This window comes from Rhizobium sp. KNZ2-6A (assembly GCF_056755475.1).
Genome location: NZ_JBNDIC010000025.1, coordinates 1 through 55,799 on the forward strand (window position 1 = coordinate 1; position 55,799 = coordinate 55,799).

Annotated in this window: 57 protein-coding genes and 1 tRNA gene (1 of these 58 running past the window's edge); 40 read left to right on the plus strand and 18 right to left on the minus strand. The window is 58.4% G+C overall.

The window, feature by feature from the left end:
• Positions 1-496: carbamoyl-phosphate synthase domain-containing protein (locus tag ACPYOP_RS17900; protein ID WP_481411712.1), on the minus strand; the 496-nt coding region annotated here is incomplete at its 3' end.
• Between the two features lie 298 nt (positions 497-794).
• On the opposite strand from ACPYOP_RS17900, the gene ACPYOP_RS17905 reads away from it, so the two are divergent.
• Entirely contained in the window at positions 795-1,247 is a 453-nt protein-coding gene (locus ACPYOP_RS17905; protein ID WP_149634820.1) for a GatB/YqeY domain-containing protein, read from the plus strand.
• On the opposite strand, the gene ACPYOP_RS17910 is transcribed toward ACPYOP_RS17905, so the two are convergent.
• Positions 1,222-2,130 (minus strand): hypothetical protein, encoded by a 909-nt coding sequence (locus tag ACPYOP_RS17910; protein ID WP_481411713.1) that lies wholly within the window; start codon positions 2,128-2,130, stop codon positions 1,222-1,224. The genes ACPYOP_RS17905 and ACPYOP_RS17910 overlap by 26 nt on opposite strands.
• A 349-nt stretch (positions 2,131-2,479) precedes the next feature.
• Entirely contained in the window at positions 2,480-2,713 is a 234-nt protein-coding gene (locus tag ACPYOP_RS17915) for a hypothetical protein (protein ID WP_481411714.1), read from the minus strand.
• 567 nt (positions 2,714-3,280) lie between these two features.
• Between ACPYOP_RS17915 and dnaG the strand changes: the two genes are divergently transcribed.
• On the plus strand, positions 3,281-5,269 hold the full coding sequence (gene dnaG, locus ACPYOP_RS17920; protein ID WP_481411715.1) for a DNA primase: 1,989 nt from the start codon (positions 3,281-3,283) through the stop codon (positions 5,267-5,269).
• Between the two features lie 7 nt (positions 5,270-5,276).
• On the plus strand, positions 5,277-7,157 hold the full coding sequence (gene recQ, locus ACPYOP_RS17925; RefSeq protein ID WP_481411716.1) for a DNA helicase RecQ: 1,881 nt from the start codon (positions 5,277-5,279) through the stop codon (positions 7,155-7,157).
• Positions 7,158-7,196: 39 nt separating this feature from the next.
• Here the strand turns inward: recQ and ACPYOP_RS17930 are convergent, their stop codons facing one another.
• On the minus strand, positions 7,197-7,967 hold the full coding sequence (locus ACPYOP_RS17930) for an SDR family oxidoreductase (RefSeq protein WP_481411717.1): 771 nt from the start codon (positions 7,965-7,967) through the stop codon (positions 7,197-7,199).
• A gap of 263 nt (positions 7,968-8,230) precedes the next feature.
• On the opposite strand from ACPYOP_RS17930, the gene ACPYOP_RS17935 reads away from it, so the two are divergent.
• The 10 genes from ACPYOP_RS17935 (at position 8,231) to ACPYOP_RS17980 (ending at position 20,949) form a co-directional block, all read left to right on the plus strand.
• A complete protein-coding gene (locus ACPYOP_RS17935; RefSeq protein WP_481411718.1) occupies positions 8,231-9,418 on the plus strand; it encodes a glycine C-acetyltransferase in 1,188 nt (395 codons plus the stop codon).
• 21 nt (positions 9,419-9,439) lie between these two features.
• Positions 9,440-10,477 carry an L-threonine 3-dehydrogenase gene (gene tdh, locus ACPYOP_RS17940; protein ID WP_481411719.1) on the plus strand — a complete coding sequence of 346 codons (1,038 nt, stop codon included), beginning with the start codon at positions 9,440-9,442 and terminating at the stop codon, positions 10,475-10,477.
• A 449-nt stretch (positions 10,478-10,926) separates the two neighbouring features.
• Positions 10,927-12,987, plus strand: coding sequence for an RNA polymerase sigma factor RpoD (rpoD, locus tag ACPYOP_RS17945; RefSeq protein ID WP_481411720.1), 2,061 nt, complete (start codon positions 10,927-10,929; stop codon positions 12,985-12,987).
• A gap of 92 nt (positions 12,988-13,079) precedes the next feature.
• Positions 13,080-13,880: an APH(3')-II family aminoglycoside O-phosphotransferase gene (locus ACPYOP_RS17950; RefSeq protein ID WP_481411721.1), complete on the plus strand. Its 801-nt coding sequence runs from the start codon at positions 13,080-13,082 to the stop codon at positions 13,878-13,880.
• A gap of 389 nt (positions 13,881-14,269) precedes the next feature.
• A complete protein-coding gene (locus ACPYOP_RS17955; protein ID WP_481411722.1) occupies positions 14,270-15,571 on the plus strand; it encodes a DUF930 domain-containing protein in 1,302 nt (433 codons plus the stop codon).
• Positions 15,572-15,708: 137 nt separating this feature from the next.
• Entirely contained in the window at positions 15,709-16,686 is a 978-nt protein-coding gene (locus tag ACPYOP_RS17960) for a DMT family transporter (RefSeq protein WP_481411723.1), read from the plus strand.
• A gap of 105 nt (positions 16,687-16,791) precedes the next feature.
• Positions 16,792-17,598, plus strand: coding sequence for an AraC family ligand binding domain-containing protein (locus ACPYOP_RS17965; protein ID WP_481411724.1), 807 nt, complete (start codon positions 16,792-16,794; stop codon positions 17,596-17,598).
• A gap of 84 nt (positions 17,599-17,682) precedes the next feature.
• Positions 17,683-18,414, plus strand: a complete 732-nt coding sequence (locus ACPYOP_RS17970; protein WP_481411725.1) for a B3/B4 domain-containing protein — start codon at positions 17,683-17,685, stop codon at positions 18,412-18,414.
• A 97-nt stretch (positions 18,415-18,511) separates the two neighbouring features.
• Positions 18,512-19,741, plus strand: a complete 1,230-nt coding sequence (locus tag ACPYOP_RS17975) for an MFS transporter (protein ID WP_481411726.1) — start codon at positions 18,512-18,514, stop codon at positions 19,739-19,741.
• 284 nt (positions 19,742-20,025) lie between these two features.
• Entirely contained in the window at positions 20,026-20,949 is a 924-nt protein-coding gene (locus tag ACPYOP_RS17980) for a LysR substrate-binding domain-containing protein (RefSeq protein ID WP_481411727.1), read from the plus strand.
• Positions 20,950-20,967: 18 nt separating this feature from the next.
• On the opposite strand, the gene ACPYOP_RS17985 is transcribed toward ACPYOP_RS17980, so the two are convergent.
• Complete coding sequence (locus ACPYOP_RS17985) at positions 20,968-21,360, minus strand: GNAT family N-acetyltransferase (protein ID WP_481411728.1); 393 nt, start codon at positions 21,358-21,360, stop codon at positions 20,968-20,970.
• Between the two features lie 143 nt (positions 21,361-21,503).
• Between ACPYOP_RS17985 and ACPYOP_RS17990 the strand changes: the two genes are divergently transcribed.
• The 4 genes from ACPYOP_RS17990 to ACPYOP_RS18005 all read left to right on the plus strand — a co-directional run bounded on the left by ACPYOP_RS17990 (position 21,504) and on the right by ACPYOP_RS18005 (position 23,431).
• The gene (locus tag ACPYOP_RS17990; RefSeq protein ID WP_481411729.1) at positions 21,504-21,857 is read left to right on the plus strand and encodes a DUF1428 domain-containing protein; all 354 of its coding nucleotides are present in this window, start codon (positions 21,504-21,506) and stop codon (positions 21,855-21,857) included.
• Positions 21,858-21,940: 83 nt separating this feature from the next.
• Positions 21,941-22,366 carry a secondary thiamine-phosphate synthase enzyme YjbQ gene (locus ACPYOP_RS17995; protein ID WP_481411730.1) on the plus strand — a complete coding sequence of 142 codons (426 nt, stop codon included), beginning with the start codon at positions 21,941-21,943 and terminating at the stop codon, positions 22,364-22,366.
• Between the two features lie 177 nt (positions 22,367-22,543).
• Positions 22,544-22,849, plus strand: a complete 306-nt coding sequence (locus ACPYOP_RS18000) for a hypothetical protein (protein ID WP_481411731.1) — start codon at positions 22,544-22,546, stop codon at positions 22,847-22,849.
• A 243-nt stretch (positions 22,850-23,092) separates the two neighbouring features.
• Positions 23,093-23,431, plus strand: coding sequence for a hypothetical protein (locus ACPYOP_RS18005; protein ID WP_481411732.1), 339 nt, complete (start codon positions 23,093-23,095; stop codon positions 23,429-23,431).
• A gap of 231 nt (positions 23,432-23,662) precedes the next feature.
• Here the strand turns inward: ACPYOP_RS18005 and ACPYOP_RS18010 are convergent, their stop codons facing one another.
• On the minus strand, positions 23,663-24,403 hold the full coding sequence (locus ACPYOP_RS18010; protein WP_481411733.1) for an SIMPL domain-containing protein: 741 nt from the start codon (positions 24,401-24,403) through the stop codon (positions 23,663-23,665).
• 161 nt (positions 24,404-24,564) lie between these two features.
• On the opposite strand from ACPYOP_RS18010, the gene ACPYOP_RS18015 reads away from it, so the two are divergent.
• A tRNA-Ile gene (locus ACPYOP_RS18015) sits at positions 24,565-24,640 on the plus strand.
• Between the two features lie 10 nt (positions 24,641-24,650).
• Here ACPYOP_RS18015 and ACPYOP_RS18020 read toward each other — a convergent pair.
• From ACPYOP_RS18020 to ACPYOP_RS18040, 5 genes are all read right to left on the minus strand, one after another.
• Positions 24,651-25,151, minus strand: coding sequence for a GNAT family N-acetyltransferase (locus ACPYOP_RS18020; RefSeq protein ID WP_481411734.1), 501 nt, complete (start codon positions 25,149-25,151; stop codon positions 24,651-24,653).
• A gap of 201 nt (positions 25,152-25,352) precedes the next feature.
• Complete coding sequence (locus ACPYOP_RS18025; protein ID WP_481411735.1) at positions 25,353-27,140, minus strand: hypothetical protein; 1,788 nt, start codon at positions 27,138-27,140, stop codon at positions 25,353-25,355.
• Positions 27,141-27,605: 465 nt separating this feature from the next.
• Positions 27,606-28,001, minus strand: coding sequence for a nuclear transport factor 2 family protein (locus tag ACPYOP_RS18030; RefSeq protein ID WP_481411736.1), 396 nt, complete (start codon positions 27,999-28,001; stop codon positions 27,606-27,608).
• Positions 28,002-28,058: 57 nt separating this feature from the next.
• Complete coding sequence (locus ACPYOP_RS18035; RefSeq protein ID WP_481411737.1) at positions 28,059-28,445, minus strand: hypothetical protein; 387 nt, start codon at positions 28,443-28,445, stop codon at positions 28,059-28,061.
• 332 nt (positions 28,446-28,777) lie between these two features.
• Positions 28,778-29,566: an XRE family transcriptional regulator gene (locus ACPYOP_RS18040; protein ID WP_481411738.1), complete on the minus strand. Its 789-nt coding sequence runs from the start codon at positions 29,564-29,566 to the stop codon at positions 28,778-28,780.
• A 353-nt stretch (positions 29,567-29,919) separates the two neighbouring features.
• Here ACPYOP_RS18040 and ACPYOP_RS18045 point away from each other — a divergent pair, with 353 nt between their 5' ends.
• From ACPYOP_RS18045 to ACPYOP_RS18060, 4 genes are all read left to right on the plus strand, one after another.
• A complete protein-coding gene (locus ACPYOP_RS18045) occupies positions 29,920-30,138 on the plus strand; it encodes a hypothetical protein (protein ID WP_481411739.1) in 219 nt (72 codons plus the stop codon).
• A 78-nt stretch (positions 30,139-30,216) separates the two neighbouring features.
• Entirely contained in the window at positions 30,217-30,489 is a 273-nt protein-coding gene (locus ACPYOP_RS18050) for a hypothetical protein (RefSeq protein ID WP_481411740.1), read from the plus strand.
• Positions 30,490-30,545: 56 nt separating this feature from the next.
• Positions 30,546-30,962, plus strand: a complete 417-nt coding sequence (locus ACPYOP_RS18055; protein ID WP_481411741.1) for a hypothetical protein — start codon at positions 30,546-30,548, stop codon at positions 30,960-30,962.
• Positions 30,937-31,602, plus strand: a complete 666-nt coding sequence (locus ACPYOP_RS18060) for a DUF6362 family protein (RefSeq protein WP_481411798.1) — start codon at positions 30,937-30,939, stop codon at positions 31,600-31,602. The genes ACPYOP_RS18055 and ACPYOP_RS18060 overlap by 26 nt, the downstream gene beginning before the upstream one ends.
• A gap of 72 nt (positions 31,603-31,674) precedes the next feature.
• Here ACPYOP_RS18060 and ACPYOP_RS18065 read toward each other — a convergent pair whose 3' ends face one another.
• The gene (locus tag ACPYOP_RS18065; protein ID WP_481411742.1) at positions 31,675-32,325 is read right to left on the minus strand and encodes a class I SAM-dependent methyltransferase; all 651 of its coding nucleotides are present in this window, start codon (positions 32,323-32,325) and stop codon (positions 31,675-31,677) included.
• 357 nt (positions 32,326-32,682) lie between these two features.
• Between ACPYOP_RS18065 and ACPYOP_RS18070 the strand changes: the two genes are divergently transcribed.
• The 14 genes from ACPYOP_RS18070 (at position 32,683) to ACPYOP_RS18135 (ending at position 43,414) form a co-directional block, all read left to right on the plus strand.
• Positions 32,683-33,030 carry a hypothetical protein gene (locus ACPYOP_RS18070; RefSeq protein WP_481411743.1) on the plus strand — a complete coding sequence of 116 codons (348 nt, stop codon included), beginning with the start codon at positions 32,683-32,685 and terminating at the stop codon, positions 33,028-33,030.
• Positions 32,987-34,471, plus strand: a complete 1,485-nt coding sequence (gene terL, locus ACPYOP_RS18075) for a phage terminase large subunit (protein WP_481411744.1) — start codon at positions 32,987-32,989, stop codon at positions 34,469-34,471. Before ACPYOP_RS18070 ends, terL begins: the two co-directional genes overlap by 44 nt.
• 47 nt (positions 34,472-34,518) lie before the next feature.
• Positions 34,519-35,865 (plus strand): DUF1073 domain-containing protein, encoded by a 1,347-nt coding sequence (locus ACPYOP_RS18080; RefSeq protein WP_481411745.1) that lies wholly within the window; start codon positions 34,519-34,521, stop codon positions 35,863-35,865.
• 96 nt (positions 35,866-35,961) lie between these two features.
• Positions 35,962-37,077: a DUF2213 domain-containing protein gene (locus tag ACPYOP_RS18085; RefSeq protein ID WP_481411746.1), complete on the plus strand. Its 1,116-nt coding sequence runs from the start codon at positions 35,962-35,964 to the stop codon at positions 37,075-37,077.
• Between the two features lie 27 nt (positions 37,078-37,104).
• Positions 37,105-37,575 (plus strand): structural cement protein Gp24, encoded by a 471-nt coding sequence (locus ACPYOP_RS18090; protein ID WP_481411747.1) that lies wholly within the window; start codon positions 37,105-37,107, stop codon positions 37,573-37,575.
• A gap of 3 nt (positions 37,576-37,578) precedes the next feature.
• On the plus strand, positions 37,579-38,550 hold the full coding sequence (locus ACPYOP_RS18095) for a DUF2184 domain-containing protein (protein WP_481411748.1): 972 nt from the start codon (positions 37,579-37,581) through the stop codon (positions 38,548-38,550).
• A 72-nt stretch (positions 38,551-38,622) separates the two neighbouring features.
• Positions 38,623-39,120: a DnaT-like ssDNA-binding protein gene (locus ACPYOP_RS18100; RefSeq protein ID WP_481411749.1), complete on the plus strand. Its 498-nt coding sequence runs from the start codon at positions 38,623-38,625 to the stop codon at positions 39,118-39,120.
• Positions 39,120-39,941 carry a hypothetical protein gene (locus ACPYOP_RS18105; protein ID WP_481411750.1) on the plus strand — a complete coding sequence of 274 codons (822 nt, stop codon included), beginning with the start codon at positions 39,120-39,122 and terminating at the stop codon, positions 39,939-39,941. The genes ACPYOP_RS18100 and ACPYOP_RS18105 overlap by 1 nt, the downstream gene beginning before the upstream one ends.
• Before the next feature lie 100 nt (positions 39,942-40,041).
• Positions 40,042-40,629: a DUF4376 domain-containing protein gene (locus ACPYOP_RS18110; protein ID WP_481411751.1), complete on the plus strand. Its 588-nt coding sequence runs from the start codon at positions 40,042-40,044 to the stop codon at positions 40,627-40,629.
• A 10-nt stretch (positions 40,630-40,639) separates the two neighbouring features.
• A complete protein-coding gene (locus ACPYOP_RS18115) occupies positions 40,640-40,846 on the plus strand; it encodes a hypothetical protein (protein WP_481411752.1) in 207 nt (68 codons plus the stop codon).
• A gap of 165 nt (positions 40,847-41,011) precedes the next feature.
• The gene (locus ACPYOP_RS18120; protein WP_481411753.1) at positions 41,012-41,644 is read left to right on the plus strand and encodes a hypothetical protein; all 633 of its coding nucleotides are present in this window, start codon (positions 41,012-41,014) and stop codon (positions 41,642-41,644) included.
• Between the two features lie 123 nt (positions 41,645-41,767).
• The gene (locus tag ACPYOP_RS18125) at positions 41,768-42,019 is read left to right on the plus strand and encodes a hypothetical protein (protein ID WP_481411754.1); all 252 of its coding nucleotides are present in this window, start codon (positions 41,768-41,770) and stop codon (positions 42,017-42,019) included.
• Positions 42,020-42,093: 74 nt separating this feature from the next.
• Positions 42,094-42,423, plus strand: a complete 330-nt coding sequence (locus tag ACPYOP_RS18130; RefSeq protein ID WP_481411755.1) for a hypothetical protein — start codon at positions 42,094-42,096, stop codon at positions 42,421-42,423.
• A gap of 130 nt (positions 42,424-42,553) precedes the next feature.
• Positions 42,554-43,414, plus strand: a complete 861-nt coding sequence (locus ACPYOP_RS18135; protein ID WP_481411756.1) for a sugar phosphate isomerase/epimerase family protein — start codon at positions 42,554-42,556, stop codon at positions 43,412-43,414.
• A 75-nt stretch (positions 43,415-43,489) separates the two neighbouring features.
• Here ACPYOP_RS18135 and ACPYOP_RS18140 read toward each other — a convergent pair whose 3' ends face one another.
• The 3 genes from ACPYOP_RS18140 to ACPYOP_RS18150 form a co-directional block, all read right to left on the minus strand.
• Complete coding sequence (locus ACPYOP_RS18140; protein ID WP_481411757.1) at positions 43,490-43,696, minus strand: hypothetical protein; 207 nt, start codon at positions 43,694-43,696, stop codon at positions 43,490-43,492.
• 307 nt (positions 43,697-44,003) lie between these two features.
• Positions 44,004-44,300 carry a hypothetical protein gene (locus ACPYOP_RS18145; RefSeq protein WP_481411758.1) on the minus strand — a complete coding sequence of 99 codons (297 nt, stop codon included), beginning with the start codon at positions 44,298-44,300 and terminating at the stop codon, positions 44,004-44,006.
• Between the two features lie 133 nt (positions 44,301-44,433).
• Positions 44,434-45,402 carry a polysaccharide lyase family 20 protein gene (locus ACPYOP_RS18150; RefSeq protein ID WP_481411759.1) on the minus strand — a complete coding sequence of 323 codons (969 nt, stop codon included), beginning with the start codon at positions 45,400-45,402 and terminating at the stop codon, positions 44,434-44,436.
• Between the two features lie 333 nt (positions 45,403-45,735).
• On the opposite strand from ACPYOP_RS18150, the gene ACPYOP_RS18155 reads away from it, so the two are divergent.
• Positions 45,736-46,896, plus strand: a complete 1,161-nt coding sequence (locus ACPYOP_RS18155) for a GumK N-terminal domain-containing glycosyltransferase (RefSeq protein ID WP_481411760.1) — start codon at positions 45,736-45,738, stop codon at positions 46,894-46,896.
• Positions 46,897-46,901: 5 nt separating this feature from the next.
• Here the strand turns inward: ACPYOP_RS18155 and ACPYOP_RS18160 are convergent, their stop codons facing one another.
• The gene (locus ACPYOP_RS18160; protein WP_481411761.1) at positions 46,902-48,410 is read right to left on the minus strand and encodes an oligosaccharide flippase family protein; all 1,509 of its coding nucleotides are present in this window, start codon (positions 48,408-48,410) and stop codon (positions 46,902-46,904) included.
• Between the two features lie 84 nt (positions 48,411-48,494).
• On the opposite strand from ACPYOP_RS18160, the gene ACPYOP_RS18165 reads away from it, so the two are divergent.
• Positions 48,495-49,442, plus strand: coding sequence for an ATP-grasp fold amidoligase family protein (locus ACPYOP_RS18165; RefSeq protein ID WP_481411762.1), 948 nt, complete (start codon positions 48,495-48,497; stop codon positions 49,440-49,442).
• Positions 49,443-49,501: 59 nt separating this feature from the next.
• Positions 49,502-49,990, plus strand: a complete 489-nt coding sequence (locus ACPYOP_RS18170) for a heme-degrading domain-containing protein (protein WP_481411763.1) — start codon at positions 49,502-49,504, stop codon at positions 49,988-49,990.
• A 47-nt stretch (positions 49,991-50,037) separates the two neighbouring features.
• On the opposite strand, the gene ACPYOP_RS18175 is transcribed toward ACPYOP_RS18170, so the two are convergent.
• Complete coding sequence (locus tag ACPYOP_RS18175) at positions 50,038-51,294, minus strand: AGE family epimerase/isomerase (RefSeq protein ID WP_481411764.1); 1,257 nt, start codon at positions 51,292-51,294, stop codon at positions 50,038-50,040.
• A 262-nt stretch (positions 51,295-51,556) separates the two neighbouring features.
• Here ACPYOP_RS18175 and metH point away from each other — a divergent pair, with 262 nt between their 5' ends.
• Positions 51,557-55,321, plus strand: a complete 3,765-nt coding sequence (metH, locus tag ACPYOP_RS18180; protein ID WP_481411765.1) for a methionine synthase — start codon at positions 51,557-51,559, stop codon at positions 55,319-55,321.
• A gap of 131 nt (positions 55,322-55,452) precedes the next feature.
• On the opposite strand, the gene ACPYOP_RS18185 is transcribed toward metH, so the two are convergent.
• Positions 55,453-55,799, minus strand: partial view of a GntR family transcriptional regulator gene (locus ACPYOP_RS18185; RefSeq protein WP_481411766.1) — the 3' portion only. The gene runs 418 nt beyond the window's last position; only the last 347 of its 765 coding nucleotides appear in the window; its start codon lies beyond the right edge, outside the window; the stop codon is at positions 55,453-55,455.

Sequence of the window (55,799 nt, forward strand, 5' to 3'; positions counted from 1 at the left end):
TCCAGGCCTTGGCGTCCGCCTGCAGCTGCTGGATATCGAAGACACCGTTCGGATCATGGGCGATGACACCGTTCGGCATGCCGTTCTCGCGGATCCATGCGGTCAGCGCGCGCGTGTCGATGCCGCAGAGGCCGATGATGCCGCGCGCTTTCAGCCATTGGTCGAGGTGCTTGGCGGCGCGATAGTTCGAGGGATCGGTGATATCGGCCTTGAAGATGACGCCGACGGCACCGTGGCGGGCGGCGGGTGTCAGATCTTCGATATCTTCGTCGTTCGTGCCGACATTGCCGATATGCGGGAAAGTGAAGGTGACGATCTGGCCGAGGTAGGAGGGATCGGTCAGGATCTCTTCGTAACCCGTCAGCGCCGTGTTGAAGCAGACTTCGGCCTGGACCTTGCCGGTCGCGCCGATGCCCTTGCCTTCGATCACGGTACCATCGGCGAGAACGAGGAGGGCAGTCGGCTTTTCAGTGGTCCATGGGGCTGTGGCGGTCATAGTCATCCCGTTTCCGGCGTCGAGCGCGGCCTTGAAGAGACCGGCGGTTCCGCCATGTTTGTAGCAAGGTACAGCCGGCGACGCGCGTCACGGCTTGAGATCTTCCTATCGATCTAATGTGCAGGTGATGGACATAGCTAAACAAGGCGAGCCGGTCAATGCGCGCTTTTGCTTTCCCATCAAGGAATTCGGGCTCTCGGGCGCAATTGCATTGATCGACCCTGTTGGTCTAAGAGACAACAACATGACACAAGTGGCCGGATCGATCCTCGCCGGCCTGCTTCAAGGAGTTAAAGACATGATCCGCGAAACCCTTTCCAACGCCCAGAAGGACGCCATGAAGGCAAGGGATACGGCGAGGCTTTCGACCGTTCGTCTCATCCTTGCGGCCATCAAGGACAAGGACATCGCCAATCGCGGCCTCGGCAAGGAGCAGGCGAGCGAGGATGAAATCCTGCAGCTGCTCGCCAAGATGATCAAGCAGCGCGAGGAATCGGTGAAGATCTATATCGACGGCGGGCGGCCCGAGCTGGCTGACAAGGAACGCGAGGAAATCGCCGTCATCCAGGGTTTCATGCCCGAACAGCTTTCCGAAGAAAAGGTGCGCGAGATCTGCGTCGCGATCGTTGCGGAACTTGGCGCGCAGGGCCTGAAGGACATGGGCAAGTGCGTGGCCGCCCTGCGCGAGCGCTACGCCGGCCAGATGGATTTCGCGAAGGCCTCGGCTATCTTGAAGGAATTGCTGAAGTAAAATTCTGCTTCACCCTCGGCATGCCGGTCCGCCGCAGGCCGAGGGTGTTTTGCCAGGCGGCGTCTATGATGGCGAATTTTCCCACCTGATAATTGCAATATTCCTGGATGAAACAGTTGGCCAGCCAGAGCTGGCTCCGTCCCGAAGGTCCCGTCCATCCGACGCTTTGCATTTTTATGGCCTTGTTCATGAGCCGCTTTGCATTGGTTCTGGAGATGAGGAACCGGCTGCAGAGGTCCGTGAAGGCAACCCGCCCGATGATCGTTTTCTGCGTGGTCGGGTTGATCATCCCGACGCGGGAAATCAGGTAGTCCATGATGATGCCGCCGGAATTTGCCCAGGTGAACAGATTAAAAGTTTCTCCTGGGTGGCGCAGGTCGTCACTCTCGATGATGCCGACGGAGATTTCGGGCTGCAGCAGGCCGATGAGTTCCGGTTGTTTGTCAAACAGGGCGTTGCGTTTGCCGCCATCCAATCGGTCCAGCACGGAGAGATGAATGCTGACCCACTTCGCAAGCTGCTTTGCGGCCGCTTCCGTGGGCTGCATCGGCCGTGCCCGCCGATCGGCCGCGGCGGGCAGATAGCGTAGGAAGCCGAGTGCCAGCATCTCCCGAATGAAACTGAGCGCCGTATTGCGGCTGGCGATCTCATGCTCGACGATATAATGGGCAAAACGGCTGGCATGGATGCCGGGCGGCTCGCCGTCGATGCCGCCGCAATGGAGACCAAACCCGGCGAGCGCCATCAGCCAGCGCTGCTGCGAAGAAAAAACAGAGCATACACGCTGATTTTCATCATAAGTGGATATTATTTCTCTAGTATAACTGAGGATTTCCGTGAAAAAATCAGGGTCTTGAGCAAGTTCCTTTGCGGATAAAGACATGTAGCCGTCTCCGTTGAACTGAGCAAAATTCTAAAATGTCTGAGTAGATAATCGTTAAGATCGCATATGCGAAGATAATAAAAGATATTCATCGAGATTGTTGCGTCAAGATACTCACGCATGCGGAACCAGAATGTTTCCGCAACACAGCTGATTGCTCTTGTTTCGTGAAATTGGGGGTGGCCCGAAATTAGAGAAGGCAGGAGCTGGGGGAGCTCCTGCCTTCTTGCGCTTTGCAGGCGTTTGATGACGCAGGGTGGGGCCCAAAAATCAAACGTCTTTTGCAAAGGCACTCAGGTGGGGCGGCGCCGGGGGTAGGGATGGTGCCCCACCTGAGTATCTGGTGAACTTATCTGAGGATCCTGACTTCCTGGGGCAGGGCCAATGCCTGCGACGGCAGTCCGGACATTTGAATCTTTACGCCTGCCGTGAGAGCAGGGACCTTCATATCCGCCGGCAACTGATATCCAGCACCGGCATAGAGTACATTCTTGTCGTCAGCGCCGCCGGTCATCGTGGCCGAGCTGTAGGTAGCTGTGGCGAAGACGGCTGCGGCTGCCAAGGGTACGATCAGAATGCGCATTTCCTCTCCTAAACTGAAAGCCCTGTACTGTTGGCTTTCCGTTCGTCGGAGCGTCTCGGCATGTCGCGTCGCGAAGCAGTTCTTCGCCGGCTTGTCTCGCCCCGTGAGAAGGACGCTATTGCGCCGCACATCAACAATCAAATTACAAAAAAATAATGTTTGGCTTACGAACAATGCCGTAAATGCGCCGCCGGAGAGTGTCGCCTATGTGCAGCTCTTTTGCACCCATTGATTGTCCATTGCGTGTGTTTTGCTTGCGCGGATCGACTTCAGGCTGTGCAAGTCTTTGCTTTCTCGTGGATTTTCGCGTACCAACCAGTTACTCAGTCGCTCACTGAGAGGTCGAATCCTCCCTGCGGAGGAGGCAATTGCTTTATCTTCCGAGGGTCGGATGCGGCATTCGGGGCGCCTGAAGAAGAGGCGAAAGCGGATGGCTGTTCACGGAGTTGTGATCGCAAAGGTGGGAAGGCAATCTCTGGTAAAGGCCTGTGAATACCGTGTGTGGATATCCAGGCAGCGTGGCAATGCCTCTCATTCCTGTTTATATGGGGCAAGCCAGAGGTAGCCATGCGATTTTCCAATACGTTTCTCGACGAGATTCGCGACCGCGTCTTGATTTCGGACGTGATCGGTCGTCGTGTGACCTGGGATCGGCGCAAGACCAATGTGCCGCGCGGGGATTATTGGGCTTGCTGCCCTTTTCATGGCGAGAAATCGCCGAGCTTCCACTGCGAGGATCGCAAGGGGCGCTATCATTGCTTCGGCTGCGGTGTCACGGGCGACCATTTCCGTTTTCTCACCGAGCTGGAGGGTTTGAGCTTTCCGGAGGCGGTGCAGCAGATTGCCGATATGGCCGGCGTTCCCATGCCGGTTGCCGATCCGATGGAGGCCAAGCGCGAAAAGGAACGCACGTCGCTGCTCGATGTCATGGAGATGGCGACTCAGTTTTTCCAGGATCAGCTGCAGACAGCCAATGGCGCGCGGGCGCGGGCCTATCTGCGTGATCGCGGCCTCAGTGGGCGCACCATCGAGACCTTCCGCCTGGGATATTCGCCCGACATCCGCAATGCGCTGAAAGAACATCTCGCCGGCAAGGGCGTGCTGAAAGACCAGATGGAGGCCTGCGGCCTCGTCGTGCATGAGAACGTGCCGGTCTCCTACGACCGCTTTCGCGACCGCATCATGTTTCCGATTCTCTCTTCCAGAGAAAAGGTGATCGCCTTCGGCGGCCGCGCCATGTCGGCCGATGCGCCGGCGAAATACCTGAACTCCAACGAGACCGAGCTCTTTCACAAGGGCAATGTACTCTACAATTTCACGCGCGCGCGCCGTGCTGCCCAGGGTGCCGATGGCGCCGGCACCATCATCGCCGTCGAAGGCTATATGGATGTCATCGCGCTGCATCAGGCCGGAGTCGAGAATGCGGTTGCGCCACTGGGTACGGCGCTGACCGAGAACCAGCTCGATCTTCTCTGGAAGATGACGCCGGAGCCGGTCCTCTGCTTCGACGGCGATGGCGCCGGCATCCGCGCCGCCAATCGTGCCGCCGATCTGGCGTTGCCGCATATCAAGCCGAACCGCACCGTGCGCTTTGCGCTGCTGCCTGACGGCAAGGATCCGGATGATCTCGTCCGGCATGACGGGCGCCCGCCCTTCGACAAGGTGCTGGCGCAGGCAAAGCCGCTGGCCGATCTGATATGGGCGAGGGAAGCCGGGAGCGGCACGTTCGAAACGCCGGAAGCGCGGGCGGAGCTGGAAGCGCGGCTACGGCGCATCGTCTCCGTCATCGCGGATGAGGATGTTCGCCGTCACTATCAGCAGAACATGCGCGAGCGGCTGAGCGGATTGTTTCAGCCGCAATTCCAGCGAAACGGTGGCCAGCAGGCGCGCGGCTTCTCGCGCGACGGCAATGGCCGCTCTTTCGGCGGTCGCGGCGGACAGGCGCGCGGTGCTCCGCCAATGCCGACGACGGCATCCGATCGCTTACAGCGTTCGGCCATGATCAAGGGACATCAGGATATTCCGAGTCTTCGCGAAAGCGTGCTGGCTTTGACCATCGTCAATCATCCGCCGCTGTTGCAGGACGAATATGACGAGATTGCCGCGATCGATTACGAGAGCCGGGAATTGCAGCGCCTGTGGTCGGCGGTTCTCGGGATCGCGGCCGCCATGGTCGGGCCGCAATTCGTCCGCGAGCGATTGGTCGAGCAATTGGAGGAGCAGGGCTTCGGCGTCTTGCTGAAGAGCCTCGACCAGCAGGTCCGCAATGCCCGGCTGTGGACGGCGACCGAGGAGGCCGCCATGGAAGACGCGCGCGAAGGCTACCGCCAGGCGCTCGCGCTTCACAAGCGTTCCAAGGCGCTTCGGTGGCACAAGATCGAATTGCAGGGCGCGATTGCCGAGGCAACGGAAGACGGTGACGGCGAGCTGATCGAGCAGCTGATGCGCGCCTTGCAGGAAGTTCAGCTCGAAGCGATAAGGTTGGAAAATCAGGAGGCGATCATCGATGGCTTCGGCGTGCTTTCCGGCCGCGTCAAAGGTGCCGCTGGAAAATAGGGAATAGATGCCACAGCCTGAAAGACAAGAGCCGCAATTTTCCGCAGACGACGTATTGTTCGGCGACCGCATGGATGCGCCGGCGCCGCTCGATGTGCTGAAGCGCGTCTACGGTTATTCCGCCTTTCGCGGCAAGCAGCAGCAAGTCGTCGAGCATGTCGTTTCCGGCGGCGATGCGGTCGTGCTGTTTCCGACCGGAGCCGGAAAATCGCTGTGTTTCCAGATCCCAGCCCTTTGCCGCGAAGGTGTCGGCATCGTCGTTTCGCCTTTGATCGCCCTGATGCGGGATCAGGTAGAGGCGATGAAGCAGCTCGGCATCCGCGCCGCCGCCTTGAATTCCTCACTGTCGCGCGAGGAGGCGAGCGAAGTCTATCGCGCTATTTCCGCAGGCACGCTCGATCTTCTCTACGTGACGCCGGAACGCATCGCGACAGAGGGCTTCCGCCAGATGCTCGGCAAAGCCAGGATCGCGCTTTTTGCGATCGACGAGGCGCATTGCGTCTCGCAATGGGGGCATGATTTCAGGCCGGAATATCGGGATCTGGGCAGGCTCGCGGAGCTTTTTCCCGGCGTGCCTCGCATCGCGCTGACGGCAACGGCCGATCCGCATACACGCGACGACATCATCGAGCGGCTGGCTCTCGACAATGCCAAGGTCTTCACCACCAGCTTCGACCGCCCGAACATCGCCTACGAGATTGTCGAGCGCGATCAGCCGCGCCAGCAATTGCTGCGCTTTCTCGATGGCCATCGCGGCGACAGCGGCATCGTCTATTGCCTCTCGCGCGCCAAGGTCGAGGACACGGCCGAATGGCTGAACGGGCAGGGCATTCGCGCGCTTCCCTACCATGCCGGCATGGACCGGTCGCTTCGCGACGCCAACCAGGATGCCTTTCTGAAAGAGGAAGACCTGTGCCTGGTGGCGACGGTGGCCTTCGGCATGGGCATCGACAAGCCGAATGTGCGCTATGTCGCCCATCTCGATCTGCCGGGTTCGGTGGAGGCCTATTATCAGGAGACGGGCCGCGCCGGGCGTGACGGCTTGCCCTCGAATGTCTGGATGGCCTACGGCATGGCAGACGCCATCCAGCGGCGGCGAATGATCGATGAGGGCGCCGCGTCCGAGGAGATCAAGCGCGTCGAGCGGGCGAAGCTCAATGCGCTGCTCGCCATTTGCGAAACGGCTGGCTGCCGGCGGCAGTCCATCCTCGCGCATTTCGGCGAAGCGCATGCCGGCGGTTGCGGCAACTGCGATACCTGCCTCAAGCCCGTGGAGACCTGGGATGGCACGGAAGCGGCGATCAAGGCACTCGCCGCCGTTTATCGCACCGGCGAGCGTTTCGGCACCGGCCATGTCATCGATGTGCTGATGGGTACCGTCAATGAGAAGACCGAACGTTTCGGCCATGTCGACATGCCGGTCTTCGGCGCCGGAAAGGAGATCCCCTCCCGCACCTGGCAATCGATCTTCCGGCAATTATTGGCGAGCGGCTTCATCAGCATCGATCACACCGCCTTCGGCGCCATGAAGCTCGAGGAGCAGGCTAGGGCGGTCTTCAAACGCGAGCGGCAGATCTTCTTCCGCAAGGATCGGCCTGAACCGGGCCGTCGCAACAAGAAGGCAGGCCGACAGGAGCGGCAGGCGCATGGGCTTTCGGGCGAGGCGCAGATCCTCTTCGATGCTTTGCGTGCCGAGCGTACCAGGATTGCCAAAGAATTGGGCGTGCCGCCCTATGTCGTCTTTCCGGATACGACCCTGATCGCCTTTGCGACCGAGCGGCCGAAAAACCGGAAGGATCTGCTGGGGATATCGGGCGTTGGGCAGTCGAAGCTGGAGCGCTATGGAGATGCGTTCCTCTCTGTCATCGCGAATGTCGCCGGGCGGTGATATCGTTCGGTCGCCTATGAAATCGCTGCGGTCTTCCCGCTACATCCGCACGGTCATCCCGCCATCGACGGTCAGGATATGGCCGTTGACGAAGGAGGCCGCGTCGCTGGCGAGGAACAGCGCGGCACCCGCGATTTCGTCCGGTCGTCCCCAGCGCTGAACGGGGATGCGTTGGCGCACAAAGGGTATCAGCTCTTCATTCGCCGCCATCGCGGCGTTGGTTTCGGTTGCGAACCAGCCTGGGGCGATGGCATTGCTAGTGATGCCATGCGGGCCAAATTCTACGGCCATGCTCCGCATGAGGCCGGTCAGCCCTTGCTTGGCAGCGGGATAGACGCAGTCGCCGGGCATGACGACCTGCCCACTGATCGAGGTGATCGAGATCAGCCGCCCATGATTGTTTCGCTTCATCAGGCGGGCGGCATCGCGCGAAAGCATGATCGAGGCTGCGAGATCCGTGTTGAGCAACGCGAGGATCGCCTCGTCGTCGAAGTCGGCCAGGGAACGCCTGTCGCGGGCGCCGACATTGTTGATCAATATGTCGAGTTGATTGTGATTTTTCTCGATGTCGCTGATCGCCGCGCGCTGTGCTTCGCGGTCGGCAATGTCGAAAGCAGCGGTTTCGGCGGAGCCGCCAGTTGCTTGAATGGCTTCCACGGCGTTGTCCAGCGTTGCGGCCGTACGTCCATTGACGATGACATGCGCTCCTGCGTCGGCAAGTGCCTTCGCCATTTCAAAGCCAAGACCTCGTCCGCCGCCGGTAACGAGAGCCACTCGTCCCGCGAGGGAAAATCTATACAATAAACTCATGGATTTCGCCTTATCACATAATGAAGGTCGATCTCTCGCATAATAGTGGACTCAGTCAAGTAATTTTTGCAATGGGGATCGACGAGACCGGGCCTGGAAGTTGCGCGTGTCCGGCTCATTCCGACAGATAATATCGAACCCGCACCCTATCGTGCGGACGCCACGGCGTTGCGCATTTTTGCCGCTGCTGGATGCAGCAAGAGGCCCAATCCTATGTTATTTCTTGGTTAGTCAGGCACTGTGACCAGCATTGGAATGCGACAATGACCTCAGAATTCCTATCCCATCTGCGCGGCGAACTTGCCGGCTTGAAAGAAGCCGGGCTCTTCAAGGCCGAGCGCGTCATTACCTCCAAGCAAGCCGGTGAAATCGCTGTCCTCGGCGGCGGGCGCGTCCTCAATTTCTGCGCCAACAACTATCTCGGCCTGGCGGACAATGATGAGCTTGCCGAGGCGGCAAAGCAGGCGCTCGATCGCTATGGCTACGGCATGGCCTCGGTTCGCTTCATCTGCGGCACGCAGGAAGAGCACAAGCAGCTCGAAGCACGGATTTCGGCTTTCCTCGGCATGGAGGCGACGATCCTCTATTCCTCTTGCTTCGATGCCAATGGCGGGTTGTTCGAGACGCTTTTGTCGGAAGAGGACGCCATCATCTCGGACGCCCTTAATCATGCCTCGATCATCGATGGTGTCCGTCTTTCCAAGGCGAAGCGCTTCCGTTACGCCAATAATGATATGGCGGCGCTGGAGGAGGAGCTGAAGAAGGCCGAAGGGAGCCGCTTCAAGCTGATCGCGACCGACGGCGTGTTCTCCATGGATGGCATCATCGCCAATCTCGGTGGCGTCTGCGACCTGGCGGAGAAATATGGCGCGATGGTCATGGTCGATGACAGCCACGCGGTCGGCTTCGTCGGCGCGCATGGTCGAGGATCGGCCGAATATTGCGGCGTCGAGGGCCGGATCGACATTATCACCGGCACGCTCGGCAAGGCGCTCGGCGGCGCTTCCGGCGGTTATACCTCCGCCAGAGGTGAGATCGTCGAGTGGCTGCGGCAGCGCTCGCGTCCCTATCTGTTCTCCAACACCTTGGCACCTGTCATCGCCGCAGCATCGCTGAAGGTCTTCGATCTGATCGAGAATGGCGCCGACCTGCGGGCGCGGCTGAAGGGTAATGCCGAACTTTTCCGCAGCGAGATGACGAAGCTTGGCTTCACGCTGGCCGGTGCCGATCACGCGATCATACCGGTCATGCTCGGCGATGCGAAGCTCGCGCAGGACATGGCGGCGCTGATGCTGCAGAAGGGCGTCTATGTCATCGGCTTTTCCTTCCCCGTCGTGCCCAAGGGCCAGGCGCGCATCCGCACGCAGATGTCGGCCGCTCATTCGAAAGCGGATGTCGAAAGAGCGATCGCGGCCTTCGCGGAGGCCGGCAGAGAACTTGGAATCATTTGAATTGGTTGGAGAGAGCCGATCATGTCGAACATGATGAAAGCGCTGGTCAAATCCAAGCCGGAAGTCGGGCTGTGGATGGAACATGTTCCGGTTCCCGAAGTCGGGCCGAATGATGTTCTCATTCGGGTCAAGAAATCGGCGATCTGCGGCACGGATGTCCACATTTGGAACTGGGACCAATGGGCGCAGAAGACCATTCCCGTGCCGATGGTCGTCGGCCACGAATTTTGCGGCGAGATTGCCGAAATCGGCTCGGCCGTCACAAAGTATCATGTCGGCGAGCGCGTTTCCGGCGAGGGGCACATCGTCTGCGGCAAATGTCGCAATTGCCGCGCCGGCAGGGGACATCTCTGCCGCAACACGCTCGGCGTCGGCGTCAACCGTCCCGGCTCCTTCGGTGAATTCGTCTGTATTCCCGAATCCAACGTCGTGCCGATCCCCGACGATATCCCGGATGAAATCGCCGCGATCTTCGATCCGTTCGGCAATGCGGTCCACACCGCGCTCTCCTTCGATCTGGTCGGCGAGGATGTGCTCGTCACTGGCGCTGGGCCGATCGGCATCATGGGGGCGATGGTCGCCAAGCGCTCCGGCGCGCGCAAGGTCGTCATCACCGACATCAATCCGACCCGGCTGGCGCTTGCCCGCAAGGTCGGTATCGATCACGTCGTTGACGCTTCCAAGGAGAACCTCGCCGATGTGATGAAATCCATCGGCATGACCGAAGGCTTCGACGTCGGTCTGGAAATGTCGGGTGCGGCTCCCGCCTTCCGCGACATGATCGACAAGATGAACAATGGCGGCAAAATCGCCATTCTCGGCATCGCGCCGGCCGGCTTCGAGATCGACTGGAACAAGGTCATCTTCAAAATGTTGAATTTGAAGGGCATCTATGGTCGCGAGATGTTCGAGACCTGGTACAAGATGATCGCCTTCGTGCAGGGTGGTCTCGATGTATCGCCAGTCATCACCCATCGTATAGCTATCGATGATTTTCGCGATGGCTTCGAAGCCATGCGTTCAGGCAACTCCGGCAAGGTTGTAATGGACTGGAATTGATGCCATTTGAACGCAATTCCGGTGTCGGCAATACCTGCCGATGCCGGAAATGTGAGGCTTTGTTCAGCATGCTCTTGTCATCGTGCGGGGACTTCCTAAATACGGGAAACAATTGATTGCGGCGCGCTAAGCCTGTGGATAAGGCTTTTTCGCGCATTAAACGGGCTTTTTTGCTGGAAAAGCTTGACGAGAACTAAAATTCTGGGAATCACCGTTTAACTTCGGAAAGAACGGTAAACTGGAGCAAGCGGATCACCTAATATCATGGCCGGAAATCCAAACGCAATCCAGCTTTGCACTCCGGTGGCGGTGATCGTGGTTAATCGGGCATTAAAGGTCATTCCGTTAGGTGTTCGTCGGTGAATCGCGGCTGGTGCAGGGCGCGCCAGTCAGAGTGAATGTTTCACCGCGTGTAAGTTTGCAGCGTCAGGGAAAGCGACGATATAGAGATGGCAACCAAGGTCAAAGAGAACGAAGAAGCTGAAGTCGAACGCGACGGCACCTCCGACGGCCCGCTTCTCGATCTTTCCGATGACGCGGTCAAGAAGATGATCAAGGCCGCGAAGAAGCGCGGCTACGTGACGATGGACGAGCTCAATGCCGTCCTGCCGTCCGAAGAGGTGACATCCGAGCAGATCGAAGACACGATGGCAATGCTGTCGGACATGGGCATCAACGTTATCGAAGATGAGGATGTCGAAGAAGCCGGCGCCGCGCCAAGCGATGACGACGATGCCGGCGGCGACGACGACAGCGAAGGCGGCGAACTGGCGCCTTCCACGGGTTCGGCGCTTGCCACCGCCAAGAAGAAAGAGCCGACCGACCGCACGGACGACCCGGTGCGCATGTATCTGCGCGAAATGGGTTCCGTCGAGCTTCTGTCGCGCGAAGGCGAAATCGCGATTGCCAAGCGCATCGAGGCTGGCCGCGAAACCATGATCGGCGGCCTCTGTGAGAGCCCGTTGACGTTCCAGGCGCTGATTATCTGGCGCGACGAACTCAACGAAGGCACAACGCTGCTGCGCGAGATCATCGATCTCGAAACCACCTATTCCGGTCCCGAGGCCAAGGCTGCGCCGCAGTTCCAGAGCCCCGAGAAGATCGAGGCTGACCGCAAGGCTGCCGAAGAGAAGGAAAAGGCACGCCGTGGCCGCGCGCCGTCCGGCGACGACGACATCACCAATGTCGGGGGCGAAGGCCTGCCGATCGAGGAGGAGGAAGAGGACGAGGACGAATCCAACCTCTCTCTCGCTGCGATGGAAGCCGAGCTTCGTCCGCAGGTGATGACGACGCTCGATATCATTGCCGAAACCTACAAGAAGCTGCGCAAGCTGCAGGATCAGCAGGTCGAGCAGCGCCTGTCGGCTTCCGGCACGCTGTCTTCTGCACAGGAGCGCCGCTATAAGGAACTTAAGGATGAGCTGGTCAAGTCGGTCAAGTCTCTGTCGCTGAACCAGAACCGCATCGACGCGCTTGTCGAGCAGCTCTACGACATCAACAAGCGTTTGGTTCAGAACGAAGGCCGGCTGCTGCGTCTTGCCGAATCCTACGGCGTCAAGCGCGACAGCTTCCTGGAGCAGTATCAGGGTGCCGAGCTCGATCCGAACTGGATGAAGTCGATCGGCAATCTGGCTGCTCGTGGCTGGAAGGAATTCGCCAAGGCCGAGAACACCACCATTCGGGATATCCGCCAGGAGATCCAGAACCTTGCGACCGAAACCGGCATTTCGATCTCCGAATTCCGCCGCATCGTTCACATGGTGCAGAAGGGCGAGCGCGAAGCGCGTATCGCCAAGAAGGAAATGGTCGAAGCCAACCTGCGCCTCGTCATCTCCATCGCCAAGAAATACACCAACCGCGGCCTGCAGTTCCTCGACCTCATTCAGGAAGGCAATATCGGCCTGATGAAGGCGGTCGATAAGTTCGAATATCGCCGCGGCTACAAGTTCTCGACCTATGCCACGTGGTGGATTCGTCAGGCAATCACCCGCTCGATCGCCGACCAAGCGCGCACCATCCGCATTCCGGTGCACATGATCGAAACGATCAATAAGATCGTTCGCACGTCGCGCCAGATGCTGCACGAAATCGGCCGCGAGCCGACGCCGGAAGAACTGGCCGAAAAGCTCGCCATGCCGCTCGAAAAGGTGCGCAAGGTTCTGAAGATCGCCAAGGAGCCGATCTCGCTCGAAACGCCTGTCGGCGACGAAGAAGATTCGCATCTCGGCGATTTCATCGAGGACAAGAATGCGCTTCTGCCGATCGACGCCGCCATCCAGGCGAACCTGCGCGAAACGACGACCCGCGTTCTGGCATCACTGACGCCGCGTGAAGAGCGCGTGCTGCGCATGCGCTTCGGCATCGGCATGAATACCGACCATACGCTCGAAGAAGTCGGCCAGCAGTTCTCGGTTACGCGCGAACGTATCCGCCAGATCGAGGCCAAGGCGCTGCGCAAGCTCAAGCATCCGAGCCGCAGCCGCAAGCTCAGAAGCTTCCTCGACAGCTGAGTTGCATCGGCAGCTTATGAAATCAGGCCCGGTTCGTGAAAGCGAGCCGGGCTTTTTATTGACGATATGGCCATCAAGGGAAGGGGCTGATCATGGCAAGCAAGCCGCAATTCATGGAAACATCCATCCCTGCTCGCCTGTGCGATCTGTTGGCGGGATATGAATGGCGGCAGGATGCGCTCGGCCGTTCCTCTGCACATGTCTTTGGGCTTGAGGCCGCTGGACGCGCACAGGTCTATCTCAAGACCGAGATGGTCGATCCTCTGGGTGAGCTGGCCGGCGAGGTTGCCAGGCTGCGATGGCTGGCCTCGCAGGGCCTTGCCTGCCCGGGAATCATTGCTCACGAGAAGGACGACGAACGCGAATGGCTTTTGATGGGCGCGCTTCCCGGCGGCGATCTCGTCAGCGCGGAGCTGGTGTCGCCGCTGGAGCGTGTGCGGCTTCTCGCGGACGCTTTGCGGCGATTGCATGCCATCGACATCAACACCTGTCCTTTCGACCATCGATTGGAAAACAGGATATCCGAGGCGAAAGCACGCTTGCTTGCCGGCCGTGTCGATGAGGATGATTTCGATGAGCAGAGGCTCGGACGAACCGCACAGGATCTGTTCCGGGAGCTTGAGGAGCGGCGACCGGCGATGGAGGATCTCGTCGTGACGCATGGCGATGCCTGCCTTCCGAATTTCGTAGTCGATCGCGATAGATTCAGCGGCTATATCGATTGCGGCCGTCTCGGCGTTGCCGATCGGCATCAGGATATCGCGCTTGCCTGCGGCAGCATCGAATACAATTTCGGAAGGGAATTGGTTGCCGAGTTTTTGAAGGCCTATGGAAATTTCGAACCGCAGGCGGAAAAAATGGCTTACTATCGGCTGCTGGATGAATTCTTTTGACGGTGGATGAGCCTGTCTTCGCCAGATGTGATCACGCAGGTTTGTTTTTGCGCCATTGCGGATCGCGCGGCGGCCTGACAAGTTCGATTTGGACAGATGCCTCTTTCGCGGCGTGTTGTCGGATACCATATGTCAGCGGCTTGAACGTCGTCTGATCTGTTTACCGGCAAGGATCGAATGAATCGATGTGCAATTTCCTCTTGATTGCTTTCTCTTCGCGCGCCATCTGCTGAACGATGGAAAGGCTTGCGGAAAAACGGGAAAAGGAGATGAGGCCGGGCTTTGTCCTGTCGATCCTTCTGCACGTCCTGTTTGTCGCGATTTTTCTATTACCGCTACTGCCGGCACCGCCGCAGGCAAAGCCCGAGCAGAGCGTCAATGTCGAGCTGGTGCCGCAGCAGGAGGAAAGGCAGGAGCTTGCGACGAAGGCGAACGAGAAGCCCGACCAGCCTCCCAAGCCGACGCCGAAACCTGACGAGAAGCCGGCGGAGCAGACGGCCGAAGCCAAAGAGGAGCCGCAGCAGCCTGAGGGAAAGAAGGCGGACGAGCAGCCGCCAAAGCAATCCGATCCCAACGGCAAGAAGCAGGCGGAGAAGCCCGTATCCAAGCCTGACGAGACCAAGGCTGATAAGCCGATAGAGCAGGCGAAGTCTGAGCCCAAACCTGATGATCCCGGCGCTGACAAGCCCGTCGAGAAGACGGAGCAGCAGCCCTCTGCGACCGAGACTCCGCTTCCGGACATGAAGGGCGATCAGAAGGACGCAAACACCACGCAGCAGACGGACGCTTCGGAACAGTCGAAAGACGATACCCCTCCAACACCTCCGAACGATGCTGCGGCTGAACAGCAGGCGGAGGCTCAGGCGGCTGCGCAGGCTGAGGCCCAAGCCCAGGCGGCACAACAGGCGCAGGAAGCCCAACAGCAAGCTGACGCCAAGGATCAGCAAGCAAATGCTGCCCAACCGCCGGCAAGCGACTCGGCCGCTCAAGCCTCTTCCACCGCACCCGATGTCCTGGCGACCAATCAGCCTTCGGATTCGCAGGTGCAGCAACCGCAAGCGTCGTTGACCGATCCCAATAATTCACAGCTACAAGCGGCCGCCCAAGCGCCGTCATCCGATCCGCAGCAGCAGTCTCCGGCCGAGCAGGCTAAGGATGAGGCGAAAGACCCGCCGCAGATTGTCGTTCCCACGGTCAGGCCATCGCTGGCACAGCAGAGTGCTGACAGTCAATCTGCTTCGAGCAGCCAGGGCAGTCTGACTGAAGGCGGCACAGCATTGGTTACCGAGCCCCCGCGGCCTGAATCTCTTGTGCCGAAGCGGGCTGTTCAGGCTAAGAAGCTCTATTCGGGTGCCGAGATGGCCCGCTTGTCGAAGAGTGATTATGACGCCTGGAAGAAATTGCCACGGCGTGATCGGGTACGATATCTCTGCAATTCTGAGGAGCTGTTACAGTTTCGTCATGATCTCGGTGCGGTAGGCTATAATAACTCCGCGCTGTCCTCGGCAATGCTCTCTGATGTTAGCTTGTTTGGCGATGGGGTTGCAGTTCAGGCGCCCAATGGCTGGCGGAGAGTTGCATTTACCTGCGAAGTGGATGGCGATGCGCTAAAGGTTGTCGCTTTTTCTTACACGGACAGGGGGCGCATTTCCCCGAGCCAGATGGATCAAGCACGCTTCCTAGGCAATTGAACCTAGAGAAGCGCCCTCGTCGTCGCGTTGAAACAATAGTTTATTCCCAACCCAATCGAAATTCAGTCCATTTCATCATACAATTGCCTGTATCTGCCTGATTCAGTGTCCTCCCATCGCACTTTCCGACGATTCCGATGTCCTCGATTACAGCCGATTCCAGCTCTGCGGCCGCAAGTCGCTCCACCCTGCGTGGCGTCCTTGTGGCATTCGCGTCCTATGCCGTCTTCGCCTTCAGCGATGCGTCGATCAAGATCCTGCATGGGGTGATCCCCTCCTATCAGGTCGCTTTCATCGGCGCGCTGTTCGGCTTTGCCGCCGTGCCTTTCCTGAAGAAGCGGGAGGACGAGTGGCTTGACATGGTGAGGACGTCGAACCGTCCCTTGTGGCTGTTGCGTTTCGTCTGCGGCGCGACGGGCGCCATCTGCTCCGTTGTCGCCTTCACCAAGCTGCCGATGGCGGAAGCCTTTGCGCTGCTGTTTCTGCTGCCGTCCTTTGTCACAATTCTCTCGGTGATCTTTCTCAAGGAAGATGTGCGCTGGCAGCGCTGGACGGCCGTCATTCTCGGTTTCGTCGGCGTGTTGATCGTCCTGCGTCCCGGCTTTCGCGAGCTCTCGGTTGGGCATCTCTGCGCGGCGATCGGCGGCCTTGCGGCGGCAATCTCGATCGTTATCAACCGCGCGCTCGGCTCGAAGGAGAAACGCATTTCGCTTTACGGGGCCGGCCTCTTCGGAACGCTCATCGTCAGCGGCTTTCTCATGCTCTCCGAAGTCATGATGCCCACGCCGACACAGTGGATATTTCTGGCAAGCTACGGCCTGCTTGGCGCCGTCGGCAGCGTCTTGCTGTTGAATGCCGCGCAAATGGCGCCCGCCAATCTGGTCGCGCCGCCGCAGTACAGCCAGATGCTCTGGGCGATCGCCTTCGGCTACCTGTTGTTCAACGACAGCATCGATATGCCGATGGCCATTGGTATCGTTTTCATCATCTTCTCCGGCCTGCTGACACTGGCGCGGGAGCGCAAGCGCGGCACGCCGCTGCCACCCGCTGTCGCCGGCAACACGCAGGCGGCACTGGTGACGGCAGAGGATGACAAGGCAGCCGGAGGCACGTGAGCCTTGCTTCCTGGTTGCGAGCGCGCAATCATTGCCGTTCAAAGGAGATGATACGCGCCGTTGCCATCGCTGCAGCGATATCGGGGGCATGGGAAGGCGATATGGATGAAGTCCGATCAGTTCAGGATATATCGTTCCCACGTCGTTGGCATCGAGGCGGTCAGTGCCGAAACGGGCCACAGCTTTCCCAAGCATACGCATGATCAGTTCGGCATCGGCATTATCGAGGCGGGCGCACAGGCTTCGCTCAGCGGGCGAGGGATGGTGCGGGCCGAGGCCGGGGACATCATCAGCGTCAACCCGAACGAGGTGCATGACGGCATGCCTGTCGGCGAGAGCCGCGCCTGGTCCATGCTCTATTTCGATCCTCGGCTGATCGACGATCTGTTGCGCGACATCGGCGAGGGCCGGTTTGGAGCGGCGGAATTCCCGTCGCCCGTCATCCGCGACAGTGAGACGGCTGCGTGTTTCAAAACCCTGTTTTCGCTCATGATAAGTGGGCCATCGCAGGACATGCTCTTGCGCGATGGTTTGCTGCTGTCGCTTGTGGCCGCCGTGATGCGCGAAGGGCCAGGCAGTTCGTGTGACGTTGCGGTTCCCACGGCCATCAGCCGTGCACGAGATCTGATCGATGACGAGCCTGCCGCCCCTTTGACCCTTGCTCAACTCGCCGATTTGTGCGGTCTGAGCCATTTCCAGTTCCTGCGAGCCTTCACCAAGGCAACGGGGCTCACGCCCCACGCCTATCTCCTGCAGCGTCGAATTCAGGAGGCTCGGCGATTGATTGCCGCCGGCACATCGCTGGCGGAAGCGGCCTTTGCCAGCGGCTTTGCCGATCAGAGCCACATGACGCGCCTTTTCGTCCGCAACTTCGGCCTTTCGCCGGGCGCCTATGCCGCGGCTATTGGTTGAGACGTCTGCAATTTTGTTCAAGACCGGACGATGATGACGGGGCTTTCTACGGCGCCAAGCAAAATCATGTAGAAGGAGATGCCCATGTTTTTCCGTCATTCGAACGAGATGTGGAGCGAGTTTCCCGAATTGGTTCCGGGCGTGCTATTCGCCGACGGGATCAGTTCCAATGTCGACGTCGCGGATCGTGTCGCGCGATATCATGCGATCGCCGCCGACCGGCTGGCGCAGGGCAGCGAAAGTGAGATGCCGGAAATACAGGCCTGGCGGCGGACGTTTTCGAAGATGGGATTGAAGCCGACGCAATATCGCTGTGCGTCTGAGGCGCTGCTTCGCCGCTTTCGCCAGGAGGGATCGCTGCCGCGATTGCATCCGCTCGTCGATCTCTGCAATGCCATTTCGATCGCCTTCGCCGTTCCCGTCGCCGTTCTCGATCTCGCGAAAATATCCGGTGATCTCGAAGTGCGGCATGCCGACGGCAATGAAAATTATCTGACATTTTCCGGCGAGACGGAGCACCCGGAATCGAGAGAGGTGATCTTTGCGGATACGGCGGGGCAGGCACATGCCCGGCGCTGGACCAATCGGCAGAGCGGCCTGTCCGCGGTGCGTGACGACACAAGCTCGGTGCTGATCGTCGCCGAGGCGATGCACGATGCGGCTGGAAGCGACGTTCCAAGGCTGGTCGGCGCCATTGCGGCGGAGCTCGCCGTCGTGTGGTCGATCACGGCCACACAGGCGCTTCTCAGCTCGTCTTCACCGGGATTTGATCTGTCATTTGCAGCGAATTTGGAATGGCGACAAAAACGCGGTTGACAAGCCGCGAGTTCAGGCAGAGCAGGGGCTCCGATAGAATTTCGAACGATTGAAAAGCAAGTCTCCGCGCATCCGCGCAGGCGGACGAAGAAAGCCAATGGATACCCTGCAGACTCAAGACCGGCCGAGCGTGCTCGGGCACTCTGGCTACCGTTCCTTTGCGGCATCGCGCGTCTTCTCCTCGATAGGCTTTCAATCCGTGACCGTCGCCATGGGCTGGATGATCTATGACCAGACCCACAGCGCCTTTTTCCTCGGGCTCGTCGGGCTCTGCCAATTCCTGCCGATGGTCATCCTGACCTTCGTCGTCGGCCATGTCGCCGATCGGTTCGATCGGCGACGCATCGGTCTTGCCTGCCAGTTGATCGAGGCGCTGACTGCATTGGTATTGGCGGTGGCTGTCTGGCAACGCTGGATAGGTCCCGCCGGGATCCTGGCCGCCGTCGCCGTCATGGGCGCGGCAACGGCCTTCGAGCGCCCGACAATGGCGGCGCTGCTGCCCAACATCGTGCCGTCCTCGCTGCTGCAGGTGGCCATCGCCACCTCCACCTCGATGATGCAGACTGCCTTCATCATCGGCCCGTCGCTTGGCGGCCTGCTTTATGGCGTCAGCCCCGTTGCGCCTTTTGCCGTTTCGGCCGCGCTCTATGTCATCGCCAGCATTAATGTCATCTCGATCCGCCTGGAGCAAAGACAGGCTTCGTCTCGCGAACCGATGACGCTGAACTCTGTTTTTGCCGGCGTCTCCTTCATCAAAAGCAGACCGGTCATGCTGGGCACGATCTCGCTCGATCTCTTCGCCGTCCTGCTTGGCGGCGCAACGGCGCTATTGCCGATGTTCGCGCGCGATATCCTGCATGCCGGCCCGTGGGGGCTTGGCCTCCTGCGCGCCGCGCCGGCGATCGGGGCGCTGGCCATGTCGATCTGGCTGGCGCGGCGGCCACTGCAGACGGATGTCGGCAAGAAGATGTTGTTCGCGGTGCTGATTTTCGGGGTCGCCACCGTCGTCTTCGCGCTCTCGAGCAATATCCTGCTATCCGTCGCCGCGCTCTTCGTTGTCGGTGCATCCGATACGGTCAGCGTTGTCGTGCGCAGTTCGCTGGTGCAGCTTCTCACGCCGGATGCCATGCGCGGCCGCGTCAATGCCGTGAATTCGCTTTTCATCGGCACGTCCAACCAGCTTGGCGAATTCGAGTCCGGCATGCTTGCGAGCGTGCTTGGACCGGTCTTGACCGGCATTGTCGGTGGCCTCGGCACCATCCTGGTGGTGCTGCTCTGGATGCGGCTTTTCCCGGATCTGACCAGGGTGAAGACGCTCAGGGGCTAACGGCTTTTGGCGTTTCGATGTACTTGCGCAAGGCCGTCCAGCCCAACATCACGCAACAGATGCCTGTTTGCCGGGGGCAAGAGGTCGCGCTTGCTGTTGCCTTTCGAAGGCGGCCGTTTTTCACCGCTTTGTTGGAGCAAGAGCCGGGTGATCCACGGCTTGCAGCAGTTATCATGAAAGATACTCATCTGATCTCGACCTTAAAACTTTCGAGAATTGACAGATGCACCTGAAATGGCACCGTGTATAATGAAGCCTTGCGCTCGAATACATGCGAGATTTTCATGGGAAAGAGACCGCTTCCACCGCTGTCCGTGCTGCAGACATTCTGTGCGATCGCCGAAACCGGTGGCTTCGGTCGCGCCGCGGAACGGATCGGGCAGACGCAGACGGCCGTCAGCCATCAGCTCGCGCAGCTCGAAGGATGGATCGGAGGGCGGTTGTTCGACCGTGGTCGAAACGGCGCGAGACTGACGCCGCTGGGGGCTCGGCTGCGTCCGGCAATTGCTGGCACGATTTTCGAACTGGAAACAGCGCTCTACCAGGCGCGCGCGAGTGTTTCGGTTCGCAGCGTCGCCGTCTCGGTCACCCCGGAGTTTTCGAGCCAGTGGTTGGCGACACGCCTGCCGGATTTCTGCCAGCGTTACCCGGAAATCGAGGTGAAAATGGCTGTCGGTTACCAGCGTCCGGATTTCCAGCCGGGCCGTATGGACTTGGCGATCTGGCTCGGCCGCGCTGAAGCCGGGCTTGTCCAGGAGGAATTGCTGACGGACGAGGAATTCGTGGTCAGTTCACCGGCGCTTTCGGGGCGACTGCCGCCGCGCTGGGCCATAAAAGCGGCGCCGTTGCTGCGCTATGCGGGCATGCGGCATACGATACTGGATTGGCAGCGCTGGTATGAGCAAACTACCGGGGAGAATAGCGAAGAGGTTGATCCGCATTTCCATATTGCGCGCGCGGTGGAGGAGGGGCCGTTGTTCGGTTCCCTTGCCGATATGCTGCAGGCCTGCCGGGACGGCGCAGGCTTCGCCCTCGTGCGCAGCTCGCTCGTCGCGCGCGATATTGCCGAGAAGAAATTGGTTCGATGCTTTGTCGAGGTGCAGCCCGCTGCTGTCAGCTACAATCTTCTTTATCCGCCGAATGCCTTGCAGAACCCTTCCGCGGCATTGTTCCGCAATTGGCTTCTATCGCAAACCCGTTCATCCTAGGAGACATCACGAAGCCCGTCAGCCACGGAGCTTTATCAATCCGGCTTCGGTGGGTGAAAAACCAAGTTTTCGATAAAAGCCGGCAAGATGCGGCTCGAAATCGACATGCAGCCATTCAGCGCCGCCCTCGCGAGCCAGAATTGTTGCCCGCTCGACCAAGGTGCTCGCAATGCCCTGTCGTCGAAACGCCGGATCGACGCAGGTGTCGAGAATGAAAGCGTGGATGCCGCCATCCCAAGCGACATTGACGAAGCCGATCAACCTCGCGTCGGCGAATGCGCCGACATGGGCAAGGTTTCTGGAAAGGATCGGTTGGAAATCCCGCGCGGAAGAGGCCTTCCAGGCCGAGGCCCACAGGACATTGAGCGCCTCATTTCCGAGATTCGGATTGTCCCTATATTCTATCTCCATCGACGTTCCTTCGGATGGGCGCCGTGCGCAGTCTATCTCGTCCCATCTGGTTAGGCCGAAACAGAAAAAAGTACCGGACCCATGTCGGATCTGGTCATCCTCGATCGTCCTTCAAAGGTGAGCATAGAACAAAGGAGGCAAAAATGTCGTATGTCGATGGTTTTATTGTTGCCGTGCCGAAAGACAAGATCGAGGCCTATAAGGTAATGGCGCGCGAAGCCGGCGAGGTCTGGCGCGAATATGGCGCGCTCAGCTATGTCGAGGCCATAGGGGACGACGTGCCTTATGGCGAACTGACTTCCTTCCCGCGTGCGGTGCAGGCGACGGAAGACGAGGTCGTGGTGTTTTCGTGGATCACCTATGAATCCCGGGAGAGCCGCGATGCGATCCTGGCGAAGGTCATGGCCGATCCGCGTTTGAAGGATCAAATGGAAAACATGCCCTTCGACGGCAAGCGCTTGATCTATGGCGGCTTCAAAATCGCCATTGCACTATAGGCGGCAAGCAGTGGTCGGGCTTGACATTCCGGCCACCGCGCCCGACCTGATGCGCATTGCTATCGCCACGTCGGGGAAATGCCATGCCGCAAACCGTTGTCACGCTCTCTACCCATGGGCAGGGGCTCTACGAGTTCACCGACGAGGCGACGGAATTCGTCCGGACGGCGGCGGCCGGCGGCGAGGGGCTTTTGACCGTTTTCGTGCGGCATACGTCCTGTTCCCTGCTCATTCAGGAGAATGCCGATCCCGATGTGAAGACGGATCTCAAGGCTTTCTTCAGCCGCCTCGTGCCGCCATCCTCCGATCCTTCAATGCGCTGGATCGTGCATACGATGGAGGGGCCGGACGATATGCCGGCGCATATCAAGGCGGCGCTGACACACGTTTCGATCGGCATTCCGGTAATCGGCGGCCGGCTGGCGCTCGGCACCTGGCAAGGGATCTATCTTTTCGAGCATCGCGACCGGCCGCACCGGCGTGAAATCGTGCTGCATTTTTCCGCGTGAGCCTTTTACGCTCTCGCGGCAACTGGTTGTTAATCGTCCTGAATACAATCTGAACGGCCAATTCGCGTTCGGTTCAGCTTGGCTGACCTAACGTGCCCTCAATCCCAAGGCATCGTATCAACGGGGCCGATAATGGGATTGCAACGATCCGCAGCAAGGATTTGAAGGAGAAACACCATGACCAATCTTTTCGCCAAGGCAGGTATTGCAGCCCTCATCGCGTTCGGCGCCATTTCCGCAACGGCCGTCACTGCATCGGCCAATGATTTCCACCCTGGCATCCAGCAGGCACGTTATGACCACTATCGCGGCCGCAGCTGCTCGCCGGGCCTTGCCGTTCAGAAGGCACGCGACATGGGCCTTCGTCGCGCCCGCATCGACAACATCACGCCGCGCCGCGTCGTGGTCGAAGGGTTTGGCCGCCGTGGTCCGGATCGCGTCGTCTTCGCCAACGTGCGCGGTTGCCCGCTGATTCGCCGCTGATTGTAGCGCACCGAAGTTTTCCACATTTATTCGATTGATTCGAAGCCGCCTTCGAAAGGGAGGCGGCTTTATTATTTACGCTGTGCTATTATCGGCCATCTGGTGTCACTTTAGCGTTCATTGTAGCTGAATATTGGATGAATGGCTGATTCTGAGCTCGTTCAGTATCGGGCCGTTACCTCTTGCCCGTTCGCTCGGTAAATCCTGCGGAGATGAGGGCGTTTTTGCTTTACGGAGAACATAATGAAAGAAATTCTGGCAAAGTTGGGGGTCGCCCTTGCCGTCGCAGTGACTGCGCTGTCGGGCACGGCGGATTTTGCCGCCGCACAGGGCGTTGATATCTATGTCGGTCCGGGCCGGCATCGTCCACCACTGCCGGACTATGATCGGCCGCTGCCGCGCTTCGACCGCCGCGGCTGCGACCCGCGTCAGGCCATCGATGTTGCCCGCAGCTATGGCCTGCGTCGTGCCCGCGTGGTGAATGTGACGCCGCGACGTGTCATCGTCGATGGCTTCGGCCGCCGCGGTCCGGACACGATGATGTTTGCCAATGTTCGCGGCTGCCCGCTGCTCGGCCGCTGATAAGCATTGCGGGCGCACAAGGCGCCCGCTTTTCATGTTGACCTTTTCGCCTTTTTTGGCGGGGGCCGCGAAACCGTCCTTTGCTCGATCCGAATGGATTTGAGCGAAGGGCGGTTTTGTTTTGGTTAGGAGTGGCTCAGCTTTTCATGGAATCTCTGAACCTCTCCATCCCTTTACCGTCTCGCAATTCCGGACGGAAAACCGCTCAGCGCTTTTCCTGGAATTGCTTTATTACTGGATCGCGTAGGTAATGCTGACCGAGGCGTTGTACTCATTCTCGCCGGTTGCGACGGGAACGGCCTTGTCCATCGGTGCTGCTGCGGCCATGCTGCGCATGTAGGGCTGCGGAGGAGCAGCGACCCCACCCTCGTGGATCGCGATGACGCGGCCGAGCTTGACGCCGGCGGCATCCGTCAGGGTCTTCGCCTTGGCGGCGGCATCGGCGACGGCATTTTTGCGGGCCTCTTCAAGGACCGTATCCGGCTTGTCATTGGTGAATTGAATATCGCCGCCCTGGTTGATGCCGAGCTTGACTGCCTGGTCGAGCAGGCCACCGAGCTTGGAGAGATCACGCACGCGAACGGTCAGGCCGTTCGTCACCTGATAGCCGTTCAGGAACGGCGGCTGGCCGCGGCCGTCCTTGTCGTTCGGATAGGTATATTGCGGCTGGATCGAAAAGCCCGAGGTCTGCAGATCGCGCTCGGCAATGCCGCTCTCCTTCAGCGTCGCCAGCACGGCACCCATGGCCTTGTTGTTCTGATCGAGCGCATCCTGGGCCGCTTTCGCCTGCTGGACGACCGACAGCGTCACAACGGCCATATCCGGTGCGATGGCCGCGTGTCCTTCACCAGTGACTGTAATGACGGCTTCCCGCGGCTTGGCGTCTTCGGCAAAGGCGGCAGCCGCAGGCACGAAGAAAGTGGCGGTGACAAGGGTGGCAAGAGCAAAATCTCTGGTTTTCGTCAGAAGCATGATTCGTTCCTTGGTTGTTAATTCTTCGGGATTCGCTTTTGCGGATTGATTGTGAAGGTATTACGGCAGTCCCTTGTCGTAAAAGAGAAATTGGGTTAGAGCCAAGTCGGCTGCGGGGAACCATTGCTCCGGAGTCGCAAGCGCGAAGTTTTTCTCGCGTCGGGCCTGTAGCTCAATGGTTAGAGCCGGCGGCTCATAACCGCTTGGTTGGGGGTTCGAGTCCCTCCGGGCCCACCATTTCTCCTTATCAAGCCGCATCGAATCCGGCGTGATATGCAACTGCGCCGGTTGGTGCAGCTCCCTCGAACACGATGCGCTGAAAATATTCGGCGGGCACGTCGGCGTAGCGCAGGGCGGGGTCGCTCGTGAAGCCGAAGCGGGCGTAGTAGCCGGGATCGCCGAGGACGACGCAGCCATTGGCGCCCTGTTCTTTCAGGTGGGCCAGTCCTGTCTCTATCAGCGCCTTTCCAATGCCGTGGCCCTGCCGGTCGGGTCGGACGGAGACCGGGCCGAGGCCGTACCATTCCTCGGCTCCGGATTCGATAATGACGGGCGAGAATGCAACATGGCCGACGATCTGCTCATTCTCAACAGCGACGAGCGAAACGGTCAGCGCTCCCGCGTTCCGCAATGCATCCACGATTGCGGCCTCCGTACCGGAGCTATGCTCCGCGTCCTTGAAGGCGGCGATGGTGACGTCGCGGATGGCGTCAATATCCACCGGCTTTTCGGCGCGAAATTCGGTCAACGATAGCGGCCTTCCATGTTGATGGATTTGGATTGCGTATTCTCTAACACAACGACGCGTCTCGATGGAATATGGAGGACGCAACCTATGCGTATTGTGGCGCCGAGCAACACTTTTTAGCCGGCGCGCAAGCGCTATTGCTCTGGTCGATCGACTTCGATCACGGTCGGTGTCGCTTATAGGTGACGTCTGCCGCGATATTCAAAACCCCGCCTTTTTCAAGCCCTCGCGATAAAGATCCTTGTGCCATTGTTCCTTGGTCGGGATAAGTGACAGCCATCTGTCGACATCGAAGTCGGGATTGGTTTCGCGGACTCGACGCACCAGCATGCGCGCCTCGTCCTGGTGGCCCAGCATTGCCCAGCTTGCTGCCGCAAGCCGGTCTGCGAGGCTGGGATCGGCCATTTGGTTGATATAGTCGAGTGCAGTCTGGAACCGGCTGAGAGTATAGTTCGCGCCGGCGGCCGTCCAAAGATAAAAGTCCGGGTTGATGGGATTGAGTTCCATCGCATGATGGATTTTTTCAAGTGCCGGGCCGGGTTGGGAAAAATGGACCAGCGTATCCGCGTGATCGGCAATGACATCGGCGTGATGCGGGCTCAGCGTTTCCGCCGTTTCCAGTGCTTCCACGCTCTCATCGATGGAGCCCTGGAAGAGCTTGGCCACGCCAAGCTCACGATAGCCATCGGACAGGTCATTGCGGATTGAGATGGCGCGCGCCGCGAAGTCCTCCGCCGATTTCAACAGTTCATTATCGCCGCGGGCGGTCAGCAGCCATTCGTTGGTATAAGTGCGGGCGATGGCGCTGAGCGCCGGCACAAAATCGGCGCTTTGATGAAGGGCGGCCTTCAACTCCTCACGAGCGCGACGCATATCGGGCAGGGTCAAGCGATGGAGATATTGCTGCCCGACAAGGTATTGGTGGTAGGCGGCCGGGTCGTGCTCGAAATAGGCACGGGTCATTTCATGGCGTTCTACTTCCGCAGCGGCGGCGAGAACGATCTGCCGGGAGATAGTTCCCTTATTGCGAACCAGATCCAGTTTGCCGAAGTTGAAGCGCTCCGCCCAAATGACCTCGTTGCTCGGCAAAGCGATAAGCTGCGCAAATAGCGAGGGATCGCCATTCAGTCCGCTCAATCGGGTTTCCAGGACATAATTGATGTCGTAGCGCTCGAAAAGCGCGAGTTGATTGTCGCTTTGGCGACCGATTTGGGCGGCGGAATAGGGGGCGATCACGCGCAGGCTGTGCAAGGCGCAGAAACCGAGCGTGATATCCTCGATCAGCGAGGAGGCGACCATGGTTGCGGCTATATCGAGACCGTCGTTGCCGGGCGGCAGCAAGGCAAGACGCGGTATGCGCAGGATGGGCTGTGTTGCGGTATCCTGTTCCGGCGCTGCACCGATTGCGGGATGTGAAGCGAAGTCAGACGTTGGCGGGCGTGATGATGCCGGAGATGTTGCAGGCCATAATGAGATGACATCCGTGCGGCGCGCGAATATGTGCCTGAGCTGGCCCAGGCCGCCTTCGACGTCAAACGCCTTCAACAATATGCGATGCGTATTTTCGTCCTGAGGTTCGGCTTCGAAGAGAAGGAGGGCCACCTCCTTGACGAGAGCAACATCGCCGGTCGCCGCCGGGTGCTTTATGGCGATCTCAAGCGTTTCTTTCAACATCGCGCGATGGCGTTTCCTTTCGCTCTCCCGCCAGTCGATGAAGATTCTGCTTTGACAGTTTGCCCTCTCGAGAAATTTGGATTGCAGCCCCTTTGCAAGGAGGGCGAGGCTGTCCAGCGGGCTCCTCGGTACGTCCGGATGTGCGGGGATAATGTCGCTGGCTATCGAGCCTTGGACAAGGCGAATCTCCGTGTCGTCAAAGGTTAGAAATTCGGCATTGAGGTCTGATTGTCGGCTCTTGATGCGGGAAACGAGTTTGCGCAGGTTCGTTAACGAGTTTGCCTGGTCGCCTTCGCCCCAAAGAAATCGCGCCATGCTCGTCCTGCTCGCGGATTTGCTTTTGCTTGCAAGCAGATATGCAAGTATTATCAATGCTTTCTTCGGGAATGCTATTTGGCGTTCCTGCCCATCCAGAAGAACGATTTCTCCAAATGTTCTGAGTGAAAACTCCATCGCGCCTTCTACACTGCCTTGGATATGTAATGACCGCCATCTTTCGGCATTTCGGCGATCACGGGGCAGATAAACGCCGAAATGATAGTGGAATCGATCAGACATTTGTGCTGCAGGGTATGAATATTTGCAACTAAACTATTCTTTGCTCTCTCTCTTGAAAGCTATTGTTGCAGAAAAACTCGGTCTCGGTGGTGGACCGTCAGATGATGAAAATTTCCGATCTGATATGAGCTGCATTTTCATGGCTACAGCGAAGAGCAGGCACACCGACCGCTCCTGGTCGTGCGTTGCCGCCTCACTACGACTCAGGCAGCGTCGCATGCATCAGCTGTCCGGTGCGGTCGGCGTGCCCTGATGAAATATCATCTGCCATCGAGCATCGATGCGCTGCCAGATCGAACTTCGCAAGGCATGCCGTGCCTGCCTATCTCCTTCTGCCTGCCGAATGCTCCGATATGTAACGAGGACGGCGTCAGGTGAAATCGAGCGGAAGGCGTAGTCGCGAACCATAACCGGCGGTGAGGGCGGTTCTGTTTTTTCCGCGACCAGGCGCATAATGAGCTCGTCTCTGTCGTCGTAGATCGTTCCGGAACTGCCGAATTCGACAAAATCTTCCGCGAGGAGGCTTGCCATCTTGTTTGCGGATTGCCGAATTTCCGGACGATGCAATTCCTCCTCAAGCCGACGGATCTCTTCGAACTCGCTTTGTGAAACTTCCATCTACGACCCCCGCGCGGTCTGATTGCGATTGTGACATGCTTTCGAACTCAGGACGCATTACATCCATGGTTCGAGAATTCGCTCTCGTTCAATCTTGCGGGGCTCATCATGATCGATTTGCCGGCATTGCTCCAGTTCACTGGCAAAAAGCTCTGCAGCGTGACGGCCGACATGTGTCCTGTCATCTTCAATGACCGCAGCTATCCGCCGGAATAACTCCATTTCGAAGCCGCCGGCAGCGTTCGAAAGGCTCGGTCTCGCCAATCTCGCGCCACCATCGAGGCGGATAGCCGAGACGTAAAATTCGTCTTCATAATCATCTCCGGCCGACGTCAATTCAGCGCGCCCATAGAGCAACAGCCCGGTTTCCCAGCGATCACAGAGGCGAATGCTGAGCTCGTCGAATGAATATTCGCAGGAGAAGGCGGGGCTGGCTTGCATCATCATGCCTCCATTCGTGCGATCGAGGCAGAGAAGGCTTTTGCCTCTTGAAAGCCAGAGGCTTCCGAAGCCTCCGCCGATCCCGATGAAATATTAATCGGTGCTCCAAGCATTACGGCAATCTCCCTTCGACATCTTTTCGGATCGAATATCGGTGCCGTGGCCTGTCCGGTTTCGCTGACTTCACGCAAGCTTTTCGCTTTGCGTGGGCTCATTCCTTTCAGGGCCGGCGGCTCCTGATGGGATACTGCACATAAACATAATACGTGTCAACATTATTTGTGTTTATAAGCGATGCACGACAGCAAAGGTGTTTTCAAGGCTGTATGGATTATCTACTTGCGAGCAATATGACCACAGATACGGCCGATGACCGTAAGTCGCTCAAGCTCGACGGTGAACGTTTCAAGGGCGGGATTGTCCGAAATGATCTTCACTTGGCTGGGCTGCGTAAAGGGGACGCGCTGAAGGCGTTTGATCTGCGGTTCGGAGTAGCCGTCGCTGATGGCGTAGACGGTGTCCGTCGTCATTTGGTTCTGGGAGAGGTCGACGATGACGCGATCACCCGGCATGTAGGTCGGCTGCATGGAATCGCCGACGACTTCCATGATGATGGTGTGGTTCGGCGAAGCCTTCGCCTCGTTCCGCAAATAGCCTGTGGGAATAAGCCATTCCGCGACAATTTTATGCCCGGCCACATTCCCGGAACCGACGGGAAGGTTGATGACTTCGCCGACAACGCCGCTGCCGGCGCCTAATTTGACATCGACCTCCGGCATCGCGCCTGCGATCTGCGGCGTCCAATGTTCGCGGCTATAGCTGTGTTCTTCGCCATCTTCGGCAAATCCGTCTTGATCCTGCACGTCGGGATCGAAAGAGTTGACGATGGTCGGCGCCACACGCGCCACCGTGCGCGGTCCTTCTCCTGTCAGGAGGTAGCCGGCCGAGGTCCCGAATTTCTTGGCGTAACGATTGGCGATCTCTGCATTGAACTCGTTCTGCCCGTTCTCGTGCGCGCGATAGGTGGATAGGCTCACGCCGAGCGCTTCCGCTGCCTTCGTGGCCGATGGATAATTTGCGGCTTCGCGGGCCGCCTTCAGTCGTTCGCCCATGGATTTTTGCATTTTTCGACCCTCGCAAAATTTACAACATAAATCATGTTGACATCATCTTTATTATCAACATAATTGGTGTTTATCAAGAGGCTTGCGGCGTAAACTACTGCAGGCCGGCACGCGGACTGATCTGCGGATTTTAGGTCGGCTGTATTGAAAGGTGACGGTATGACTACAGGCAGAAGGGGTAGGAGGGCATCGCCCCGCGTTGGATATTTCGACTGCTTCTGGGGTTGCCCCGGTTGCCGGCGCATCCTGTCGATTGCGGAAATTATCGAACTGCATTGCGAGAACTGCGATCTCGCGATCGTGCCATTGGAAATAGCCATCGGCGAGCCAGCGGCAGATCTAGAGAGATTGTCATGAGCGAGTTGCTTCAGGGCTTTCTGGCCTGCATGGGCGCAGCACTTTTCTTCGGTACCATGCTGATAGCGGTAAAATCGATCATCCGCAGATCGTCATGCTCATATGGCCACAATGAAGATTGCGGCGCGCCGGAAGGAGATCAGATCCACTTTCGGATGGCTGAAGACGAAAATACCCAAGCCGAGAAGTTGGCACGTCTTGTCGAAATGGGCTGACGATCACCGACGCTCCTCATCGAAATCCAACAAAACACTCAACAGACAGATCCGGCCCGTCGACCGGAGGAGGTTGCTATGAACGAATTTCAAATTGGAACTGAAGCCGTTGCCGGCGGTCATCACGGCTGGATCCGCAAGGTGCATCGGGCGACAAACGAGATAGTCCGCGATGGTCGCGGTCAGCCGATCGTCTTTGCGACGCAAGATGCGGCGAAGGCTGCCGCCGGGGAGGCGATGGTTGCCTATCTCAATACGCCGATGCTGCGTGATGGAGCGAGGGTCGAGGCAATTTCCAAGGCGGAAGCCTTCTTCAAACCGAAACCTGCCGCTGCCGCGGGCGCTGCCTGATCCGTTCGTTGGAATGGAAAAACATCAAATTAACAGACGAAAGGAGTTGAGCTGGCATGACCAAAGGCAGGCTGGATTTTCTTCTCGATGGACTCGGCATCAAGCTGGTTCCGGTCCATCGGCGGCGCGCTCCGGCGGAGAGCCATGCGCGCGGGACGATGCAGGAAATTCGGGGCCGTTATGGCGACGGCCATCTGGTCTTCGTCTTGCGGTGTATCCGGCAGACCGGGAGCAATCGGGACGAACTCTGGTCGGACACGATCGGTGCGGTATCCGATGTCCTCGCGCAGCGCCAGGACTGGGCGCTGCAGCGTCCGGGCGATCTGTTGGGCGCCTTCGATGATATCGCGCTTGCTTCCTTACGCACGGATGCGGTGGCACGACGGCCTTGGCCCGTTCGCGCGACGTTGCGCACGCTGATCTATCGGGAATTGGAGAAACGACTTGATGCACCAGTCCGCCTTGCAGTTTGACGATCTATCCCAGCGTGCGGCGGCGATCGCTGATTTGAGCCTGATCGTCCGTGCGCGCTTCGTCGAGGCTGCCGACACGATGGTCCACCTCGATGTGCGCGGCATTCGGCCTGACAGAATGCGGACGCTTTGGCCGGAGGTTTTGCCCGAGGCAATGGAGCATGCGGATATCCGCATTCGTTATCGTCCAAGCGCCGCGGCGATCAGCCGGGCGGAGGAGGTCCTGCAGGAATGGCTGCGGGTTCATGTCAAGGACGCAGAACGGCGCATCCTGCTTTCGCGGTGGTCCATTTGCCTTGCCGCGCCTTACGTTGCCGGCTCCTTCCGGGATTTCTGCTCGCGAACGGGACGCGTGCGCCGCACGGCCGAGCGGCGCATTCAGGGCGAATTCCAGAATCTTGCTGGCGTGCTCCTCGCCGGCTCGCCGATATTGCAGGAGCCGGATTGGTCGCGCATATCTCCGATGATGCCGAATGCGCCCGACGGGCTCGAACGGGTGAAGCTAGGGGCGCCCAAGCATGAAAACCACTGGCTGCCGGATGATGCGCGGCCCGTCTTCGATGCGGCAAGTCCAGAACTTGCCGAACTGGCCAAACGGCTGGAACGCGGAAACCGCAGGCGCGCCAAGATGAACGCCTGAATCCTAGCGACGATAGCGGTCCGAACCCGCATAATCGTTATGATGCACGAATTCTCCGCCTGGTAACTTGCTTCATTCAAATGCAAAGACGCCGGCTGGGCGCGTCCTTGTGGTGTCCTCGCCGAAATCCGGGACCGCATATTCCGCCAGAAGCCGAAGTCGCGATGTCGGCAAATGCGCGCGCCATGGATCGCCGATCAAGATCGCAATTCCTTGTGTCAGACAGCGATCCAGAAATGCCGTGACTTTCTCAGCAAGTGCCGCTTCATAGAAAAGATCCCCGACGCATATCACATCGACTTGAGGCGGTTCGCCTTCCGTCAAATCGGCGAGCATCGCGTTGACTGTTACTCCATTCAATGCCGTATTGAGCTCGATGGCCGCAATGGCATAGGGATCGATGTCGGCGGCATAGACTGCGGCGGCACCTGCTTTTATGGCTGCAGTCCCGACAATTCCCGAACCGGCGCCCAGATCCAGCACACGACAACCGGCCACACTTGCGGGCTTATCGAGAAGATAATGCGCCAGGACGAGGCCTCCTCCCCAATAATGCGCCCAATAGGGGGAACCGAATTGCGGATCCCGCTCGGCGAGGCGCCGCAAGCCGCTTTGCGGGCCTGCTTTATGCAGGCGAATATCCGCGATGCCGGGAACGAGCTGGACCGGGAGATTGTCGGCGATAAATTGCCGAATCCAATCCTGGCTCGTGGCGTCACCCACACCGCGCTCTTGTTGCCGCAGAAATGTGGTGTGCGTCTGCTTGAGGTTTTTCTTCGACTGAATTCGATCGTGCATCTCTGATATTTTCGAAGCCATAGCTATGGATTGAGGGTTATATCTCTCAAATCGTCGGACTGCAGAGTGCAATATTCGCGAGTGATTTCAAGTTGTTATTTGAAGCTCTCGTCAGCGCTCGCATTCCTTGCGCGGAAAGTGCTCTTCAAGGGTGTCGCCAACTACGCCGAAATGGGGTATCTATTTTGGCATGATGAGAACAGTTGCAGCGACGCACTGTCGATCGCAAGCGTTGTTTTGAACCGCTTGTTTTCTTTCAAAATTCCATCGGAAATCTGAAGCATGACCAATGCCGACAAGCCGGTCGTGCCGCGCAAGCCGCGCGCACGTCGTCGCAAGGCCGTCTCCGCTGGCGATACGCCGCTCGATTACATGTTGAAAGTAATGCGCGACGACGAGGCGGATCAGAAGCGGCGCGATGAAATGGCGAAGATCGCAGCCTCCTATGTTCACCAGAAGCCGAGCGAACGCTCCGGCGCTGGGGCCAAGGGAGGTAAGGGCGTCACCATCGACTTAACCAATGCTACGGATGAGCAGCTTGCAATACTCGAATCCCTCTTCGGTCCGCTTTCCGGATCCGGCGACGATGATGGCGGCGATCCAGGAGGAGAAAGCAAGGCGGAGAGCTGAGCGGGAGCGGGCCGAGCTTGCCGGCCGGATTGCAATGAATGCGGAACGAATTCGCGCCGACTGCCAGTCGCTGACGGGATTCGTTCGGGAGGCCTGGCATGTCGTCGAGCCCTCCGTCGACTATGTCCATGGCTGGCATATCGATGCCATCTGCCGGCATCTCGAAGCGGTGACGTCGGGTGAGATTACGCGGCTCCTGATCAATGTGCCGCCGGGCACGATGAAGTCGCTCCTCTGCGGGGTCTTCTGGCCGGCGTGGGAATGGGGACCTATGGGCAAGCCGGAGCTGCGTTATCTCGGCGCCTCCTATTCCGAACATTATGCCAAGCGCGACAACAGGCGCATGCGCGACCTCGTTGCCTCTGAATGGTATCAGGCGCTTTGGGGCGATCGGGTCAAGTTGACGAGAACCGGCGAGATGGCTTTCGCCAATACCCGCATGGGTTCACGCCAGGGTGTGCCGTTCTCCAGGTTGACCGGCGGCCGCGGCGATCGTGTCATCATCGACGATCCGCATTCCGTCGATGGGGCGGAATCGGAGGCCGAGCGCCTGTCAACGGTTCGCACATTTCGTGAATCAGTGCCGACGCGGCTCAACGATCCCCAGCGCTCGGCGATCGTCGTCGTGATGCAGCGGCTGCATGAGGCGGATGTATCAGGCACGATACTGGCGCTCGGGCTCGGTTACGAGCATCTGATGCTGCCGATGGAGTTCGAGCCTGAGCGTCGCTGCCGGACGTCGATCAGATTTGTGGATCCGAGGACGGAGGAGGGCGAACTGCTTTTCCCGCAGCGGTTTCCCCGTACGGTGGTCGAGCGGGACAAGGTACCGCTTGGCTCTTATGCGGTGGCCGGCCAGTTTCAGCAGCGGCCCGCGCCACGGTCCGGTGGTCTGTTTCAGCGCGGCGACTTCGAAATCGTCGAGGCGTTGCCTTCAGGTGCAAGACGTTGTCGCGCCTGGGACTTCGCCGCTTCGAAAGCACGCCCCGGCCGCCAGCCGGATTGGACCGTTGGCCTGCGCATGGCTTGGGCCAATGGCATTTTCTATGTCGAAACCATCGCGCGTGGACGCTGGTCGCCTGCCGAAGTGGAACGCAATCTCAAGAACGTTGCATCGCAGGACCGGCCGACAGTGACGATCCGGATGCCGCAGGATCCTGGAGCGGCCGGTAAGGCCGATGCGGAAACGAAGGTCAAGCTGCTCGCGGGCTTTCCGGTGAAAGTCATATCCCCGACCGGTGACAAGGCAACGCGCGCCAAGCCGGCATCGGCGCAGGCGGAGGCGGGAAACGTCAAGCTTTTGCGTGGGGACTGGAATGAGGCATTTCTCGATGAAGTCTGTGCCTTTCCGAATGGGCAGTTCGACGATCAGGTCGATGCTTTCGCCGATGCATTGAACGAGCTCGCGCTCAGCTCCTCATTCAGTTTCAGCAATTTCTAGGCTCGCTAGAGCGAGCCTCTTGATCACATGACATCAAAGGATAATCCATGGGGCAGGTATTCTCGATGGTTCGCGACGGATTGGTGAGCCTTGCATCCCGCATGGGCACCGAACGCGACAAGGCGGCATCCGTTTTTTATGCGCAGCCGATCCTGACGGACGAGCAGATCATCGCCGCCTATCGCGGCTCCTGGCTGCCGCGCAAGATCGTCGATATTCCGGCGCTGGATAGCTGCCGGAAATGGCGAAACTGGCAGGCCGCGAGCGATCAGATCGAATTGATCGATGCCGAGGAACGTCGGCTCAATCTTCGCGGCAAGGTGCTGGAGGCGTCGACCAAGGCGCGGCTTTTCGGGGGTGCCGCCTTGTTCATCGGGTCGGGGGATGCCGATCCGGCGCTGCCGTTGGAAATGGAGCGTGTCGGGAAGGGCGGCCTCAAACACCTAACGGTGTTGACGCGCCACCAGTTGGCTGCTGGCGATATCGACAGCGATCCGGCCTCCGAATGGTACGGCACGCCGAAATTCTACACGCTGACCGGTGCCAACGGCATGCAGGTGACCATTCATCCGTCTCGGCTCGTCATCTTCAAAGGTGCCATGACGCCGAATGAAGAATTTGGTGGGTTGGGCAACCAAGCCTGGGGTGAAAGTGTGCTTGCCGCGACATTCGATGCGATCAAGAACGCCGACAGCACGGCAGCTAATATCGCCAGCCTCGTTTTCGAGGCCAAGATCGACATCATCAAGGTCCCGCAATTCTCTGCCAATATCGGCAATCAGGCCTATGAAGATGCCGTGCTGCGTCGTTACTCGATCGCGAACATGATCAAAGGGGTGAACGGGACGCTGATCCTCGATGCCGAAGAGGACTATGACAGCAAGAGCGCGTCGCTCTCGGGTCTCACGGATATTCTGATGGCCTTCCTTCAGATCGTCGCCGGCGCGGCCGATATTCCGGTCACCCGATTGCTCGGTCAATCGCCCGCCGGCATGAACGCGACCGGCACCGCCGACATGAAGAATTATCACGATCGGATCCAGGCTATCCAGGAGCTCGACTATACGCCGGCGATGTCCCGGCTCGACGAATGCCTCATTCGCTCCGCCACCGGCGCGCGTGACCCCGCTATCTACTCGACCTGGGCACCGCTGGAGCAGATGAGCGAAATGGAGCGGGCCGATATCTTCAAGACGAAGGCCGAAGCGGCGCGAGCCCTGTTCGGCTCTGCTTCCGGGCAGGAGATCATTCCGCGCCAGGCGCTTTCGGAAGCTCTACTGAATGCCTTCGTGGAGGATGGGTCGTTGCCGGGATTGGAGGCGGCGGCAAAGACATCGAACCAACCGGACGATGATGTCGAGCAATCCGAAATGGAACCCGACGTGACTCAATGATCCGATGCCGTCACGGCTCACCGCTGACGGACCCGCTTCGCCAAAGGCGCGGCTTTCATCCCGAACCAGATTGGCTTCGGCCAGGAGAAATCCAACATGAATTTCACAGACACTGTCACCGTCGCGGGCACGCGGCGGACGGGAGACGGCTACCTTGTGGCCGACGCCCGGATCGCCCGCACCGGCATTCAAACCTATGCCGGCGCCGAAATCGGTAGGCCGGAAATGCCGACCGTACGCATCTATCGGCCCGGCGGCGAGGTCTTTTCCGAAGATACGCTCAAGAGTGCCGCTCACCGTCCGGTGACAAACGAGCACCCGCCCGAGATGGTCACCTCGGAAAACTGGAAGAAATATGCTGTCGGCCAGACCGGAGACGAGATCGCGGGCGAAGGCATCTTCCTTCGCGTACCGCTGATGGTCAGCGACGAAGAAGCCATTCAGGACATCGAAAGCGGCAAGCAGGAACTTTCGGCCGGCTATATCTGCGATGTCGATTTCACCACCGGCGTAACGCCCGCGGGCGAAGCTTACGACGCCATCCAACGGAACATTCGCATCAACCATATCGCCATTGTGCGCCGTGGCCGGGCGGGCTCGAAAGTCCGCATCGGTGACGCAGCCGCACCGTGGGGTTGCTCTCCTCTCGCAGCCCCACGCCCCCTTTCCGATGACAAGCAAAGCAAGGAAGGAATGATGTCCACGAAGACGATCATGATCGACGGCATCGAGATCAAAGTTTCCGATCAGGCCGCAGAGATCATCACGACATTGCGGCAGCGGCTTGCTGACACGGAGGCGGGCCATGAGAAGGCGATTGCTATCCGTGATGCCGAACTCGACGCGCTGAAGGCAGCTTTTCTCGATGAGGCGGAGATCGAGCGCCGCGCTGAGGCGCGCGCCGATCTGATCGGCCTTGCCAAGACGATTGCCGGCAGCATCCAGACATCCGGTCTTTCGGACGCTGCAATCCGCAAGGCCGTCGTGATCGCCAAGGCAGGCGAGGGCGCGGTCCAGGGCCGATCGGACGCCTATATCGATGCGCGTTTCGACATGCTGGCCGAAGGGCTGCGCAGGAAACCGGATCTTTTTGCTCAAACCATCAAGGACGGCATCAACCCGACACAGCCGTCCCCATCCCCAGCCTTTGCAGCCTATGCCGCCATGGTGCGCGATCTCGAGAGCGCGCATCTGGCCGCCAATCCCGCTTAACCAGGTCAACGAAAAGGAGACGCTTCAATGGCGACTTACCAGACCACCTATGGAAACGCTCCTCGGAAGGGCCTGCATGGGCAGATCGCTTCCGAGGAAAAGGCCAACAAAATCAGCCGCACGGTCGAAAACGCAGCCGGCATCAAGTTCGGACAGCCGGTCCAGCGCGGTCTCGCCGATCACGGCGTGGCGCCCTTTGCCGCCGGCGGCAAGTTCGTCGGCATTGCCGTGCAGACGCCGAACGTGCTGCCCGACGTGGCGCCGGCCGGCGGCTATGCCCAGTTCGTCACGGGCGCGTTCTTGACCTCCGGTCAGATGTACGTACGAGCCGGCGGTGCCGTCTCGGATGGTGACGCCGTCTACTACAATCCGACGACGGACGCCTACGTCAACGCAGCCGGCACCGGCATCGTCGGCCCCATTCCCGATTGTTTCTTCGACACGAGCGGCAGCAACGGCGACATCGTCGAGATCTCGCTCAAGCACAGGAGCGCCTAATCCATGAATCAATTCGTTCGACAGCAGTTTGCCGACGCCCAGGCCGCCTATTCCTTCGTCATCGCGCAGGGGCGCAATATCGAGACGCGCATCTACCAGCGCCGCTATCCGACTCTCAACTACGGCCTCCATGTCCCGGTCGTTACCGAAGGCAATGAATGGGCTTCCGGCACGACCTTCTTCACCGTCGACAGCGCAGGTGAGGCGAAGTTCCTCTCCGCCGCCGGCACGGACATGCCCTTCAATCAATCGACCCGCGACAGCGCCAGCCATGATTTCGCGATGGTCGGTTCGGGCTGGGAGTGGAATCTCGAGGAGGTCAATAAGGCTGCCCTCTACAATCTCGATCTCAACGCTTCCAACGCCATTTTCGCCGCCGATAAGATCGAGCGCCTGCTCAATTCCGTCGCCATGATCGGCTCGACGGAAAAGGGCTGGACCGGTTTCGTCAACGATCCGAAGGTGTCGCGCGTCGACGTCGCTGCCGATGGTACGGGCGGCTCGACCCACTGGTCCGCCAAGACGGCTGATCAGATCCTGCGCGACGTCAACGATCTTATCGGCGGCGTGCGGCAGCGGACCGGCGAAGTCGAGTGGATCGACAGCCTGCGCCTGCCGCCAGAAGCCTTCCGCCTGATCGCCACCAAGCGGCTTGCCGATGGTGACGGCTACATCACCGTGCTGGACTTCCTGCGGCGCGGCAACGTCTACACGGCCGAGACGGGCCAGCCGCTCGACATCCAGCCGCTGCGCGAGCTTGCGACGGCATCACAGGATGGCGGCGGCCGCATGGTCGTCTATCGCCGCGATCCGGAAGTGCTGCGCTTCCATCTGCCGATGCCACGCCGTGTGCTGCAGCCGCGCCAGAAGTCGATCATGAGCTTCGAGACCGGCATCATCGCCCGCACCGGCGGCACCGAAGTGCGCCTGCCGGGCGCCATGGCCTACGGTGACGAGATCACGGCTGCGGCCTGACGGTGCTCGCCCTCTCTCCGCTCGCGCGGAGAGAGGGTTCCCGTTTTCCCAACGATCGACATCGGAGCTTTCATGTCCGCATCCTTTTACGGCACGCTCGCCGCCGCCGATGCCTATTTCGCCGATCGTGCCAATGCCGGCTGGGCCCTGGCGAGCGACGGCGATCGCCTGGCGGCGCTGGTGCGTGGATCGCAGGCGGTCGACAGCCTCTACGAGCCCAAATTCGGCGGGCGGCGAACCGGGGGCTATGATCAAGCCTTGTCCTGGCCTCGCAGCGAGGCGACGACGGTGAATGGTGAAGTGATCGCCGACGATGCATTGCCGCTGGCCGTCACTTACGCGGCTTACGAGGCGGCGGCGCGCGAGCTTTCCGAACCCGGCAGCCTAACGCCTGTAATTGTCGCGGCCCGTACGGTAAAGCGCGAGAAGGTCGGGCCGTTGGAGACGGAATATGCCGTTGCCGATACGAGCGAGGACTTGATTGCCGGCGCAAAGCCGGTGCTGACCATGCTTGACGGGCTTCTCTACCCACTCCTGCGCCCGGTACTCCCCGGCATTCTGGTGGTGTGATGGCTGCTTTCGATTACGATAGGGCGCGGGTATATAACACCGATGCAGGGGCCGCGAATATCTATGCCCTGGTTTCGACGCCATCCGGTTCGTTGGCATATCCGATTGTGGCCAACACAGCCGCGAAGAACGGGTGGGCACGGTTGCAAGGGCGATACACGGTTCCGAGCGGCTATACCAAGCTATCCATGCTTCTGCAGGTCGAGAAAACGGCCGGCACAGGCAGCTCGTGTTACTGGTCCAAGCCGGTTATGCGCCGGGCTGTGTCGGCAGAGCTGATCGTGGATGGCGCGGTGACGGCAAACAAGATCGCGGTCAACAGCCTGGACGCCATCACCGCCAATCTCGGTGCAGTCAACATCAGCTCTGCCGTCATTGGTTCGTTACAGGTTGGAACGAGCAACATTGCGGCTGGCGCTATAACGCGTGTCGATTCTGCGATTCAGGGCCAGGCGGGCATTAACGTTGGATCTGGCCCCATCCCGATAACGGGGATCACGGCCTATCACGGCACTGGCTCTCCGCCGATTTTGGTCATGTCGTCATTCTCAATGAGCAATAACGGCGTCACCCAGGCTGGCGCCATGACTGAGGTCGAGGTCTATGTTTGGGACAGCGGCAACAATGCCTATACGGCGGTCCTGCCCGTGTCGTTCTACAAATACGGCACCTTCGCACATGCATTCACTTACACGCCACCTGCCGGAGCCAGCTCTACGCAGTTCCGTTTCGACGTGAAGCCGCTTGCCCTTCAAGGAAGCAGTGCGCCGCTCCTCCTTGTCAACAATCGCAGCATCAACGCGCTCACTCTGAAGCGCTGAACCGCAGAAAGGACTGCAGATGTATCGCATAGACAGCATGTATGAACCAATGGTCGAAGCATTGCTCACGACTCGGTCGGAGAATAGGGCTGAGCGCTGGATGGCATGCGCCGCCTTTTGGCTCGGCCGACAGCAGATCTACAATGTTCCGGAATACTGGCAGACACTTGCCGCCAAGATCACTTCGGAGCTGAATGCCGTCGACAAGGATGCCATTCTCGATCAATTGAGCAACAAGGAAGCTGCCTTGGTCGGTTCGGCCGCTGATTGGCCGGAAACACCAGGAAGCCTCGCTGCCATTGCCGCCGGTTGGTCTCCGGAGCCGGCTCCGGTCAATCTCTTCGCTTATGCCGCCTCCAAGCGCTATTCGGTGGAAACGAGCGGCATTGTCATCAACGACATGCGCGTGATGACTGATCGGGCGAGCCAAGCATTGATCACCGGAGCCTACAATTACGTGCAGGCGAATCCCGAAGTAACGGTCAAGTTCAAGACGGCGGCCGGCTTTGTGGAGCTGACGGCGCCACAGATGACTGCGATCGCCAATGCGGTTGGCGCGCATGTACAGGCGAGCTTTGCCGCCGAGGGCGAGGTCAACGGCCGGATCATCTCCGGCGTGATTACTACGAAGGCGGAAATAGACAACTTTGCTTGGCCGTCCAATGGCGCCACGGTGCCTAACGTTTGAGGAGTTCGGAATGTCTACCTATGCAAGCGCTCTGAAGAAGCAAATAGAGCTGTTACAGGGCGAGGTAGAGATCTACACCAACGCGCTGGATCGCCTTGCCGCTCAACTTGCCGAAAGAGAGGCTCAGTTGCGTACCATCGCGCGGCCTATCGAGATCGATGCGTCAGAAATGGTTCAAGCGAGCGAGCTCGGGCAAGAGGTGCGCGAGACCGTCTGATGGAGGGAAAGCCGGGGCCGTTCTTGATTTATACTCGGCTATCTACATGGAAACTAAATCGGGCCTGGCTGTTGGCGTAGCCGGGCTCACCGGCTGACGTTTTCGACAAGCATCGCGTCCGTCCTGTGAAGTGCAACTCTATCTCTTGAAACCGGAATAAAACTCATGAACCACGCGAAGTTCTTCGCGACGGTGCGCTCGTCATTGTTTGGTGGGCGGCTATCGACGAACCAGGTCAATGGCATGGAGACAATCCTTGCGGCATGGGAGACGCAGCCCATCGATCCTCGCTGTCTGGCTTACATGCTGGCGACGACTTATCACGAGACGGATCATACCATGTGTGCCATCTCTGAAAATTTGAACTACTCGGCAGGCGGGTTGCAAGCAACATTTCCGAAGTATTTCAATATCGAGCAGGCGTCTGTTTACTCTCACCAGCCGCGGCGGATTGCCAACCGCGCCTATGCAAACCGAATGGGGAATGGCGACGAAGGCAGTGACGACGGCTGGCGTTACCGTGGCCGCGGCCTTGTGCAGATAACTGGGCGGGACAATTACGCCAAGTATGGCATCGACGATAATCCGGATATGGCGCTTGATGCGCGTAAAGCCGTCGAAATTCTTTTCGACGGCATGATCAATGGCCGCTTCACGGGAAAAAAACTTACCGATTACTTCAGCGCTACAAGTTCCGATTGGATCGGCGCGCGTCGGATTATCAATGGTACGGATCGCGCAGTCGAGATTGCCAGTCTTGCCAAGAAGTTTGCGGCTGCGATCGAGTGTGCCCGATAGATTCGCCTGAAGTTGTTTATGACGAAATATGCCGATGTTCAGTGTCGTTCGGTTTCCAAAAAACTCGAAGTCTCAGCGATATCGTGTCGATGGATCAATCCCGTCAACTCAAAAGGAAAGTAGATGTTCAACACGAATACCTTGCATAATGTACTGAATGTTTTGATTGCCCTCTCGGCATTGATGGTTGCAGTTCTCCTGTCGACGGGCTGCACCCAACTTGCCGACGGCACGTTGGAATGTTCGCAATCCTTCGTCGGCCCGGGCTATACCGCGGGCATTGTCGCGGCACTGAGCACGTTGAAAATCCTCGTCAATATTATGCGAGATGGCGTCGCAGGATTGATAAAGCCGCAGCCGCCCGTTGGCAAATAAAGCCATTTAACCGTTACACGGCCCCATAAATAAGCAGCAAAATTCCAAATTCCGAAAATTGATTGAGAACGACGATGACGATACACGAATTTCTGGATGCGTTGGGCATCAAAGTCGGGGTCGTCATCGCTGGCTTATCTGGCGGCATTCTACGCGGCCTTTCAAGGCGTAGATATACCACACGAGAGATTATTGCCTCGCCGATTTGTGGCGCACTTGCGGCAGCTTATCTCACCGAACCTGCGCTCTTTTACCTGCGGGCCATCAATTGGCCCTTGCCGCCGAAGGATGTCGCGGCCATGAATGCCACCGCTTTCGTCGTCGGTGTATGCGCGATGTGGATTGCCGATCTGGTGTTTGACGCTGTTTCCAGATGGGTGAAAGGAGGCTACCAAACGCGGTAATGATCCGACCGCGCCACCCGAAATCGGATGGACGATGGAGGCAGAAAATCCATTGCGTGTTTCCGATTGATATCCCCTTGGGCGAGCCTATTTTTTGATTTCGTTGAAGGCCAACAAAGTGGGGGAGCGTATGGTTGATTTGTCGGATCGTTTTGCGGTTTCAACGTGGTCTCTGCATCGCGCGCTCGGTTCTACCTATCCTCATAAGCCCAGCGATCGAACAGCTGCGGCCCGTCAATTGACCTACGGGCAGGGAAAAATGGAACTGATCGATGTACCGCAGCAATGCGCTGGTCATGGAGTTTTTCGGCTTGAGATCTGTTCCTTCCATTTGCCAAGTCTCCTTCCGAATTATCTTGCCGATTTTCGTAAGACTGCTGAAAAAGCTGGAGTAAAGGTTCAGACCCTGCTGATTGAAGAAGGGGATCTTAGCGATCCTGAGACAGCGCGGCGCGATGCCGATTGGATGGCCAGCTGGATCGATATTGCCGAGGCTCTCGGCGCGGAAAACATGCGTGTGATAGCCGGAAGGGCTCAGCCGACGGATACAGCTTTGACGCTCGCGGAAAAACATCTGTATCGGCTGGCAGGTCTTTCCGCCGCGGCGGGGGTACGTCTGGTCGTGGAAAACTGGTTTGATCTCTTACCAAGCCCAGTGGAGGTCAACCGACTCCTTGACGCATTGGACAGCAAAGTCGGCCTCAACGGGGATTTCGGCAATTGGGAGCGTGCCGGAAAATACGATGATCTCGCGAAGATCATGGGCCGCGCCGAACTTTGCCATGCAAAGGGGCATTATTCAGCAGCTGGCCTTGATGCCGAGGATTATATTCGTTGCGTCAAGCTTTCCGCTGCGGCCGGTTATCAAGGCCCTTTTACGCTAATTTATGATTCGACGTACCATCGGGACGAATGGTCCGGCATCCTTGAAGAGCGGGACTGCATCGCTAATGCTTTGAAAGATGAGGCGGTAGATCAGAGCTTGCTGTAACTGAAACGATACCACAGCTCTATTCGGTAGATTGTCCCATGTCGCGACTTTGAGGATGGGTACAGAACCTGATCATCAATGAAACTCGTAGTCGTACAGAGCGCCCAGAAGCTGGTCCTGGGTTTGATAACCGGCATTGTAGAGATCGATGGCCACGTTGGCCGCGGACAGGCCCTCCTGGCTTTGCAGTCTTATACTGCGCTCTGAGCACCAGGCGAAGAGTACGCCTGCTAGGACATCAATGTCGTCAGGGTAAAGCGGCGCGTTGACCATCATAGACATTCGCTACACCATTCATTGTTGGAGCTGGTACCAGGTGGGGTGAAGCGAACACTGCTTTGATTTTGGAAATTTGCAACCACCTTCATTGCTCGACGTTAACGCGAGCCTGATACGGAACAGATAGCCTGTCTCTTAATGTAACAAGGGCTCTTTACGGCACATCATTGCAGAGTTTGATGCTCGCCAGGCCGGGCTGTCGGATGTGTAAGCCTGTCCTTTATGTTGTGCGGCGCAAAAAACAAAAGGACGCCGAGCGTAATCGCCAGCGCCACTAGAAGGGATAATACGAGCTTCGGTCTGGAAGGCATCATTGGTGAATTGGATAGGACGCCCTGACTGCGGCTTCGATCAATTCCTCGGCATAAGAAAGTGCCGATGCAGTGTCTTCTCCGTCGAGTTTCAGTTCCCGGCACTTGTGATGCATGGCTCTGCGAATTTGTGCGAGCAATGCAGCATCAATATCGACTTCTCCGTCGTCAAAGACGTGCGTTAACGCAGATTGGGCAACAATTTCTAGAACTGCGACCCTGCCTTCGATTTCACCGAGAGATGGTATTGCGTTCCTCTTTACGTGCTGTTTGCAGTCGCGATGGGTAGTAAGCATTTCGGTCACCTCCTTCACGAAAGAAGATAACTAACGAAAGGAGAAAAAGTTCGGCTGAATTGCTAAAAAAAGCAATTTTTGCAGTGTTCCCTCGCGATGTTTATCAATGATTGGTGTGCCTCCATCTATCATCTCACTTCATGGGGCACAGACTGGGGTCCGACAATACATCAGCGCAATGCGGTGAACGCCGAAAATCATCATAGTAGAGAGTCCAAACCGTAGTATCGGCGGCGCGATATGGGCCGAATTTAAAGTATTGATTCTTCCCGAGCCCATGGTCTGCGTGTCCAATGTGGCCTGTAACCGAGGCAATCCATTTATTGTTAGCGAATATTTCGATATGCCCTGAGCCGTCCGGCCCGGGTTTGCTGTATATAGCGAAGTCAATCCAGCCGGAGGAAGGCGTTGGTAGCTTGTTGCCGCGATTTATTACCTTGATTGCGCTGGTGCAACTGGTGAATTCTCCACCGTCGCCGTCATTCCAATTATCATCCGTCGCTATCAAGGCACGCATCTGATTGCTGTCCGGCCGGAACCAAACAGGAGTTTCGCCGTCACCGCAAATTTCACCATCGCCCTTGAATTTGCCCTTCTTGGTCGGTGCGACGTAGTTGGTTTCCACGGTAGCGAAAAGCTTGCCGTTGTTGAGCCGCAGGGCCAGGAAGGGGCTGAAGTCTCCCTCTGCCTTCGGCCCGATTTCCCGTTTCCATTGCGCAATAAGATAACGATGATCGCCAGACGGGATGGGGTCGGCGAACTTCACGGCAAAGCCGTACCAAACTCCCTGATCGTAGGGTACGCGATATTTGGTACGCTCCCATATCTCCGCTCTTTCGCTGCAATTCGCTTTACCGGGCGGGCAGAATGGTTTGACACTCAGCTTCAGCGCGCCGGTGCCAGTCCGCGTGACCTCCGATTGAAATTCAATCGCCCCCGCTTTCTGTTCGAAGTTATCGCGATAATAAAGATGGCCGGATGGCGCGAAATCCGTTCCGTCGAAGCCGTCATGCAGAACCATCTTCGCTGGGTTGTCAGCCAGCGTTGACGTTGCGGCGCAAGTGCAGGCCAGGATGGCGGGCAGTGCGTATTTTGCATTCATGCAGGAGTATTCCTCTGGCGGGACATTCATACAGCTTTATCAATGACCTGTTCGCTTCCTGCAGGCAAGCGAGAGCTGCGCGGCTTCAAGGCAACATTGATGGTTCGCCAACTCACTTCCAATCAAATCCACGAGAACCACAACCTATTAATGTGATGATTGACGGTGCTACTTTAACCGCATGTTAGACGCTTTGCGGTTCATATCTCCAGAGATTGGGCTTGGTTGCGGCTATCAGCGCCCCGGACATGATCGTTCGCCGCCGCAACTTCAACGACGTTTTGATGCCGGTCATGAGACGAACCGGCTAAGGGTCGCTGTTGGGGACCGTCTTTGGCAAATGAGGATGCAGAGCTGGCCATAAGTGAGGTCAGACGACGACGAAAGATCGTTATTCTAACGTCGCACGCGTTTCTGCGCGGCTACCGCAAGGCGTCGATCCACTTCATCGCGTCTTGCTGGGCCGAGCAGGGATATAAGGTCGATTTTGTTACCATAGGACACAGCTGGCTGACCCTGTTTAAGGACCGTCCACGCTTTCGCGCGCTATCCCAATATCAGGCGAACCGATTTCAGGTCATCGCCGCTAATCTGCGAGCAGGTGCTTATCTTCCACCATTCCATGCCTTCAGCTCCAGCAACCGCTTTCTGAATGCAGCAAATGCGGGATTCTTTCGGCTCTATGGAAGCTATCTCCCGCCTTTTGCACGGCGCGCAATCGCCGATGCAGATCTGATAGTGATCGAAAGCGGTTCGGCACTCGCATTCTTTAACAGGGTCAAAAGGCTGAACTCGAAAGCACGCACCTTATATTTTTGCCGCGACCTGCTGCGCAGCATAGGCGCAGCACCAGTGCTGCAAGAGATTCAAGCCGCTCAGATTGGATGCTTCGACACGGTTTGCGTTCCTTCGGAAAGGCTGGGAGCGATGCTGCCACCGGGCGGGCGTGTGCGTGTCATTCCTCAAGGTGTCGACGCCACGCTTTTTGATCGCGAGCAGCCGTCGCCATATCGGCCCGGCAGCCGCAATGCGATTTCCATCGGCAATATGCTCTTTGACCAGGCTTCCGTCGCTGCTATGGCAGTGACTGCTCCCCATGTGAATTTTCACGTCTTTGGCGCAGCATGGAGTGGCTGGGTTCAGCCAAATATCACGATCTACGGCGAGCGGGATTTCGAAAACATCGTTCCTTATCTGCAGCATGCGGATTTTGGTATTGCGCCTTATCGACTCACGGCAGATGAAGTTTATCTCGCCGAATCAAGCCTGAAGCTCGCACAATACAGCTATTGCGGCTTGCCGATCCTGCTGCCAGATCTTGTTCCCTTTAAACGTGCCAACGGCATTCCATATCGTCTTCACGGCGAAGTTGCCTGGCGAGAGAAGATCGACACGGCACTGGCGATGCGCCGATCGCCGGCTTTCCGCGATGGGATAATGACCTGGGACGAGGTTGCACGGCAGACTTTGGCCACCGTCTTTGAAGCGCAGTGATTTCTTCAGCCCGGCGCGAGGAAGTTGAGCAGTTTGTCGGCGAATGGACGTGATGCGCTCGGAAACTTCGCAACCGCCGTATCCATCAAAATCTGCACATCTTCGGGCGTAACCAAGCGCAAAAAGCGGATTGCCAGCAGGTAGGCGATTGCCCCGGCGGGAATGGCGACCACAAGCGCGGCAAGCCCATCAAGGCTGTAAACACCGAGACCTGCGGCGCTCGCGCAAACAAGAGCTGCGAGCATCGTTTTTACCAAGGCTGTGATAGGGACAGCCACGCGGACATATTTCCAAGCCGTCCAGCCGAGCAGCGCAAACGTCAATATGACGATCATTGCTCGAGCAAGAGCAGCACCCTCAAGCCCAAACAAGGGCACAAGAACGGTCAGCAACAATATCGTCGATATGCCGCTTGCAATCTGTATGCGCAGCAAAACAGCGCTGCGCCCGGAAGCGCCGATTATACCCCACGGGATTACGGACATGCCGGCGAGCCAGACAAAGGCCAGCAGGGTGGCCGCTGCCGGAATGGCAGGCTCAAAGGCATCGCCGAAGATCAGCGGCAAAAGCTCGGGCGTGATGATTGCGCCGCCGAGGCTGATCGGCAGCATGACCAGTGCGACGACGCGGATCACACGCTCATATGCCGCATCAAGCGCCTGCTGGTCATTTCGCGCATGTGCCTCGGTGAAATTGACGATCAATGCCGGCGATATCTGGAGCATGACCTGTTCAATGAGCCCGGCCAGGCCGAGGCCCGCCGCGAAATAGCCAATGCTGGTCGGAGAGAGAAAGATACCGAGAAAAAGGAACTCTATGCGCGAGAGAACGAGGATCTCGATGAGATCGCTAAGCCACATATATCGACCATAGCGTAGCATTTCCGGTGTCAGCGCGTTCCGCGAGTATTTTGAGGCGGGATCGATATAGCTCCGCAATTTCAACGCTTGCGGCAGATAGCGGGCGACATAGCCGATCAAGGCGCCAGTCGGGCCTAGCAGCCAGGCTCCGGCGAAGACGAGCGGAACTTGCATCGCTCCGCCCAGCAAAGTCGTACGGGCCGTTTGACCGAAACGGTTTCTTCCACGCGCCACGGCGGTCGAGAATACATGGAACGCATAGCTCAGGAACAAGAGCCCGGTGATCAGCCAGAACCAGGCATGTCGTGCATCGCGGTGAATGTAAGTGATTGCGGCAAAGAGAAGAATAGCCGCGGTGATCATGCCGATGGAGATGAGAAAGCTGCGCAGCGCCGTACGGACTAATGTTTTCCATGCGTCGCCATTGCCCGAGAGGCTGCCTGCGTTGCGCAGCAAGGTTTGAGGCAGGCCCATGTCCGCCAGCGCTGCAGCTGCCGTCGCAACCCATATCGCATAGGCGACCTTGCCCGATCCGGCAGGGCCGAGCAAGCGGGCGGCGATGACGCTGCTTGCAAAGCCCGCAGCCAGCGAAATGGATGTTGCAGCCAGGCTGATCAGTGAGCTTCTAAGAAGATTGGATGCAGACGTGCTCATGGTCATCTACCTTGAAGGCCGACGCATAACCTTGTGTTAAAGGCGGGCTGATAGTTTTCACTTGCGTTCTAGTTGAAATTTGAGATGGCCACCATGATAGATCGCGCCGGTGAGCGGGATGGATTTCTCATTCCGGGATATCTGCATAAGGGATTGCGCGAGCGGATGCACAATCTTCTGTGGCGGCTTATGTCGCCTTTGCCGGACAGCACTTACTGTGCTCTGAAATATCGTGCCATCCGCGGCAAGTTCCCCAATTTGACATCACCTCAAACCTTTACCGAGAAGGTGCAGGCGCGGAAACTCTATGATCGCAATCCTCTCTTTCCACGCTTTGTCGACAAGGCCGACGCCAAGCTGCTGATTGCGGAACGGGTTGGCAGCCAATATGTCATTCCCACGCTTTGGGTTGGGACCGACCTGGCTTCTGTCGATTGGTCGGAAATTTCGTTGCCTGCCGTTGTCAAGCCAACCCATGCAAGTGGTGTGGGACGATTTCTTTATGGAGAGGCAGATGTGGATCGGCTTCTCAAGAATGATCCCTCGGCCGAATGGCGATCGATCGATCATGCTTCCTACAATAGGGAATGGGCTTACAGCCAATTGGAGCGTCGCATTCTTATAGAAAGCATGCTTCTCGTGGATGGCCGAGTTCCCTGGGATTATCGGCTCTTTACTTTCAACGGCAAGGTTTCACATATCGAGATCGACATCCGTGAGGGTGGTCGAGGCTATTCCTGCAACTATACACCCCACTGGCAGAAGCTGCCGTTTTACGATCCGGATTATCTTGGCCTTTATCCAGGGGAAGTTGCGCGCCCGCCGCGGCTGGATGAAATGATCCATGTCGCGGAAACCGTGGCGCATGATATCGATTTCGTTCGTGTCGATCTCTATACGTCCGCGGAGTGGCTCCGCGTGGGCGAATTGACCTTCTATCCAGGCGGAGGCTTTGAGGCGTTTGAGCCGGACGAGTACGATCTCTTAATCGGTCAGAAATGGCGGCTAGGTTTTGAAGTCCCAAAGAGATAGGTGGACAAATCGCGTTCTCCGCGTTTGATAGGCCGATCCATTTTCAGGAAAGGCTTTCCATGACGATCGACCAGGACCTTGCTCGCATCGAGCTTCAAGAGGAAACGCTGCGTTTCGACGCTTTCGATCTTTCGACCGCCTGGGTGCTCGGCAAGCTGCTGCGTGATCTGGCCAGCGAGCGCAATCTGGGCGTTGCCATCGACATTACCCTGCATTCGATGCCGGTTTTCTATATCGCCTTGCCCGGTTCCACCCCCGATAATTCCAACTGGATTCGCCGAAAGCGTAACATGGTCCTGCGCTATTTTCGCAGCAGCTATGCCAGCGCCTTGCGGCTCCAGCAGCAGGGGAAAACGATCGAGGACAATGGGCTTTCGAGCGCCGAATATGCGGCATCCGGCGGTAGCTTCCCCATTTTCGTCAATGGCACCGGCTGCATCGGCGCAGTCACCGTTTCGGGCATTCCGCAGCGTGAGGACCACAATCTCGTTGTCGAGGCGTTGGCTTTGACACTTGGCCACGAACTTCACAATCTCAACCTCGCCTAGAAGGCTGAGGCGGCGCGCCGGGCTCGAGCCGCGCGCCGCTGCCAATCTCAGATTTTGCCGCCAGCCTCGGCGATGACTTTGGTCAGGCTGCCCGTTGCCGGGAAGAGGGGGATCAGGCACGCCTGCAAGGCGTGGTAAATATCGCCCTTGCCCGGGAAAAGTGTGTGAGCCGGAACGAGACCTTCCGTCAGCTCTTCATGCCAGCCGCTGTTGGTGTGATCTATGAAAGCCCGACCGATCACGCTCCAAATCTTACGATAGCTTTCCTCGTGGAAGTCGCTCGGAATGTGTTCATTCAAATAATGGGCGGCACCTGCGCCTTCGCAAGCAGGCCACCAGAGCTTGTTGCGTTTGGCGGGCGTATCTTCCCAATCGAGTGTGTAGAAGAAGCCGCCTTTTTCGTTGTCCCAGCCCAGAGACATAGATTGTGAGAAGAGACCTTTGGCCGCGTCCGGCATCCAGTTGTGACGCTTTTCCCCCAGCGACCAAAGCTGCAGGATAAGTCGCGCCCATTCCAGCCAATGCCCCGGCGTCGTGCCTGACGGGCGGAACATTTCATTGCCGCGATAATCCTTGTCGAGCACCCAATCGACATTGAAGTGCTCGGCAACCCGCCAGCCAACGGATCCCGCCGAGCGCCGGATAACAAGATCCGCGATACTTTCGGCCTTGTCGAGATACGCTTTTTCGCCGGTAGCCTCGAAGGCAGCCATCAGCGCTTCCGTCAGATGCATGTTGGAATTCTGGCCGCGATAGCTGCCGCCGTCGATCAGCGACCAATCCTGATTGAATTCCTCGGCAATCGCCCCGTGCTTTGCCTCCCAGAACTTCGTATTCAGAATTTCGGTAACGTCGGCAAGCATGCCGTCGGCCAGAGGATGGCCGATCGTCTTGGCGGAAGATGCTGCAAGCAGCACGAAAGCGTGACCATAGCCTTGCTTGCTGGAGTCGACGGGGCCATCATTGTTCAGCGACCAGACATAGCCGCCTTGCTTGGTGTCACGATGATGGTTCCATAGATAATTCATTCCATGGTCGACAATCTCGTTCGCGCCGGGACGACCAAGCAGTGATGCGATAGAGAAGCAATGCACCATGCGTGCCGTCGAGTGGATACCGCGCACAGGATTGCTCTTATCCAGCGGTTTGCCGGCATCGTCCATGTCGTAGAAGCCGCCCTTGGGGTTGACGGCGCGATACTGGAAGAAATTGAAAAGGGCATCGGCCTGATCGAGCAGCCAGCGCCTGTGGTAGGTGCGGGTACTCCAGTTTCCGAGCGCCGCGGGTTCAACCTGTATGTTCATGCCGTCCTCCTTGGATTTTCTTCTGAAAGCCGTATAGCGCCGCCCGAAAGCGCTGTCATGGCGTTATCGGATGAAACTGTGTCGCTACCCCGCGTCGTCCATGGTCGGGCGGCAATTCGTCCGGTCTGTCTTTTCCTGAAAGAACAAAACTATAGAAGAGGCATGCTTGCGCTATGCTGAACATGAGCGTAGATATGTTGACATAAAGATATCTTTATGTGATCTGATTGCGGAGTCGCAATCAGGCCAGAGGAATTCGCTTATGTTTGACAATCTTTTTGGTTCGGAAACAGCGAAGCGCGGCGGCAGCGAGATATTCGAGGCCTTGCGAAAGGCGGCGAGCGAACGAATCCTCGTGCTTGATGGCGCCATGGGTACGCAGATCCAGGGTCTCGGCTTCGACGAAGATCAGTTTCGCGGGCATCGGTTCATCGGCTGCGCGTGCCACCAGAAGGGCAATAACGACCTCCTCATCCTGACGCAGCCCGATGCGATTGAAGACATTCATTATCGCTATGCCAAGGCCGGTGCGGACATTCTCGAGACCAACACCTTCTCCTCCACCAGCATTGCGCAGGCGGATTACCAGATGGAAGGCGCGGTCTACGACCTCAACAAGGAGGGCGCCGAGATCGTCCGCCGCGCGGCGATCCGCGCCGAGCGCGAGGATGGCAAGCGCCGTTTCGTTGCCGGTGCCATCGGTCCGACCAATCGCACGGCTTCGATCTCTCCCGACGTCAATAATCCCGGCTATCGTGCTGTCAGCTTTGATGATCTGCGCCTGGCCTATGGCGAGCAGATCGATGGTCTGATCGATGGCGGCGCTGACATCATCCTGATCGAGACGATCTTCGATACGCTGAACGCCAAGGCGGCGATCTTTGCCTGCGAGGAGCGCTTCGAGGCCAAGGGCATCCATTTGCCTGTCATGATTTCAGGTACGATCACCGATCTCTCCGGCCGCACGCTATCCGGTCAAACTCCTTCGGCGTTCTGGAATTCCGTGCGCCATGCCAGCCCCTTTACCGTCGGCCTCAACTGTGCGCTCGGCGCCAATGCCATGCGACCGCATCTGCAGGAGCTTTCGGCCGCTGCGGATACCTTCATCTGCGCTTATCCGAACGCCGGTTTGCCAAACGAATTCGGCCAGTACGATGAAATGCCCGAGATGATGGCGGCGCAGGTCGAAGAATTTGCGCGCGAAGGACTCGTCAATATCGTTGGCGGCTGCTGCGGTTCCACGCCTGAGCATATCGCCGCGATCGCTCAGGCGGTCTCCAAGTATCCGCCGCGCAAGCTCGCCGAGCATCGTCCGTTCATGGCGCTTTCCGGCTTGGAGCCTTTCGAACTCAGCAAGGACATTCCTTTCGTCAACGTCGGCGAGCGCACGAACGTCACCGGCTCGGCGAAGTTCCGCAAGCTGATCACCAATGCCGATTATACGGCAGCGCTTGCCGTCGCCCGCGACCAGGTCGAGAACGGCGCGCAGGTCATTGACATCAACATGGATGAGGGCCTGATCGATTCCGAGAAGGCGATGGTGGAATTCCTCAATCTCATCGCCGCCGAACCGGATATCGCCCGCGTTCCCGTGATGATCGACAGTTCAAAGTTCTCGATCATCGAGGCTGGTCTGAAATGCGTGCAGGGCAAGCCGATCGTCAATTCCATCTCTCTGAAGGAAGGCGAGGAGAACTTCCTCAAGCAGGCTCGATTGATGCGCATGTATGGCGCGGCCGTCGTCGTCATGGCGTTCGATGAACAGGGTCAGGCAGACAGCTATGAGCGCAAGGTCGAGATCTGCTCGCGGGCCTACAAGCTGCTGACGGAAGTGGCGGGCCTGTCGCCGGAAGACATCATCTTCGATCCGAACATCTTCGCGGTCGCGACCGGTATCGAAGAACACAATAATTACGGCGTCGACTTCATCGAGGCGACGCGGACGATCCGGAAGAGGATGCCGCTGGTTCATATTTCCGGCGGCGTGTCGAACCTGTCCTTCTCGTTTCGCGGCAATGAACCTGTCCGCGAGGCCATGCATGCCGTGTTCCTCTACCACGCCATTCAGGCGGGCATGGACATGGGCATCGTCAATGCCGGTCAGCTTGCGGTTTACGACAATATCGATCCGGAACTGCGGGAAGCATGCGAAGACGTCGTCCTCAACCGCCGACCTGACGGCACGGAGCGCCTGCTCGAGATCGCTGAGCGCTTCCGAGGCGCTGGCGGCAAGGAGGCCAAGGCGCAGGATCTTTCCTGGCGTGAATGGCCGGTCGAGAAACGGCTCGAACATGCGCTGGTCAATGGCATTACCGAATATATCGAAGCCGATACCGAGGAAGCGCGTCAGTCTGCCGAGCGGCCATTGCATGTGATCGAAGGGCCTTTAATGGCCGGCATGAATGTCGTTGGCGATCTTTTCGGTTCGGGCAAGATGTTTCTGCCGCAGGTGGTGAAGTCCGCCCGTGTGATGAAGCAGGCTGTTGCCGTTCTGCTGCCTTATATGGAAGCCGAAAAGCTTGCCAATGGCGGTAGCGGTGAGCGGCAGTCGTCCGGAAAAGTGCTGATGGCGACCGTCAAGGGCGATGTTCACGATATCGGCAAGAACATCGTCGGCGTCGTTCTTGCCTGCAACAACTACGAAATCATCGATCTCGGTGTCATGGTGCCGGCGACGAAAATCCTGGAAACGGCGGTTGCCCAGAAGGTCGATATCATTGGCCTCTCCGGATTGATCACGCCGTCCCTGGACGAGATGGTGCATGTCGCTTCCGAGATGGAACGGCAGGGATTCGATATTCCACTGCTGATCGGCGGCGCTACCACCAGCCGTGTTCATACCGCGGTGAAGATCCATCCAAGCTATCATCGCGGGCAAACGGTCTACGTTACGGATGCGAGCCGCGCTGTCGGCGTCGTATCCGCCTTGCTGTCACACGAAGCGCGCCAAGGCTATATCGATACCGTTCAAGCTGAGTATTCCAAGGTCGCTGCCGCGCATGCGCGCAGCGAGGCCGAGAAGGTACGCTTGCCGATCGCAAGGGCGCGCGAGAATGCCGAGAAAGTGGATTGGTCGAGCTACAAGCCCGTCAGGCCACAGTTCTTCGGAACCAAGGTATTCGAGAGCTACGATCTTGCCGAGCTGGCGAAATATATCGATTGGACGCCGTTCTTCCAGACCTGGGAGCTGAAGGGTCGTTTCCCAGCGATTCTGGAGGATGAGAAGCAGGGCGAAGCGGCTCGGCAGCTCTATGGCGATGCGCAGGCGATGCTGGAGAAGATCATCGCAGAGAACTGGTTCCGCCCGCGCGCAGTCATCGGCTTCTGGCCGGCGGGGGCGGTCGGCGACGATATCAGGCTATTTACGGACGAAAGCCGCAGCGAGGAGCTTGCGACTTTCTACACGCTGCGTCAGCAGCTGTCGAAGCGCGATGGCCGACCGAACGTGGCCCTATCGGACTTCGTAGCACCTGTTACCAGCGGTGTCGGCGATTATGTCGGTGGCTTCGTCGTCACGGCTGGCATCGAGGAAGTGGCCATCGCCGAGCGTTTCGAACGGGCGAATGACGATTATTCGTCTATCCTCGTCAAGGCACTGGCGGACCGCTTTGCGGAAGCTTTCGCCGAGCGGATGCACGAGCGGGTGCGGCGGGAGTTCTGGGGTTATGCTGCCGACGAAAACTTTTCGAGCGAGGAACTCGTTCTTGAAACCTACGCCGGTATTCGACCGGCGCCTGGCTATCCCGCGCAGCCTGACCATACCGAGAAGGATACGCTTTTCCGTCTGCTGGATGCGGAAGCGACGACTGGCGTGACGCTGACGGAAAGCTACGCCATGTGGCCGGGCTCGTCCGTTTCAGGCATCTATATCGGCCATCCGTCCTCCTACTATTTCGGTGTTGCCAAGATCGAACGCGATCAGGTCGAAGATTATGCCGCCCGCAAGGGCATGCCGGTGGCCGAGGTGGAACGTTGGCTGGGTCCCGTTCTCAACTATGTACCTGAGAAGCGTGACGCGGCCGCCTGATCGCGAACTGTTTCAATGACTTGAACTGCTTTGCTTGGAATTTGATTCCGCATGAAAACGCCGCCCCAGCTTGAGTAGCTGGGGCGGCGTTTTTCTGATTCCAGACGTTCTTTCTACTTCGCAGATTTGCGCTAATTCGCGCCTATCGTCAGCTCAGCGACGAAATCATAGGCATCGCCGCGATAGAGCGATCGCGTGAATTCCACAGCGCGGCCGGAACCCAGATAGGAGATACGTTCGATCGAGAGGCCGGCGGCTCCCACGGGAACGCCGAGCAGCCCGGCATCGGCCTCTTTCATGTTGGTTGCGGATATGCGCTGAACGGCGCGAACCGGGCGCACCTGCCGCTTCTCCAGCTCCGCATAGAGCGATGTCGTCACGACAGACGGATCAGGCAAGAACTCACCGGAGACGCTGGCATGCTCGATCGCGAGCGGCTGATCGTCGGCAATGCGCAGGCGGCTCAGACGCGATACCT

Bases quoted from the DNA above. Each gene is read 5' to 3' on its own strand.
- ACPYOP_RS17905 (WP_149634820.1), top strand. From the start codon at position 795: ATGATCCGCGAAACCCTTTCCAACGCCCAGAAGGACGCCATGAAGGCA.
- ACPYOP_RS17910 (WP_481411713.1), bottom strand. From the start codon at position 2,130: ATGTCTTTATCCGCAAAGGAACTTGCTCAAGACCCTGATTTTTTCACG.
- ACPYOP_RS17915 (WP_481411714.1), bottom strand. From the start codon at position 2,713: ATGCGCATTCTGATCGTACCCTTGGCAGCCGCAGCCGTCTTCGCCACA.
- dnaG (WP_481411715.1), top strand. From the start codon at position 3,281: ATGCGATTTTCCAATACGTTTCTCGACGAGATTCGCGACCGCGTCTTG.
- recQ (WP_481411716.1), top strand. From the start codon at position 5,277: ATGCCACAGCCTGAAAGACAAGAGCCGCAATTTTCCGCAGACGACGTA.
- ACPYOP_RS17930 (WP_481411717.1), bottom strand. From the start codon at position 7,967: ATGAGTTTATTGTATAGATTTTCCCTCGCGGGACGAGTGGCTCTCGTT.
- ACPYOP_RS17935 (WP_481411718.1), top strand. From the start codon at position 8,231: ATGACCTCAGAATTCCTATCCCATCTGCGCGGCGAACTTGCCGGCTTG.
- tdh (WP_481411719.1), top strand. From the start codon at position 9,440: ATGTCGAACATGATGAAAGCGCTGGTCAAATCCAAGCCGGAAGTCGGG.
- rpoD (WP_481411720.1), top strand. From the start codon at position 10,927: ATGGCAACCAAGGTCAAAGAGAACGAAGAAGCTGAAGTCGAACGCGAC.
- ACPYOP_RS17950 (WP_481411721.1), top strand. From the start codon at position 13,080: ATGGCAAGCAAGCCGCAATTCATGGAAACATCCATCCCTGCTCGCCTG.
- ACPYOP_RS17960 (WP_481411723.1), top strand. From the start codon at position 15,709: ATGTCCTCGATTACAGCCGATTCCAGCTCTGCGGCCGCAAGTCGCTCC.
- ACPYOP_RS17965 (WP_481411724.1), top strand. From the start codon at position 16,792: ATGAAGTCCGATCAGTTCAGGATATATCGTTCCCACGTCGTTGGCATC.
- ACPYOP_RS17970 (WP_481411725.1), top strand. From the start codon at position 17,683: ATGTTTTTCCGTCATTCGAACGAGATGTGGAGCGAGTTTCCCGAATTG.
- ACPYOP_RS17975 (WP_481411726.1), top strand. From the start codon at position 18,512: ATGGATACCCTGCAGACTCAAGACCGGCCGAGCGTGCTCGGGCACTCT.
- ACPYOP_RS17980 (WP_481411727.1), top strand. From the start codon at position 20,026: ATGGGAAAGAGACCGCTTCCACCGCTGTCCGTGCTGCAGACATTCTGT.
- ACPYOP_RS17985 (WP_481411728.1), bottom strand. From the start codon at position 21,360: ATGGAGATAGAATATAGGGACAATCCGAATCTCGGAAATGAGGCGCTC.
- ACPYOP_RS17990 (WP_481411729.1), top strand. From the start codon at position 21,504: ATGTCGTATGTCGATGGTTTTATTGTTGCCGTGCCGAAAGACAAGATC.
- ACPYOP_RS17995 (WP_481411730.1), top strand. From the start codon at position 21,941: ATGCCGCAAACCGTTGTCACGCTCTCTACCCATGGGCAGGGGCTCTAC.
- ACPYOP_RS18000 (WP_481411731.1), top strand. From the start codon at position 22,544: ATGACCAATCTTTTCGCCAAGGCAGGTATTGCAGCCCTCATCGCGTTC.
- ACPYOP_RS18005 (WP_481411732.1), top strand. From the start codon at position 23,093: ATGAAAGAAATTCTGGCAAAGTTGGGGGTCGCCCTTGCCGTCGCAGTG.
- ACPYOP_RS18010 (WP_481411733.1), bottom strand. From the start codon at position 24,403: ATGCTTCTGACGAAAACCAGAGATTTTGCTCTTGCCACCCTTGTCACC.
- ACPYOP_RS18025 (WP_481411735.1), bottom strand. From the start codon at position 27,140: ATGGCGCGATTTCTTTGGGGCGAAGGCGACCAGGCAAACTCGTTAACG.
- ACPYOP_RS18030 (WP_481411736.1), bottom strand. From the start codon at position 28,001: ATGGAAGTTTCACAAAGCGAGTTCGAAGAGATCCGTCGGCTTGAGGAG.
- ACPYOP_RS18035 (WP_481411737.1), bottom strand. From the start codon at position 28,445: ATGATGCAAGCCAGCCCCGCCTTCTCCTGCGAATATTCATTCGACGAG.
- ACPYOP_RS18040 (WP_481411738.1), bottom strand. From the start codon at position 29,566: ATGCAAAAATCCATGGGCGAACGACTGAAGGCGGCCCGCGAAGCCGCA.
- ACPYOP_RS18045 (WP_481411739.1), top strand. From the start codon at position 29,920: ATGAGCGAGTTGCTTCAGGGCTTTCTGGCCTGCATGGGCGCAGCACTT.
- ACPYOP_RS18050 (WP_481411740.1), top strand. From the start codon at position 30,217: ATGAACGAATTTCAAATTGGAACTGAAGCCGTTGCCGGCGGTCATCAC.
- ACPYOP_RS18055 (WP_481411741.1), top strand. From the start codon at position 30,546: ATGACCAAAGGCAGGCTGGATTTTCTTCTCGATGGACTCGGCATCAAG.
- ACPYOP_RS18060 (WP_481411798.1), top strand. From the start codon at position 30,937: ATGCACCAGTCCGCCTTGCAGTTTGACGATCTATCCCAGCGTGCGGCG.
- ACPYOP_RS18070 (WP_481411743.1), top strand. From the start codon at position 32,683: ATGACCAATGCCGACAAGCCGGTCGTGCCGCGCAAGCCGCGCGCACGT.
- terL (WP_481411744.1), top strand. From the start codon at position 32,987: ATGATGGCGGCGATCCAGGAGGAGAAAGCAAGGCGGAGAGCTGAGCGG.
- ACPYOP_RS18080 (WP_481411745.1), top strand. From the start codon at position 34,519: ATGGGGCAGGTATTCTCGATGGTTCGCGACGGATTGGTGAGCCTTGCA.
- ACPYOP_RS18085 (WP_481411746.1), top strand. From the start codon at position 35,962: ATGAATTTCACAGACACTGTCACCGTCGCGGGCACGCGGCGGACGGGA.
- ACPYOP_RS18090 (WP_481411747.1), top strand. From the start codon at position 37,105: ATGGCGACTTACCAGACCACCTATGGAAACGCTCCTCGGAAGGGCCTG.
- ACPYOP_RS18095 (WP_481411748.1), top strand. From the start codon at position 37,579: ATGAATCAATTCGTTCGACAGCAGTTTGCCGACGCCCAGGCCGCCTAT.
- ACPYOP_RS18100 (WP_481411749.1), top strand. From the start codon at position 38,623: ATGTCCGCATCCTTTTACGGCACGCTCGCCGCCGCCGATGCCTATTTC.
- ACPYOP_RS18105 (WP_481411750.1), top strand. From the start codon at position 39,120: ATGGCTGCTTTCGATTACGATAGGGCGCGGGTATATAACACCGATGCA.
- ACPYOP_RS18110 (WP_481411751.1), top strand. From the start codon at position 40,042: ATGGCATGCGCCGCCTTTTGGCTCGGCCGACAGCAGATCTACAATGTT.
- ACPYOP_RS18115 (WP_481411752.1), top strand. From the start codon at position 40,640: ATGTCTACCTATGCAAGCGCTCTGAAGAAGCAAATAGAGCTGTTACAG.
- ACPYOP_RS18120 (WP_481411753.1), top strand. From the start codon at position 41,012: ATGAACCACGCGAAGTTCTTCGCGACGGTGCGCTCGTCATTGTTTGGT.
- ACPYOP_RS18125 (WP_481411754.1), top strand. From the start codon at position 41,768: ATGTTCAACACGAATACCTTGCATAATGTACTGAATGTTTTGATTGCC.
- ACPYOP_RS18130 (WP_481411755.1), top strand. From the start codon at position 42,094: ATGACGATACACGAATTTCTGGATGCGTTGGGCATCAAAGTCGGGGTC.
- ACPYOP_RS18135 (WP_481411756.1), top strand. From the start codon at position 42,554: ATGGTTGATTTGTCGGATCGTTTTGCGGTTTCAACGTGGTCTCTGCAT.
- ACPYOP_RS18140 (WP_481411757.1), bottom strand. From the start codon at position 43,696: ATGTCTATGATGGTCAACGCGCCGCTTTACCCTGACGACATTGATGTC.
- ACPYOP_RS18145 (WP_481411758.1), bottom strand. From the start codon at position 44,300: ATGCTTACTACCCATCGCGACTGCAAACAGCACGTAAAGAGGAACGCA.
- ACPYOP_RS18150 (WP_481411759.1), bottom strand. From the start codon at position 45,402: ATGAATGCAAAATACGCACTGCCCGCCATCCTGGCCTGCACTTGCGCC.
- ACPYOP_RS18160 (WP_481411761.1), bottom strand. From the start codon at position 48,410: ATGAGCACGTCTGCATCCAATCTTCTTAGAAGCTCACTGATCAGCCTG.
- ACPYOP_RS18165 (WP_481411762.1), top strand. From the start codon at position 48,495: ATGGCCACCATGATAGATCGCGCCGGTGAGCGGGATGGATTTCTCATT.
- ACPYOP_RS18170 (WP_481411763.1), top strand. From the start codon at position 49,502: ATGACGATCGACCAGGACCTTGCTCGCATCGAGCTTCAAGAGGAAACG.
- ACPYOP_RS18175 (WP_481411764.1), bottom strand. From the start codon at position 51,294: ATGAACATACAGGTTGAACCCGCGGCGCTCGGAAACTGGAGTACCCGC.
- metH (WP_481411765.1), top strand. From the start codon at position 51,557: ATGTTTGACAATCTTTTTGGTTCGGAAACAGCGAAGCGCGGCGGCAGC.